The 57,671-nt window shown below is 65.1% G+C and carries 46 protein-coding genes, 2 tRNA genes and 2 pseudogenes (1 of these 50 running past the window's edge); 23 read left to right on the top strand and 27 right to left on the bottom strand.

The features are described from left to right. A protein-coding gene (locus A5766_RS25225) for a DUF4190 domain-containing protein (protein ID WP_005205878.1) crosses the window boundary here: on the top strand, positions 1–945 show its 3' portion. The gene continues 465 nt to the left of window position 1, outside the view; only the last 945 of its 1,410 coding nucleotides appear in the window; its start codon lies beyond the left edge, outside the window; it ends in the stop codon at positions 943–945. Positions 946–1,124: 179 nt separating this feature from the next. Then, on the top strand, positions 1,125–1,898 hold the full coding sequence (locus tag A5766_RS21760) for a cutinase family protein (protein ID WP_005205879.1): 774 nt from the start codon (positions 1,125–1,127) through the stop codon (positions 1,896–1,898). A gap of 15 nt (positions 1,899–1,913) precedes the next feature. On the opposite strand, the gene A5766_RS21755 is transcribed toward A5766_RS21760, so the two are convergent. The 11 genes and pseudogenes from A5766_RS21755 to dnaA all read right to left on the bottom strand — a co-directional run bounded on the left by A5766_RS21755 (position 1,914) and on the right by dnaA (position 15,801). Continuing rightward, positions 1,914–2,342 carry a DUF1622 domain-containing protein gene (locus A5766_RS21755; RefSeq protein ID WP_005205881.1) on the bottom strand — a complete coding sequence of 143 codons (429 nt, stop codon included), beginning with the start codon at positions 2,340–2,342 and terminating at the stop codon, positions 1,914–1,916. A gap of 641 nt (positions 2,343–2,983) precedes the next feature. Then, positions 2,984–3,056 (bottom strand) — tRNA-Ala (locus A5766_RS21750). 63 nt (positions 3,057–3,119) lie between these two features. Continuing rightward, positions 3,120–3,193 (bottom strand) — tRNA-Ile (locus A5766_RS21745). A 344-nt stretch (positions 3,194–3,537) separates the two neighbouring features. After that, a complete protein-coding gene (locus tag A5766_RS21740; RefSeq protein ID WP_005205883.1) occupies positions 3,538–4,539 on the bottom strand; it encodes a DUF3566 domain-containing protein in 1,002 nt (333 codons plus the stop codon). Positions 4,540–4,681: 142 nt separating this feature from the next. Then, entirely contained in the window at positions 4,682–7,171 is a 2,490-nt protein-coding gene (gene gyrA / locus A5766_RS21735) for a DNA gyrase subunit A (RefSeq protein WP_005205885.1), read from the bottom strand. A gap of 26 nt (positions 7,172–7,197) precedes the next feature. Further along, a complete protein-coding gene (gene gyrB, locus A5766_RS21730; protein ID WP_005205887.1) occupies positions 7,198–9,240 on the bottom strand; it encodes a DNA topoisomerase (ATP-hydrolyzing) subunit B in 2,043 nt (680 codons plus the stop codon). 389 nt (positions 9,241–9,629) lie between these two features. Further along, complete coding sequence (locus A5766_RS21725; RefSeq protein WP_005205889.1) at positions 9,630–10,193, bottom strand: DUF721 family protein; 564 nt, start codon at positions 10,191–10,193, stop codon at positions 9,630–9,632. Then, positions 10,190–11,386, bottom strand: coding sequence for a DNA replication/repair protein RecF (gene recF, locus A5766_RS21720; RefSeq protein WP_005205891.1), 1,197 nt, complete (start codon positions 11,384–11,386; stop codon positions 10,190–10,192). Before recF ends, A5766_RS21725 begins: the two co-directional genes overlap by 4 nt. A 12-nt stretch (positions 11,387–11,398) precedes the next feature. Next, positions 11,399–12,373: pseudogene (gnd, locus tag A5766_RS21715) on the bottom strand (phosphogluconate dehydrogenase (NAD(+)-dependent, decarboxylating)); the annotation flags it as partial. A gap of 51 nt (positions 12,374–12,424) precedes the next feature. Beyond that, complete coding sequence (gene dnaN / locus A5766_RS21710) at positions 12,425–13,591, bottom strand: DNA polymerase III subunit beta (protein ID WP_005205899.1); 1,167 nt, start codon at positions 13,589–13,591, stop codon at positions 12,425–12,427. A 569-nt stretch (positions 13,592–14,160) separates the two neighbouring features. Next, the gene (dnaA, locus tag A5766_RS21705) at positions 14,161–15,801 is read right to left on the bottom strand and encodes a chromosomal replication initiator protein DnaA (RefSeq protein WP_005205900.1); all 1,641 of its coding nucleotides are present in this window, start codon (positions 15,799–15,801) and stop codon (positions 14,161–14,163) included. A 582-nt stretch (positions 15,802–16,383) separates the two neighbouring features. On the opposite strand from dnaA, the gene rpmH reads away from it, so the two are divergent. The 9 genes from rpmH (at position 16,384) to A5766_RS21665 (ending at position 23,898) form a co-directional block, all read left to right on the top strand. After that, on the top strand, positions 16,384–16,527 hold the full coding sequence (gene rpmH / locus A5766_RS24145; protein ID WP_005205903.1) for a 50S ribosomal protein L34: 144 nt from the start codon (positions 16,384–16,386) through the stop codon (positions 16,525–16,527). A gap of 73 nt (positions 16,528–16,600) precedes the next feature. Continuing rightward, positions 16,601–17,047, top strand: coding sequence for a ribonuclease P protein component (gene rnpA, locus A5766_RS21700; RefSeq protein WP_005205905.1), 447 nt, complete (start codon positions 16,601–16,603; stop codon positions 17,045–17,047). Further along, positions 17,047–17,511, top strand: coding sequence for a membrane protein insertion efficiency factor YidD (yidD, locus tag A5766_RS21695; RefSeq protein WP_005205907.1), 465 nt, complete (start codon positions 17,047–17,049; stop codon positions 17,509–17,511). The genes rnpA and yidD overlap by 1 nt, the downstream gene beginning before the upstream one ends. Before the next feature lie 7 nt (positions 17,512–17,518). Next, complete coding sequence (gene yidC, locus A5766_RS21690; RefSeq protein WP_005205909.1) at positions 17,519–18,736, top strand: membrane protein insertase YidC; 1,218 nt, start codon at positions 17,519–17,521, stop codon at positions 18,734–18,736. Between the two features lie 151 nt (positions 18,737–18,887). Beyond that, a complete protein-coding gene (locus tag A5766_RS21685; protein ID WP_064906371.1) occupies positions 18,888–19,571 on the top strand; it encodes a Jag family protein in 684 nt (227 codons plus the stop codon). A 160-nt stretch (positions 19,572–19,731) separates the two neighbouring features. Further along, on the top strand, positions 19,732–20,460 hold the full coding sequence (gene rsmG, locus A5766_RS21680) for a 16S rRNA (guanine(527)-N(7))-methyltransferase RsmG (protein WP_387314694.1): 729 nt from the start codon (positions 19,732–19,734) through the stop codon (positions 20,458–20,460). A 172-nt stretch (positions 20,461–20,632) separates the two neighbouring features. Beyond that, on the top strand, positions 20,633–21,607 hold the full coding sequence (locus A5766_RS21675) for a ParA family protein (RefSeq protein ID WP_005205920.1): 975 nt from the start codon (positions 20,633–20,635) through the stop codon (positions 21,605–21,607). Then, a complete protein-coding gene (locus A5766_RS21670; RefSeq protein WP_064906369.1) occupies positions 21,604–22,707 on the top strand; it encodes a ParB/RepB/Spo0J family partition protein in 1,104 nt (367 codons plus the stop codon). The genes A5766_RS21675 and A5766_RS21670 overlap by 4 nt, the downstream gene beginning before the upstream one ends. Before the next feature lie 198 nt (positions 22,708–22,905). Beyond that, the gene (locus A5766_RS21665) at positions 22,906–23,898 is read left to right on the top strand and encodes a hypothetical protein (protein WP_064906367.1); all 993 of its coding nucleotides are present in this window, start codon (positions 22,906–22,908) and stop codon (positions 23,896–23,898) included. 16 nt (positions 23,899–23,914) lie between these two features. On the opposite strand, the gene A5766_RS21660 is transcribed toward A5766_RS21665, so the two are convergent. The 5 genes from A5766_RS21660 to sigM all read right to left on the bottom strand — a co-directional run bounded on the left by A5766_RS21660 (position 23,915) and on the right by sigM (position 28,408). Next, entirely contained in the window at positions 23,915–25,174 is a 1,260-nt protein-coding gene (locus tag A5766_RS21660) for an N-acetylmuramoyl-L-alanine amidase (protein WP_005205924.1), read from the bottom strand. Positions 25,175–25,459: 285 nt separating this feature from the next. Beyond that, positions 25,460–25,798 (bottom strand): thioredoxin, encoded by a 339-nt coding sequence (gene trxA, locus A5766_RS21655; RefSeq protein ID WP_005205925.1) that lies wholly within the window; start codon positions 25,796–25,798, stop codon positions 25,460–25,462. 55 nt (positions 25,799–25,853) lie between these two features. Further along, on the bottom strand, positions 25,854–26,852 hold the full coding sequence (trxB, locus tag A5766_RS21650; RefSeq protein WP_005205926.1) for a thioredoxin-disulfide reductase: 999 nt from the start codon (positions 26,850–26,852) through the stop codon (positions 25,854–25,856). 112 nt (positions 26,853–26,964) lie between these two features. Continuing rightward, a complete protein-coding gene (locus A5766_RS21645) occupies positions 26,965–27,735 on the bottom strand; it encodes an anti-sigma factor family protein (RefSeq protein WP_005205928.1) in 771 nt (256 codons plus the stop codon). Positions 27,736–27,844: 109 nt separating this feature from the next. Then, positions 27,845–28,408, bottom strand: coding sequence for an RNA polymerase sigma factor SigM (gene sigM / locus A5766_RS21640; protein WP_005205930.1), 564 nt, complete (start codon positions 28,406–28,408; stop codon positions 27,845–27,847). Positions 28,409–28,588: 180 nt separating this feature from the next. Between sigM and A5766_RS21635 the strand changes: the two genes are divergently transcribed. The 5 genes from A5766_RS21635 (at position 28,589) to A5766_RS21615 (ending at position 32,327) form a co-directional block, all read left to right on the top strand. Continuing rightward, on the top strand, positions 28,589–29,125 hold the full coding sequence (locus A5766_RS21635) for an Rv0361 family membrane protein (protein ID WP_442902985.1): 537 nt from the start codon (positions 28,589–28,591) through the stop codon (positions 29,123–29,125). Between the two features lie 31 nt (positions 29,126–29,156). Then, positions 29,157–30,116, top strand: coding sequence for a PA domain-containing protein (locus A5766_RS21630; protein ID WP_156527545.1), 960 nt, complete (start codon positions 29,157–29,159; stop codon positions 30,114–30,116). Positions 30,117–30,269: 153 nt separating this feature from the next. Continuing rightward, complete coding sequence (locus tag A5766_RS21625) at positions 30,270–31,223, top strand: SMI1/KNR4 family protein (RefSeq protein ID WP_231894771.1); 954 nt, start codon at positions 30,270–30,272, stop codon at positions 31,221–31,223. A 109-nt stretch (positions 31,224–31,332) separates the two neighbouring features. Then, positions 31,333–31,662 carry a hypothetical protein gene (locus A5766_RS21620; RefSeq protein ID WP_231894770.1) on the top strand — a complete coding sequence of 110 codons (330 nt, stop codon included), beginning with the start codon at positions 31,333–31,335 and terminating at the stop codon, positions 31,660–31,662. Between the two features lie 29 nt (positions 31,663–31,691). Continuing rightward, on the top strand, positions 31,692–32,327 hold the full coding sequence (locus A5766_RS21615; RefSeq protein WP_051993836.1) for an SMI1/KNR4 family protein: 636 nt from the start codon (positions 31,692–31,694) through the stop codon (positions 32,325–32,327). A gap of 42 nt (positions 32,328–32,369) precedes the next feature. Here the strand turns inward: A5766_RS21615 and A5766_RS21610 are convergent, their stop codons facing one another. Beyond that, complete coding sequence (locus tag A5766_RS21610; protein WP_005205939.1) at positions 32,370–32,855, bottom strand: nitroreductase family deazaflavin-dependent oxidoreductase; 486 nt, start codon at positions 32,853–32,855, stop codon at positions 32,370–32,372. Here A5766_RS21610 and A5766_RS25385 point away from each other — a divergent pair. Then, the gene (locus A5766_RS25385) at positions 32,779–33,186 is read left to right on the top strand and encodes a winged helix-turn-helix transcriptional regulator (protein WP_331710693.1); all 408 of its coding nucleotides are present in this window, start codon (positions 32,779–32,781) and stop codon (positions 33,184–33,186) included. The two genes, A5766_RS21610 and A5766_RS25385, sit on opposite strands and share 77 nt — an antisense overlap. Positions 33,187–34,008: 822 nt before the next feature. On the opposite strand, the gene A5766_RS21595 is transcribed toward A5766_RS25385, so the two are convergent. Further along, a complete protein-coding gene (locus A5766_RS21595) occupies positions 34,009–34,665 on the bottom strand; it encodes a CPBP family intramembrane glutamic endopeptidase (protein ID WP_005205941.1) in 657 nt (218 codons plus the stop codon). Positions 34,666–34,813: 148 nt separating this feature from the next. Here A5766_RS21595 and A5766_RS21590 point away from each other — a divergent pair. Continuing rightward, a pseudogene (locus A5766_RS21590) lies at positions 34,814–36,738 on the top strand (alpha/beta hydrolase). A 45-nt stretch (positions 36,739–36,783) separates the two neighbouring features. Here A5766_RS21590 and A5766_RS21585 read toward each other — a convergent pair. Both A5766_RS21585 and A5766_RS21580 read right to left on the bottom strand, forming a co-directional pair. After that, on the bottom strand, positions 36,784–37,212 hold the full coding sequence (locus A5766_RS21585) for a PPOX class F420-dependent oxidoreductase (protein ID WP_005205943.1): 429 nt from the start codon (positions 37,210–37,212) through the stop codon (positions 36,784–36,786). Positions 37,213–37,295: 83 nt separating this feature from the next. Next, positions 37,296–37,973 carry a TetR/AcrR family transcriptional regulator gene (locus A5766_RS21580; protein ID WP_005205944.1) on the bottom strand — a complete coding sequence of 226 codons (678 nt, stop codon included), beginning with the start codon at positions 37,971–37,973 and terminating at the stop codon, positions 37,296–37,298. Between the two features lie 181 nt (positions 37,974–38,154). On the opposite strand from A5766_RS21580, the gene A5766_RS21575 reads away from it, so the two are divergent. Continuing rightward, complete coding sequence (locus tag A5766_RS21575) at positions 38,155–39,096, top strand: sterol desaturase family protein (protein WP_005205945.1); 942 nt, start codon at positions 38,155–38,157, stop codon at positions 39,094–39,096. Here A5766_RS21575 and murJ read toward each other — a convergent pair. The 3 genes from murJ to A5766_RS21560 form a co-directional block, all read right to left on the bottom strand. After that, entirely contained in the window at positions 39,080–43,261 is a 4,182-nt protein-coding gene (gene murJ, locus A5766_RS21570; RefSeq protein ID WP_231894768.1) for a murein biosynthesis integral membrane protein MurJ, read from the bottom strand. The two genes, A5766_RS21575 and murJ, sit on opposite strands and share 17 nt — an antisense overlap. A gap of 284 nt (positions 43,262–43,545) precedes the next feature. Continuing rightward, the gene (locus tag A5766_RS21565; protein ID WP_064906363.1) at positions 43,546–46,491 is read right to left on the bottom strand and encodes a DUF6049 family protein; all 2,946 of its coding nucleotides are present in this window, start codon (positions 46,489–46,491) and stop codon (positions 43,546–43,548) included. Continuing rightward, entirely contained in the window at positions 46,484–47,779 is a 1,296-nt protein-coding gene (locus A5766_RS21560; protein ID WP_064906361.1) for an NUDIX hydrolase, read from the bottom strand. Before A5766_RS21560 ends, A5766_RS21565 begins: the two co-directional genes overlap by 8 nt. Positions 47,780–47,916: 137 nt before the next feature. Between A5766_RS21560 and A5766_RS21555 the strand changes: the two genes are divergently transcribed. Next, positions 47,917–49,380 (top strand): CCA tRNA nucleotidyltransferase, encoded by a 1,464-nt coding sequence (locus tag A5766_RS21555; protein WP_005205955.1) that lies wholly within the window; start codon positions 47,917–47,919, stop codon positions 49,378–49,380. A gap of 29 nt (positions 49,381–49,409) precedes the next feature. Here A5766_RS21555 and A5766_RS21550 read toward each other — a convergent pair whose 3' ends face one another. Together A5766_RS21550 and A5766_RS21545 are read right to left on the bottom strand one after the other, a co-directional pair. Continuing rightward, positions 49,410–50,342, bottom strand: a complete 933-nt coding sequence (locus tag A5766_RS21550) for a diacylglycerol/lipid kinase family protein (protein WP_064906359.1) — start codon at positions 50,340–50,342, stop codon at positions 49,410–49,412. Positions 50,343–50,487: 145 nt separating this feature from the next. Then, a complete protein-coding gene (locus tag A5766_RS21545) occupies positions 50,488–51,579 on the bottom strand; it encodes an aminotransferase class V-fold PLP-dependent enzyme (protein ID WP_064906356.1) in 1,092 nt (363 codons plus the stop codon). Positions 51,580–51,664: 85 nt separating this feature from the next. Here A5766_RS21545 and A5766_RS24140 point away from each other — a divergent pair, with 85 nt between their 5' ends. Continuing rightward, positions 51,665–52,282 carry a hypothetical protein gene (locus tag A5766_RS24140; protein WP_082965599.1) on the top strand — a complete coding sequence of 206 codons (618 nt, stop codon included), beginning with the start codon at positions 51,665–51,667 and terminating at the stop codon, positions 52,280–52,282. On the opposite strand, the gene A5766_RS21540 is transcribed toward A5766_RS24140, so the two are convergent. Continuing rightward, entirely contained in the window at positions 52,171–53,643 is a 1,473-nt protein-coding gene (locus A5766_RS21540; protein ID WP_442902984.1) for an MFS transporter, read from the bottom strand. The genes A5766_RS24140 and A5766_RS21540 overlap by 112 nt on opposite strands. A gap of 40 nt (positions 53,644–53,683) precedes the next feature. On the opposite strand from A5766_RS21540, the gene A5766_RS21535 reads away from it, so the two are divergent. Together A5766_RS21535 and A5766_RS21530 are read left to right on the top strand one after the other, a co-directional pair. Beyond that, positions 53,684–54,346: a YqgE/AlgH family protein gene (locus A5766_RS21535; RefSeq protein WP_039855623.1), complete on the top strand. Its 663-nt coding sequence runs from the start codon at positions 53,684–53,686 to the stop codon at positions 54,344–54,346. Between the two features lie 287 nt (positions 54,347–54,633). Next, positions 54,634–56,601: a CocE/NonD family hydrolase gene (locus A5766_RS21530; RefSeq protein ID WP_082933641.1), complete on the top strand. Its 1,968-nt coding sequence runs from the start codon at positions 54,634–54,636 to the stop codon at positions 56,599–56,601. Between the two features lie 194 nt (positions 56,602–56,795). Here A5766_RS21530 and A5766_RS21525 read toward each other — a convergent pair. Then, positions 56,796–57,671: HNH endonuclease signature motif containing protein (locus tag A5766_RS21525; RefSeq protein ID WP_156527544.1), on the bottom strand; the 876-nt coding region annotated here is incomplete at its 5' end.

Raw genomic sequence — 57,671 nt, 5'->3', positions numbered from 1 at the left:
GACGGTGGTCCCGCGCCCCGCGACGGTGGTCCCGCGCCCCGCGACGGTAGTCCCGCGCCCCGCGACGGTGGTCCTGTCCCGCGCAGCGCTCCCAGCGATCAACCCGGCACAGGTCCCGGCCCGCGCGTCGCCAATCCCACCTTCACCGGGAACAGGCCGCCGCCCCCACGCCCCGCAACCGGGGCCGGCCCGGCACCCTCACAGGGCGGCCGGCCGCTTCCGCCGAACACCGGTCCACGTCCGGGATGGCAGGTCGGCGCCCCGCCGCAACGCCCGCCCGCACCCGGCGCGCAGCCCGCTCCAGGAACCGGACAGACAGCGGGAAGACCGTCGGGACAGGGGTCCGCGCCACCGCAGCGGCAGGGCGCGCCCGTGCCACCGCCCCCGGGACGCAGAGCCGCGATCGGCGCGCCGGGCGGCCCTCCCCCACGCGCCGGTGATCCGAGTGGACGAGCTGGCACGACGCCGCCGCCGACCGAAAGTTCTTCCGGCACAAGCGAGTACGCACGAGCCGGAGAACGTGTGTTCGTCCCGCCTCAGCGCGACGTCCCTGCGAGCACTCCCTCGCGCGACGCTCGACCGGTCGGCCCGGACGAGGCATCAGCAACGCAGGCATACTCAGCCGTGAATGAACCGTCGAACCGCAAAGGCATCGGTTCCCGCGTCGAAGACCAGGAGGAGCCCGTGGCCCCGCCTCGGACTGCAGCACCGGCATCGTCGTCAACAAAGACGATGAACCGTACGGCGATCTGGGCATTCGTGTTGTCGCTACTGGGCATCACGTCGCCGATCGGCATCTACCTCGGCTACCGCGCGCGCGATGAGATCCGCTCGCGACGCCAGTACGGCGCGCCGTTCGCGACCGTGGCGATCCGTCTTGGCTGGACGTGGGTTGCCGTCGCCGTCGTCGCACTTCTGGTGTATCTGTTCATCTTCGTCTTCTGACGGGGTCGTCTCCTGACCGGTTGTCTTCTGGTCAGATGCTGCTATTGATTCAGCGATCGTTGAATAGGTGTGCACTCCGGCCCATCCGAGCCGCCACATTGGACGAATACCGTGAGTACTCTCGTCCACAGTCGGCTCTGATCGACGTCTGCCGGCGCACGACTCCGCAAAGGATCTCCATGCCGAAGCTCTCTTTTCCACGCTCGCGTTCCGGGCGTGACCGTCGCATCTCCCCCCTGAACAGTGCCGTACGTCGGATAGCGCTCCTGACGGGTTCGCTCGTCGTCGCTGCCGGCGGTGTTCTCGCCGCAGCGCCACATGCAGCTGCGGCGTCGTGTCCCGATGTCGAGGTTGTGTTCGCTCGCGGAACGGCTGAAACCGCGCCGCCCGTCGGGCTTACGGGATTGTCGTTTGCGCAGGCGCTGAGGTCGCAACTGCCGGGCAAGTCGGTAGCTGTCTACGGCGTCAACTACCCCGCCAGCAACAACTTCAACAACCGTGTGGCGTTTGTACGCAATGTGGTCGACGGCATCACGGATGCGCAGGATCACATCAGGGCAACTGCGGCCCGGTGCCCGAAGACAGGAATCGTCCTCGGCGGCTACTCACAGGGCGGCGCGGTCGCGGCATACGCAGCAAACAGCGGGATTGCCGTTCCCGCGCGCTACGCCGAGTACGCGTCGCAGGCTCCCAAGGCCATGCCGGCCGAGGTGGAACCGCATGTGAAGGCCGTCGTCCTGTTCGCTCCGCCGTCGGACCGGTGGATCCGCGACGTCGGTGCACCTGAGATGAACGTCGGACCGCGGTACAAGCCCAAGACCGTCACCTACTGCATCGCAGGCGACGTCGTATGCGACGGCGCTCCGGTCGGCCAGCCGAACGGGCTGCACGTGCTGTACGCCGTGAACGGCATGAACGTCCAGGCCGCGCAGTACGCGGCAGCGCGGCTGTAGTCGCTGCGGCTGTAGTCAGTCGTTGGCGGTGCGCGACGCGGCGGCCTGTGCGGCCGCGTCGCGCGCTATCTCTCTGCCGGCCACGGAAGCACCACTGGTCAGCAATGCACGCCTCCATGGAACGACGCCCTCGATCTCGATCTGAATCGACATCGACAGCACGGTCCGGATCAGAACGATGATTCCGAGGATCAACGCGTCCTCGATCGACGGCTTGGATGTGATCGTGCGGATCAGGTCTGCTGCCACGAGCACCTCGAGGCCAAGCAGGATCGCCGCGCCGAGGGTGTTGCGCAGCGTCGAATAGGCGGTTTGGCCGCCCTCACCGCGTCGGAGCGCTCGACCGGCCAGTATCAGCGACATGATGAACCCGAGGACCATCGTCAACGCACCGATCGCCTCGAACGCCACAGCGACCCCGGAGAAGACTTCCTCGATGTGCATGTGGAGAGAGTACGCAGCAGTCCGCCGTCGCGGCGGTGCAACGACACGCGTTGTGGCGGTGCAACGGCACGCGTTGTGAGATCGAGGTGTTGGTCGGCGTGTTTGGGGCCCGAGTGTGCCTGCCGCGGTTCGTTTGGGTGCGGCTGGCGGCGGGGGTTTGGGTGGTCTCTGCTCGACGCTGCCACCCGGCGGCGTACGGCCCAAGCTGGTCGTCGACGACAGTCCGCGGGAATGTACGAACGCGGAAGGTACAAAACTAGGGGAAGGTTCTCTCCGCTAGTTTCTGCGCGGCGGGCGGACTCTTCCGCGAGAAACTGCACGCCGGGTGGACTCTTCCCCGAGAAACTGCGCGGCAGGCGTACTCTTCCCTCAGTTTCTGCGCGGCTGGCGGACTTCTTCCCCCAGTTTCAGCGCCTCCGCGGGACTTTCCCCGTGTCTCGTACCCTTCCCCTAGCAACAACTCGAGGAAAGGTACAGGACCCGCGGAAAGGTTCTTTCCCCTAGTTTCTGCGCGGGAGGTGGACTCTTCCCCGAGAAACTCCGCGGGACAACGCCGGGCACCTGAAACGGCTCCGAGGGCGATACGAACTGGAATCAGACGCCGCGCGGTGCGCGTCCCAGGGCCGAGAAGTACATGCTTGTGGAGCCTAGGAGATTCGAACTCCTGACATCTGCCTTGCAAAGGCAGCGCTCTACCAACTGAGCTAAGGCCCCGTGCCGGGCGTCGAAAATACGACCGACGGGTTGCGAAACGGGCTGACGAACAACCACTCGCAGTGGGCCTAGGAGGACTTGAACCTCCGACCTCTTCGTTATCAGCGAAGCGCTCTAACCGCCTGAGCTATAGGCCCGTGAACCGAGGATTGAGGTTACCCGACGAGGTCGTCAACAACCAAAACGGCTGGTCAGGGTGGTCTCGACAAGCTCGACCAGCGGGGGTCGGCACGACCAGCGGGTGCGGCCTGCCGGAGTGGTCTCGACAAGCTCGACCAACGGGAGTCGGCACGATCAGCGGGAGTCGGCACGACCACCGAGTGCGGCCTGCCGGAGTGGTCTCGACAAGCTCGACCAACGGGGCTCAGCTCGACCAGCGGGGGGTCAGCCCGACCAGCGGGGCTCAGCCCGACCAGCGGGGCCAGCTCGACCAGCGCGAGCCAACTCCACCAGCGGCGGTCAGCCCCACCAGCGGGGTCGGCTAGTCCAGATCCCCCAGCGTTACCTCGGCGCCGCCGACGAGGTCGGCGCACAGGTTGTAGATGTACGCGCCGATGGTGGCGATGGCGGTCAGCAGGATCGCGTTGATCGCGCCGAGCAGCACGGCGTAGCCGAAGATCGTGCCTGCACCGATGACGTCGCCCTCGCTCGACGACCCGTCGGCGGTGACAAGGGTGCCGAACGAACTGTTGATCTGGTCCCAGACGCCCATGCCGTCGAGGATCAGGTACAGCACGGCCACGGCGATCATCCAGATGAAGAATCCGACGACAGCGAGCACGGCGGAGATCTTGAATGTGGCCCACGGGTCGATCCGGCGGATCTGCACGGCGGCACGCAGCGCCGTCGCATGACCGACCTGAGCCGGTGCCGGGCGCGGAGCCGCCGCAGCAGCTACCTCAGCGGGTTGGCGAACCTCTGCGGTGTGATGAATCTGGTCGAGGTCGGGCAGTTGCTCGTCCTCGGACGGGTCGCGCACGATCGTCCGCGTAGGTGACTCGACAAAGCCGGTACGTGCACCCGTGCCGCCCCCCACAGAGGTCGACGACGCAGCCGGGCGAGACGGTCCGTCCGTGCGGGCGGGATTGTCGAGCTTGGTGACCGGTGCCTGTCCCCCGGCCGGTTCGGAGGTCACCATGCCGCGCGGCGGCGGGCCGCCCTTTCCACTCGGCGGCGGGCCGCCCTTTCCGTTTGGCGGCAGGCCCCCATTTGGTGGCGGGCCGTTCTGGCCGTTGGGTGCCTGCGGCGGCACTCCACCGCGCTGCCAGGGCGGCACCAGGCCACCCTGCTTGGGAGCTCCGACCGGGCTCTGGTTCTTCGATGGCATCGAGGGATGGGTCACCGCGTCTGACCCGGAGTTCTGAGCACCCGAAGGACCCGGACCGGACGACCGAGCCGGACCCCCGGGATTACCGGAGTCGGTGGGGCCCGAAGGCCGGCCGGTCGTCGACTTCTTGTCGTCCGGGTCGTTCGGTGTGCTCACTCGTGTTCCCTCACTCCATAACGCGTGCTATCCCAGCCACAACGACGCGGGCCGGCGTTGCACACCACACTAACGGTTGAACCGCTCCCACTGGCTGAAGCGACCGCCGTGGGGTCGACACTGGCGCGCCGAACCCCCAGGGCTACTCGGCAGCAGCCTCGACGTCGGGCTCATCGGCGTTCCGTGCGATGGCGATCAGGGTTGTCCCCTCATCGAGGTTCATCAGACGGACACCCTTTGTCTGACGTCCGGCCTTGCGCACCTGCTTGGCGGCCGTGCGGATGACACCGCCGCCCGAGGTGATCGCGTAGAGCTCCGAATCGTCGTCGACGATGATCGCGCCGATCAGTACGCCGCGTCTGCGGTCGTGCTGAATGGTCAGCACTCCCTTGCCGCCGCGGCCCTGCACCGGGTAGTCGTCCATCGGAGTGCGCTTGGCGTAGCCGCCCGACGTCGCGACCAGGAGGTAGGTGCCCTCACGCACGACGTTGAGCGAGAGCAGCTCGTCGTCGCCGTTGAAGCGCATGCCCTGAACGCCGGAGGTCTGGCGTCCCATCGGTCGCAGGGTCTCGTCGTCGGCGTGGAACCGGATCGACTGGCCCTTCTGGGAGACGAGCAGCAGGTCGTCGTCGGAGCTGCAGAGCTGTGCTCCGACAAGTTCGTCCTCACCGCGGAGGTTGATGGCCGCGATACCGCCAGAGCGGTTGGAGTCGAAGTCTTCGAGCTTGGACTTCTTCACCAGACCATTGCGGGTGGCGAGCACCAGATACGGCGCATCCTGATACGTCTTGAGCTGGATGACCTGAGCGATCCGCTCCTCCGGCTGGAAGGCCAGCAGGTTGGCGACGTGCTGGCCGCGCGCGGTGCGGTTGGCCTCAGGAAGCTCGTACGCCTTGGCGCGGTAGACGCGACCCTTGGTGGTGAAGAACAGGATCCAGTCGTGGGTGGAGCTCACGAAGAAGTGCTTGACGATGTCGTCCTGCTTGAGGCCTGCACCCTGCACACCCTTGCCGCCACGTCGCTGACTGCGGTACAGGTCGGTCTTCGTGCGCTTGGCATATCCGGTCTCGGTGATGGTGACGACGACGTCTTCGCGCGCGATGAGATCCTCGTCGGTGACGTCTCCGTCTGCGGCGATGATCTTTGTTCGACGCTCATCGCCGAACTTCTCGACGACCACCTTGAGCTCGTCACGCACGATGGCGCGCTGACGCTCGGGCTTGGCGAGGATGTCCTTGAGGTCGGCGATCTCGAGTTCGATCTCGGCCAACTCATCGATGATCTTCTGGCGCTCGAGTGCGGACAGACGACGCAACTGCATCGCCAGAATGGCGTCGGCCTGGATCTCGTCGATGTCGAGGAGCCCGATGAGGCCCTGTCGCGCCGCGTCGGTGTTGGCCGACGCACGGATCAGTGCGATCACTTCGTCAAGTGCGTCAAGGGCTTTCACGAGACCGCGCAAAATGTGCGCGCGTTCTTCTGCCTTGCGCAACCTGTACCGCGTACGACGCACGATGACGTCGATCTGGTGCGCGACGTAGTAGCGGATCATCTGGTCGAGACGCAGGGTGCGCGGCACGCCGTCGACGATGGACAGCATGTTGGCGCCGAAACTGGTCTGCAACTGGCTGTGCTTGTAGAGGTTGTTCAGCACGACCTTGGCGACGGCGTCGCGACGCAGGGTGACGACGATGCGCATGCCGTCGCGATCGGAGGACTGATCCTCGATTCGACTGATGCCCTTGAGTTTTCCCTCGTTGACCTGTTCGGCGATCGACGCGATCAGGTTGTCGGGGTTGACCTGGTACGGCAGCTCGGTGACGACGAGGGTGGTGGTGCCCTTGTTCTCCTCGATGTCGACGACGCTTCGCATACGGATGCTGCCGCGGCCTGTCGTGTAGGCATCGCGGATGCCCTGGCTGCCGACAATCAGTGCGGCCGTGGGGAAGTCGGGCCCCTTGATGGCTTCCATGCACGCCGCGAGCATGGTTTCCTCGTCGGCCTCGGGATTCTCCAGAGCCCAAAAGACCGCGTCGGCAACCTCATTGAGGTTGTGCGGCGGGATGTTGGTGGCCATACCGACCGCGATACCGCCCGACCCGTTGATCAACAGGTTGGGGATACGTGCGGGCAGAACCGTCGGCTCGTTGGTCTTGCCGTCGTAGTTGGGCGTGAAATCGACTGTCTCCTCGTCGATGTCGCGCAACATCTCCATCGCGAGGGGCGTGAGGCGTGCCTCGGTGTAACGCATGGCGGCCGCGCCATCGTTGCCGCGCGAACCGAAGTTGCCCTGACCGTCGATCAGCGGGTACCGCATCGACCACGGCTGCGCGAGGCGCACCAGCGCGTCGTAGATCGCGCTGTCGCCGTGGGGATGGTAGTTACCCATCGTCTCTGCAACGGGTTTCGCGGATTTCACGTAACCGCGGTCTGGGCGGAACCCGGCGTCGTAGGACGCGTAGAGAAGTCGACGGTGCACGGGCTTCAGTCCGTCGCGCACCTCGGGTAGTGCGCGACCGACGATGACGCTCATCGCGTAGTCGATGTAGCTGTTCTGCATCTCCTGGCCGAGATCGACCGGTTCGATGCGATCGCCCGCTCCCCCGTTTGGCGGGAGTGTGGTGTCAGTCATCAGTATCCTTTTCGATTCGTGAGAGATCAGACGTCAAGGAAGCGAACGTCTTTCGCGTTGCGGGCGATGAAGCTGCGGCGCGCGGCCACATCCTCGCCCATCAACACGGAGAAGAGTTCGTCAGCCGCGGCGGCGTCGTCGAGGGTCACCTGGCGCAGCACGCGAACGGCGGGATCCATTGTGGTTTCCCAGAGTTCCTTCGCGTTCATCTCGCCGAGGCCCTTGTAGCGCTGGATGCCGTCGTCGGTGTTGATCTTCCAGCCCGCGGCCCGACCGGCCTCGAGCAGTCCGTCGCGTTCACGGTCGGAGTAAGCGAATTCGGGTTCGCGCTTCTGCCACTTGAGCTTGTAGAGCGGCGGCTGTGCCAGGTAGACGTGACCGTTCTCGATCAGCGGCTTCATGAAGCGGAACAGCAACGTCAGCAGCAGCGTCGAAATGTGCTGGCCGTCAACGTCTGCGTCGGCCATCAGCACGATCTTGTGATAGCGCAATTTGGCGAGATCGAACTCGTCGTGGATGCCGGTGCCGAACGCGGTGATGATCGACTGGACCTCGGTGTTCTTGAGGACGCGGTCGATGCGGGCCTTCTCGACGTTGATGATCTTGCCGCGGATCGGCAGGATCGCCTGGTACATCGAGTCGCGGCCGGATTTGGCCGAGCCACCGGCGGAGTCGCCCTCCACGATGTAGACCTCACACTTGGTGGGGTCGTTGCTGCGACAGTCGGCAAGCTTGCCGGGCAGGCCACCGATATCCGTTGCGGTCTTGCGGCGCACCAACTCTCGCGCCTTGCGAGCCGCGAGGCGGGCCTGCGCGGAGTCGACGGCCTTCTTGACGATGATCTTGGCTTCGGCAGGATTGGCCTCGAACCAGTGACCGAGGTGCTCGTTGCACGTCTTCTGCACAAAGCTCTTGACCTCGGTGTTGCCGAGCTTGGTCTTGGTCTGACCCTCGAACTGCGGGTCGGCGACCTTGACGGAGATGACGGCTGCCAAACCCTCGCGGATATCGTCGCCGCTGAGTTTGCCGTCCTTCTCCTTGAGGAGCTTCTTGTCGAGCGCGTACTTGTTGACCGTCGAGGTCAGAGCCGCGCGGAAGCCCTCTTCGTGGGTGCCGCCCTCGTGGGTGTTGATCGTGTTCGCGAAGGTGTGCACCGACTCGGAGTATCCCGAGTTCCACTGCATCGCGATCTCGACCTCGTGACCGGTGCCCTTGGCCGTGAAACCGATGACCGACTGGTGGATCGGCGTCTTGGTGCGGTTGAGGTGCTTGATGTAGTCGATCAGGCCATCAGGGTAGTGATACGTCCGCGTCCGCGGCTTCGTGACGGTGGGAGCCACCGCCTCTTCCTCGGCAGTCTTGGGCTTCTCAGCGGTGTCTTCATCACCTTCGACGACTGCGTCGGCCGCAGCGGTCTGCGGTCGCCGGTCGGTCAGTGTGATGGTGAGGCCCTTGTTGAGGAAGGCCATCTCCTGCAGACGACGCGCAACGGTCTCGGCGCTGTAGGTGGTGGTTTCGAAGATCTCCGGATCGGCCCAGAACCGGACAGTCGTGCCCGTCTTGCGCGTCGCCGCACCCTGGACCAGCGGTCCGGGCTTGGCGTAGTTGTACGTCTGCTCCCAGTGGTAGCCGCCGTAGTTGATCTCCAACTCGACCTTGGTCGACAGCGCATTCACCACGGAGATACCGACACCGTGCAGACCACCGGACACGGCATACGCGTCGGAGTCGAACTTGCCGCCCGCGTGCAGCTGCGTCATGACGACCTCGACGGTGGGTACGCCGGTCGCGTGCATGCTGGTCGGGATACCGCGACCGTCGTCGACAACCTCGACGCCACCGTCCTCGAGCAACGTGACGTCGACCTTGCTGGCGTAACCGGCCATGGCCTCGTCGACGGAGTTGTCGACGACCTCCCAGATCAGGTGGTGCAGGCCCCGCTCACCGGTCGAGCCGATGTACATACCTGGTCTTTTGCGGACTGCTTCGAGTCCTTCGAGGATGCTGATCGACTCGGCACCGTACTCACCTGGCTTCTTACGGCTCTTCTTGTCATTCGTGTCGGCCACGGGGTGCGTCCGCTCCTCTTCTGCTCTCGACTGCGCTGGTGTGTGTGCGCTGCCTCGTTCACGGCTGGACTCCAGTCGTGTCATGCTGGGCAGGGTGACGTGACCAGCGCCGACCACGGGCACACGACGAGGTGCCGGGCCTTCGCCCGCTCGCGTATGTGACCGCCGGTCACGGCTGCTTATCTCCCCTGCCGGGACAACTGTCTCCAGTGTACTGCCTCATTCGCTCAGGAAGCACCATCCGGGGCCGCTAACGCGCGCTCAGATCGATTTTCTGCACAAGATGCGCGATCGGCGGTGGTCTGGGGATAAAAATCGGCTCAGAGCGGCGTCGGACGAGGTTTGTCGGTGTCGGCGTGTATGTCGCGCCTCGACCGGCTTCATCTGGCTCAGCCGTAGGTGTCGCGAGGACCCCGACCGGGGACGTTGCGTTTGCCCTTTTGCCACGACGGCGCCTTGGGGCCCGTGATCCGTAACGACGTCACTATGTCGTCGCCGATGGCCGCGGCGATCTTCGCCAGGATCTGGCGCTGCACATACCGCAGCTGCGTCGCCCACGCCGTCGACTCGGCCTGTACGTGAAGTACCTTGTCCTGCAACGCTTCTGGCTTGGCATGCGCGGCGATGTCCGGTCCGACGATTTGCAGCCACTGCCCGAACAACGTGCCCTCGGCGATCTGAGGCTCCCACCCGCGGTCGCGCGCCAGGCCGCCGACGAGCCTGGAGAAGGGCTGCGGATCCCGCGAATCCGGGCCGGCGCCCGACCAGCGTCGACGACTCGACGACCCGCGCGGACGTCGAATCGGCGACGCCCGGCCATGACCCACCGACTTGCCCGCAGCACGCGCCGACGCCCGTGCCTCCTCCAAGGCGCGGCGTGCCCGCTCATACCCGCTCGACGCGTCGCCACCAGGCGACTCGGTGCCTGGCTGCTCTTCGGGGGTGTCGCTCATGAGTCCATGCTCTCAGTTGCCTCGGACATCAGTTCGGAATGCCGCGTGCCGTCGGCCTCGTCGACAACGTTGACTCCGATACGTCTGCCGCCGACACCTTCGGGGATGTCCTCGGCGACAGCAGCGGTGATCAGCAGCTGTTCGGCACCGGCGGTGAACTCCACCAGTTTGCGACGTCGCGCGGCGTCGAGTTCAGCGAAGACGTCGTCGAGCATGATGACCGGTTCGATCCCCTCGCTGCGCACGAGCTCGACCGACCCGAGTCGCAACGCCAACGCGAGCGACCACGATTCTCCGTGCGAGGCGAAACCCTTGGCCACCTCGGACCCGAGAACAATGTCGATGTCGTCGCGGTGCGGACCGACAAGACTGACGCCGCGCTCGATCTCCTTGGTGCGCGTCTGCCCAAGGCGCTCGAGTAGTTGTGTCGCGATGGTTTCCGAATCTGGTTCGACGTCGCGCGGTGGCACCAGCTCCGGCCCCGCCGACGCGCGATAGCTCAACGCGGCAGGACGCGAATGCGGAGCGATCGACGAGTACGACGCGACGAAGTGCGGCTCGAGATCACGCAGTACCTCGATTCGCGCAGCCGTCACCTGGCCACCGAGATCGGCGAGCTGAGCGTCCCACACGTCGAGGGTGCTGATCACCGAATCGGCGTCGGATCCTCCTCGACGCAGCGCCGCGCCCGCGGTCTTGAGCAGCGCGGAACGCTGCCGCAACACCCTGTCGTAGTCGGAACGTGCTGCGGCCCAACGGGGTCCGCGCTGGGCGACGAGCTCGTCGATGAAACGTCGACGATCGCTCGGATCGCCGCGGATGAGGAGTAAGTCTTCCGGGGCGAACAGCACTGCGCGCAGCACACCGAGGATCTCGCGCGGGCGTCGACATGGAGATCCGTTGAGCCAGGCCTTGTTTGACCCTTCGGCAGCAATCTGCAGGCTGACCGCGAGCTCACGACCCGCGTTCTCGACGGTCGCTCCGACTGACGCCGACGTCGCCCCTGACCGGACGAGCGGCGCGTCGGAGCTCACCCGGTGCGAACGAAGTGTCGCGATGTAGAAGAGCGCTTCGAGCAGGTTGGTTTTGCCAAAACCGTTGCGGCCGGTGAAGATCGTCGGTTCGGGGCGAAGGGTGAGGTCGGCCGAAGGCCACGATCGGTAGTCGCGCAGGTGTAGTTCACGAACAAACACGGGACGTCGAAATCAGTTGGGCGGAGCGGTATTCGACGGATTCTGAACCGGCGTTCCCGTCTCGCCGACGTTCTTGCCCGCGGTGTTCTGCATGGAGTGTCCGCCGAACTGGTTACGCAGCGCCGACACTGCCTTGAGCGCGGGCGAACCGCCCTTCTCCCGCGACGCGAAGCGTGCGAACAACGCCGCAGAGATGACGTTGGCGGGCACGGCGTGGCGAATCGCTTCCTCGACGGTCCATCGACCTTCACCGGAATCCTGTGTGTAGTCGGAGATTTCGGTGAGGCCAGGATCTTCCTGCAGGGCTCGGACCAACAGGTCGAGGAGCCACGACCGGATCACCGTGCCCTGTGTCCAGGCCTGCATCGTGCCCTCGACATCGACGATGAGCGGCTCGGCGTTGAGCAGTGCGTAACCCTCGCCGTAGGCATGCATCAGGCCGTACTCGATGCCGTTGTGCACCATCTTGGCGTAGTGGCCGGCGCCGACGGGTCCGGCGTGAACGAATCCGTCGGCTCGCTCACCGGGCGGCCGCAGTGCGTCGAAGATCGGCATAAGCCGCTCGACGTCGGCGTCGGATCCACCGACCATCAGGCCGTATCCGTTCTCCAAGCCCCACACGCCGCCGGAGACTCCGCAGTCCAGGTAACCGATTCCCTTGTCGCCCAGGGTTTTTGCGTGGGGCTCATCGTCGGTGTACCGCGAGTTACCACCATCGACGACGACGTCGCCCGGCTCCAGCAGGCCTGCGAGTTCTGCGACGCACTGCTGAGTGGGTTCGCCGGAAGGCACCATGATCCACACCGCGCGAGGTGCGTCGAGCGCTGCCACCATATCGGCCATCGACGCGACGTCGGAGACCTCCGGGCGCGGGTCGTACCCAACGACCTTGTGGCCGCCGCGCTCGATACGGGTGCGCATGTTGGCACCCATCTTGCCGAGGCCGATCAGTCCGAGCTGCATGGCTTCCCCTTCGCGTGTGCGTGAAAGATCAGTGCTGCCTTGATGTTTCGTTACTCGGACTCGGCGCCTGAGCCGCTATCCGGGCAGGCGAACCGGCATCAGCAGGTAGGTGAAAACGCTGTCGGGTGCGACGAACGCTCCGGATTCGTCGGCGATGGGTTCGTCGCCGGTCGACGGGCGCAGCACCGCGGGACGGCTCGGCGTCGTGAATCCGAAGTCGACGGTTGCGACGCCGATCGCCGAGAGTCCGTCCTGCAGGTAGGTCGGATTGAAGGCGATGGTCAGCGGCTCGCCGTAGAACTGCACGGGCAGCTCTTCTTCGGCGCGGCCTGCTTCGTCGCCGCCTGCCGTGAGCAGAACGGATCCGTCGCGGAATTCCATGCGCACCTGCGCGCCGCGCTCGGCGACGAGCGCTACACGCTTGATGGCCTCGATCAGAGGTGCACTCTCAATGGTGGCGATGGCGGTGTGGCTCGCGGGCAACAGCTGGCGGAACTTCGGGAACTCGGCGTCGAGGAGACGGGTCGTCGTCTGCTTGGTCTCGCCGACGATGCCCAGGATCCCCTCGCCACCGAGTGCTGAACCGCTGCCGAATGCCAGCTTCACGTCGCCGGAGTCGGAGCTCGCGGTCCGCGCGCTCTCGGACAACGTCTTCGCCGGCACGAGAACGGCACCCGAAGCGCCGGAATCGGCTGGCTCCCACTCCAATTCGCGTACCGCGAGGCGGAAGCGATCGGTGGCCGCCAGGACGACGGTCTTGCCGTCGATCTCGACGCGCACGCCGGTGAGCATCGGGAGTGTGTCATCACGGCCGGCGGCGACGGCGACCTGGGAGATGGCCTCGGCGAACACCTGCGCCGGGATCAGTCCGGTCACGGCCGGGACGTCGGGAAGCTGTGGGTAGTCCTCGACGGGCATGGTCGGCAGCGAGAACTTCGCGCTGCCGCAGGTGATGGCGACGCGGGATCCGTCGAGCGAGACGTCGACCGGCTTGTTCGGAAGAGCTTTGGTGATGTCGGCCAGCAGACGGCCGGACACCAGCACCTGCCCGGGTTCTGCGACTTCGGCGCCGATCTTCTGCTGTGCCGAGACCTCGTAGTCGAAGCCGGAGACGGTCAGCCCGGCGTCGTCGGCCAGGAGGACCACACAACCGAGCACGGGAACGGGCGGGCGAGACGGCAAACTGCGCGCTACCCAGGCGACGGCATCGGCGAACTCGTCACGCGCGACACGGAACTTCATGCTCGGTGGTTGCCCTTCTCTCGGTATTCGCCAGGAGTTCCCACTCTAGAGCGCGATCGCGTGACGGGGAGTCGTTGGGGTCAAGTCGCCACGCCGCGCCGGGCGTTTGTGCGAGTCAGATCCAGATGACTCGACGACGCCGCTCGAGCAAGGTGTGCACAACGGCTTCTTAAAAGAAGTTCTTTTAAGAGAGGGATCCATAACAGTCATAGGCGCTGTGCAAACTGTGGACAACACGACGGATCCCATGTCAGAGCACCGACAGGGTTGTGGATCGAACGTGTACGGATCCTGGGTGGGTTGGTCGAGTTGTGCACATGACGAATTCTGTTCGAGCATCGTCCACGTTCTGTACACATCAACACCTCCCTTACTCACAGTCGATCCACAGCCTCTTTGAGACACTGGAACGGTCGACGGCGACGTCGAGATGACATGAAAATCCACTCGATCTGATCGTCGGAGACCCTTGGGTTGGGGTTGAGACTTGTCGTTTCGGCCCCGGAAATGACAACTCCCTCCGCAACCGTGTTGGAGCGGAGGGACTCGAGGAGTTCAGAAGGATCCGGTCAGCCGACAGCGCGCTGTTTGATGCGCGCGGTGAGCTCCTGGACGTGGTCGTAGACCTTGCGACGCTCGGCCATCTCCTTGCGGATCTTGCGTTCGGCGTACATGACCGTGGTGTGGTCACGGTCGAAGGTTTCGCCGATCTTCGGCAGTGAGAGGTCGGTGAGCTCTCGGCACAGGTACATGGAGATCTGACGCGCCTGCGCGATGGCCCTGGTCTTGCCGGGCCCCCGCAGTTCGTCGACCGAGATGTCGAAGTACTCCGCGGTGATCGCGAGGATCGACGCCGCGCTGACCTCCAGCGTGCCCGAATTCGGTAGCAGCGCTTGAAGAACCACCTCGGCGAGCGACTTGTCGAGGTCGGTGTTGTTCAGGGAGGCGAACGCGGTGACGCGGATCAGCGCACCCTCCAGCTCGCGGATGTTGCGCTCGATCTTCGACGCGATCAGTTCGAGGACGTCGTCGGGAACAGCGATGCTGTCCATCTGCGCCTTCTTGCGCAGAATGGCGATGCGGGTCTCGAGGTCGGGTGGCTGAACGTCGGTGATCAGGCCCCACTCGAATCGTGTGCGGAGCCGATCTTCAAGTGTCGCAAGCTGTTTCGGCGGTCGGTCGGAGGAAATGACGATCTGCTTGCTCGAATTGTGCAGCGTGTTGAAGGTGTGGAAGAACTCTTCCTGGATACCTTCTTTGCCGATGAGGAACTGGATGTCGTCGACGAGCAGCACGTCGACGTCGCGGTAGCGGCGCTTGAACGCGACTCGACGGTCATCACGCAGCGAGTTGATGAAGTCGTTGGTGAATTCCTCGGTGGAGACGTACTTGACGCGCATTCCCGGGAAGAGCCGTTGGGCATAGTGGCCGGCGGCGTGGAGCAGGTGCGTCTTGCCGAGCCCCGACTCGCCCCAGATGAACAGCGGGTTGTACGCGCGCGCCGGGGCTTCGGCGACGGCGACGGCCGACGCGTGCGCGAAGCGATTCGACGCTCCGATCACGAAGGTGTCGAAGGTGTACTTGGGGTTGAGGTTGGCGCCAGAGGGTGTGGGTGCCGCGGTCGGCCGTTCTGCGAAGTACGACGGCCAGTTGGTCGGAGCACCTCGTGAATCCGACGCTGCTCCGTTGGTAGCGGGCGTCGACAGTTGAGGGGACTGCTGTGCGCCGAATGAGTCGGTGCCCAGTGAGTCGGGGGCTGCGTGGTCTGTCGGGGCAGGCTGGCCGAGTGGGAATTGGCCGTTGCCGAGGTCACTTACGTTGACGCCCGATGTGGAGATAGGTGCTTGGCCGATTCCCCCGGCAGGTGCCGACGAGCGGGGAGCCCCGACCTGGGATGGCTGCTCGGCGGGGGTGTCTGTGCTCGGCGGGGGCGTCGCGATCCGCACACCGAGGTCGACGGGTTGCCCGAGGTGACGTGAGAGCGCGCTGCGGATGGTGTCGCGAAGCGTGCGCTCGATCTGTTCCTGGACCAGCGGCGTCGGAACGGTGAGCAGCGCGAATCCCTCGGCGAGGGTGAGTGGCTGCACCAGCGAGAGCCAGGCTTTTTGCTGCCGGGTGAGAGGTTCGTGGTCTCCGCCGGCGGAATCGTCGTTGAGCTCTGCGACGACCTGTTGCCAGACCTCGCCGAACGAGTCGCGATCAGAAGTCACGGTCAGGCCTTCCCACCCCGAGAAAATTACCAGCATCAGTCATCGGGGACCCACGATGCCGGTTCGGGAGCCGACTTGTCCACACACTTATCCACAGCTGTGTACAACCAAGTCGGGATGGGTCCGACGCCGCGATCGCGTCGTGGAGATGTGAGTGGCGTTTCGGTCGCCGTCACTGGGGAACGACGCTAACAGAACCACCGCGAAGCCGACAACGTAAGGCTTGAATTCACGCGGGCAGATCACAAATAGTGCGTCCCGGACGGCGTCGAGGGTGGCGCATACGCAGGCCGTGGGCACGGTATGGCACTCGTCACCGCTGGTCACGACGTTGGTGAGGATCCGCTCGTTTGATTTGAGTACACCGGGTCCAGTAGTCTCGACTGGTCATCCAGGTATGCGGATTTGCGTGGTGGCGTTTCTGTTTTTCGAAGGCTCGACCGCATGCGGTTCGTTCGGCGGAAACGGGGTCACCCAACCGGCACGAGTCCGGCACCGCCGCCTGGATAAGCAGACCACTCAGGAGATCGTGGGTGCGCGTGTAATCGGCGTGCTCACGTACGAACACAAGGAGTACCAGCCGTGGCCAAGGGCAAGCGGACTTTCCAGCCGAACAACCGTCGTCGTGCACGCGTGCATGGTTTCCGGTTGCGTATGCGTACCCGCGCGGGTCGTTCGATCGTCAACACCCGTCGCAGCAAGGGCCGCGCAAAGCTCTCGGCCTGATCTGCACAACACCGCGAGTCCCGGCGGCGGTATCGCCCGTCGTCGGAACACTCCGGTGGCGATTGGGTCGGTGATGGCGTCAATCCATCGGATCTCCACACGATCCGACTTCTCCCGCACGCTCAAGAAGGGCGTGCGGGTATCGTCGCGTGATCTGCTGCTGACGGTATCTATCGTGCCGACGCGCTGGCCCGACGAGACGGGTCGTCGAATCGACGTCGCGACGTCGGGCGGACCCTGGCTCGGGTTGATCGTCAGTAAGTCGGTCGGCAATGCCGTGACCCGCCATCTCGTGGCGCGCCGAATCAGGGCAGCGTTCGCGGAAGTCATGGACGAGTGTCCGACCACCGACACCTCTGTCGTCGTGCGCGCTCTTCCCAGTGCTGCGGAGGTGTCGAGCGTCGAGTTGGCCGCCCAACTTCGCAAGGCATTGCGTCACGCCAAAGTTCGACGACTCGCAGCCGAGCTGCTCGACGCTCCGCGCTCGTTCTCGACCAAATCTGCTGACGGGGCGTTGTGATGTCAGCGTCGTCGACCCAGGCATTCATCCGGTTCTGCCATCTGCTGCCACGTCGAGTGGTGATCTTCTTGATCGAGTTGTACCGCACCTGGGTGTCGCCGCTGCGTTTGCCGACCTGTCGTTTCGAACCGACCTGCTCGGGCTACGCGGTTGAGGCGCTGACACGCCACGGCTTCTTCTACGGCGGTGCACAGTCGGTGATCCGACTGCTCAAATGCGGTCCGTGGCACAAGCCCGGCTACGACCCCGTTCCCGAGGAATCGTTCCGTTGGCCGTGGATGTCGCGACCGGATCAGGGTTCCGACGATCAGGGTCTCGAAGATCAGGGTTCCGAGGACCAGCAAGACCAAGAGTTTCCATCGACGCACGACGGCTCCGCTGATGGCGGGCCGGCGGTGCGCGGACGTGTAATCACGGAGGACACCACGATCAGCGTGGGTGTCTCCGCGAAGAGTGAGGGGTAACTGTCCCGTGCTGAACTTCATCTATTGGCCGGTCTCCTGGATCATGTGGGTCTGGCACTGGGTGTTCGACCACATCACACCGAACACCCCGGGCGGCAACGGCATCGCCTGGGCACTCTCGGTGATCTTCCTCGTCTTCACCCTGCGCGCGATCCTCTACAAGCCCTTCGTGAAGCAGATCCGCACGACGAAGAAGATGCAGGAGATCAACCCGCAGCTTCAGGCGATCCGTAAGAAGTACGCCAAGGATCGGGTCAAGATGACCGAGGAGATGCAGAAGCTGCAGAAGGAGCACGGGTTCAATCCCCTGCTCGGCTGCCTGCCCATGTTGCTGCAGATCCCCGTGTTCATCGGTCTGTTCCACGTGCTGCGTTCGTTCAACCGCATGGCGACCGGCATGGGTCAGTTGCACATGACCGCAGAGCAGACGCGTAACACCGGGAACTACGCTTTCAACCCCGAACAGGTCCAGAACTTTCTCGACGCCCGCCTCTTCGGTGTGCCGCTGTCGTCGTACATCACGGAGCCAGTCTCCGAGTTCCAGGCCTTTGTGCAGCCGGGTCAGCCGATCGACTTCACGCGTCTGAACATCGCCATCGTGGTCATCCCGATGATGATCATCGCGTCGATCGCCACGCACATGAACTCGCGCGCATCGGTCGCGCGTCAGCCCGAGGCCGCACTCGAGAACCCGCAGACCCGCATGATGAACATGCTGGCGCTGTACGTCTTCCCGCTCGGCATCCTCGTCACCGGTCCGTTCTTCCCCGTCGCGATCCTCCTGTACTGGATGAGTAACAACATCTGGACGTACGGGCAGCAGCACATCGTGTTCGGTCGTATCGAGAAGGAAGAAGAGGCGGCGCGCCAAGCGAAGCAGGAAAAGCTCAAGGCGAATGCCCCCAAGCCGGGTGCGCGGCCGGACCGGCCGAAGAAGGGTAAGAACTCGGGGTCCCCTTCCCCGTCGCTCACTAAGTCGGACGCCGATGGCGCTGATTCGTCGGCTGAGTCGGCCGAGGATCTAGACGTCGACGCCACAGCCGACAGCGGATCCGACGACGGCTCGTCGTCGACGCAGCACGTCGTCGGAAGCAAACCGAAGCCCGGTGCCAAACCCGCGGGAGCGTCGTCGTCGAAGAGTTCTGGCAACTCGGGGTCGGGTCCGAAGAAGCAGGGATCATCCAACCAGCGCAACAAGAGGGGTGGGAAGAAGGGTCGACGATGATCGGCCGCCGATCCGGATAGCGGTGTTGCGAGGCGTACATGACGCCCGCGCAGAAACACAGCCCGGAGCCGCTGCGGCACGACTCTTCGAAAGACTCTCCCCTCCCCCAACACAGACATCACCGATGAACACACAGCGAGGTGCAACTGATATGACAGCCGAGACTGCAACACACGCAGACGCCGAGTCGACCGAACACGACGAGACTCTCGAGGCCGGCTCGGGCCAGGATGCCGTCGACACGGCAACCGTCGAGTCGACGTCTGACGTCAACGACGACGAGGCCACCGATGCGGCCCGCGACGATGCGGCCGCTGACGCGGACGACGTTGACAGCGAAGACGCGGATGACGACGCTGACGAGGAAGACGAAGAGGAGCGTCTCGTCGAAGAAGGCGAGATCGCTGGCGACTACCTCGAGCAGCTGCTGGACGTGCTGGACTTTGATGGCGATATCGATCTGGATGTCGACGGTGACCGCGCGATTGTCAGCATCGACGGAGGCGACGACCTGACGAAGCTCGTCGGCCGTAAGGGCGAGGTTCTGGATGCGCTTCAGGAACTGACCCGGCTTGCCGTGCAGCAGGCGACGGGCGATCGCAGCCGGCTGATGCTCGACATCGCACGGTGGCGTGCGGATCGCCGCGAACGGCTCGCACGACTCGGCCGCGAGGTCGCCGAGCGTGTGCTGGAGTCGGGAGAGCGGGAACAGCTCGATCCGATGACTCCGTTCGAGCGGAAGATCGTGCACGACGCTGTCGCTGCTGTCGACGGAGTGATGAGCGAGAGTGAGGGCGCGGAGCCGAAGCGCCGCGTGGTTGTCATCAAGAACTGAACAGGTCTCCGCGTCGATGCGCCTGGAGATCACAAGCAACGAAGTCCCGGTTACGGCCGGGACTTTGTTGCTTCACCGGTAGGAATCACATGCGTGTAGTTCGGGTGTTTCACGTGAAACATGACGCCGACGGCGCGCTGAGGGAAAGGCACTGTTTCACGTGAAACACGATGAGTCCGATGGCGAGCATGGTGATGGATCCGCTGTCGACGACGCCGCGGAACGCGCCGCTGTGGCGGACTCCCCTCCCCCGGCAGCGGCATCGATCTTCGGCGATCGTCTCCCGCTAGCTCAGGAGTACTGCAGAATCCTGGCCACCGACGGAATCGACCACGGGCTCATGGGACCGAGGGAAGTCCCCAGACTCTGGGACCGCCACATACTGAACTGCGCGGTGATCCAAGAAGTCATCGACAACGGGCAGACGATCATCGATATCGGTAGTGGCGCCGGGCTGCCCGGGATCCCGCTCGCGATCGCGCGGCCCGACCTCACGATCACGCTGATCGAGCCGTTGCTGCGTCGAAGTGATTTCCTCGTGCGGACGGTCGACGCCCTTGGTCTCCCCGTACGTGTTGTCCGCGGGCGCGCAGAGGAGAAGTCGGTCCTCGCCGAGATCGAGCCGGCGGACGTCGTGACCTCCCGGGCGCTGGCTCCCCTAGATCGACTCAGCCGATGGTCCGCTCCCCTGATTCGCGATGGAGGTCGACTCGTTGCGCTCAAGGGATCGTCGGCGCCAGAGGAGATCGAACGGGATCGAAAGGCCGCGGAACGGAACGGAATCGCCGGGCTCCGCGTCGAATTTGTCGGGGAGTCTGTTGTCGACCAGCCGACGACCTTGGTGATCGGAGACAGGCGCGGTGTGCCGAAACGTCGTCGAACGAGGTGAGGATGCGCCGGTCTGACGTGCTGACGTCTGCAGTTGGTTTGCGACGGCTCGAGGGAGCAAAATGGACAGGACATCGGAGTGTGGGCGAGGGATCGTGCGTGCTGCACGATAGAGGGGCGGAACAATCTTGGACGCCGACGATGCTTACGAAATATCGCAGAGGAGCCACAGCGTGACCGACCAACAGCCGGATGTTTCACGTGAAACGATTCCGCCGGCCACGTCGACGCCCGAGCAGTTCGACGACACTCCCATCGCCGCCGCCGCAGCCCGAGCCAGTCAAGTCCTGACCCCTGGCGGTGCTGGCCAGTTACCCCGCCCCCCGCACACGCGCGTGATGACGGTGGCGAACCAGAAAGGCGGCGTCGGGAAGACGACCACGGCCGTGAACCTCGCTTCGGGGCTCGCGCTGCACGGGCTGCGCGTCCTGGTCGTCGACCTCGACCCGCAGGGCAACGCGAGCACAGCTCTGGGCATCGACCATCGCGCACCCGACATCGCGTCGGTCTACGAGCTGCTCCTCGGCGAGGTCACGCTCAAAGAGGCGGTCAAGCAGAGTCCGAGCCACGAGAACCTCTACTGCGTACCCGCGACCCTCGACCTGGCCGGCGCCGAGATTGAACTGGTCTCGCTGGTTGCCCGAGAGAACCGACTCCGGAATGCGCTCAATGATGCGTCGGTCGCGGAGTTCGGCTTCGACTACATCTTCATCGACTGCCCACCGTCACTGGGTCTCCTGACCGTCAACGCGATGGTCGCCGCTCGAGAGGTGCTCATCCCCATCCAGTGCGAGTACTACGCACTCGAGGGCGTCGGTCAGCTCCTCCGCAACATCGAGCTGGTCCAAGCGCACCTCAACCCGAATCTCCACGTCTCGACGATCCTGCTGACGATGTACGACGGCCGCACCAAGCTCGCCGACCAGGTCGCCGACGAAGTACGACGCCACTTCAGCGATAAGGTCCTCGGCACCGTGATCCCCCGCAGCGTGAAGGTGTCCGAGGCGCCCGGCTACGGCATGACGATCATCGAGTACGACCCGGGTTCACGTGGAGCAATGAGCTACCTCGATGCCGCGCGCGAACTCGCCATGCGTGCGAAAGACGAATTCTCCTCCACCACGGACCTCTCGAGAGGACAGCAGTGAGTCAACGAGACGCCCAACGACGCGGAGGACTCGGCCGCGGTCTGGCAGCCCTCATCCCGACCGGACCATCCGAGAACGAGTCGAGCGCTCCCCGACTCGGCGCTGCTGCCGCCGATGTGGTGATCGGCAAGGGCAACTCCGGTGGTAGTTCGGGCGGGAACGGCGCCCCCTCCTCCCCCACGAACGGAAGTCCGCAGGGCTCCACGACGACGCCGACCGATGCGACACAGTCGAGCACTGACGGAAACGCGTCTGCCGTCGGCACCGTCGACGAAGTCGGGGCCGTCTATCGCGCGCTGACCCCCACACTCATCCAGCCGAACCCGCACCAGCCACGCAGCGTCTTCGACGAAGAGGCGATGGCCGAACTCGTGCACTCGATCAAAGAGTTCGGGCTCATGCAGCCGATCGTCGTGCGTAAGCTCTCCACCCCGACACCCGACGGCGTGCTCTACCAGATCGTCATGGGCGAGCGGCGCTGGCGAGCGAGTCAGGAAGCCGGACTCGAGGCGATCCCATCGATCGTTCGCGAGACGCCCGACGGCGACATGCTGCGCGACGCTCTCCTCGAAAACATCCATCGCGCACAGCTCAACCCTCTGGAAGAAGCGGCCGCGTATCAGCAGCTTCTTGAGGAGTTCGACGTCACCCACGAGGAACTGGCCACCCGTCTCGGACGCTCGCGGCCGGTGATCACCAATATGATCCGCCTGCTGAAGCTCCCGATTCCCGTGCAACGTCGCGTCGCTGCTGGCGTCCTCTCGGCCGGCCACGCTCGCGCGCTGTTGTCACTGGAGACCGGAAGCGATCAGCAGGAAGCGCTCGCCGCGCGGATCGTCGCCGAAGGACTGTCGGTCCGAGCCACCGAAGAAGCGGTGACTCTCGCCAACCGTGGCGACGGACCGTCGACCCCCACCCCATCGCCGAAGCGTCGACAGATGCAGATGCCGGGTCTCCAAGATCTCGCCGAGCGGCTCTCCGACGGCCTCGACACCCGCGTGACCGTCAGCCTCGGCAAGCGCAAGGGCAAGATCGTCGTCGAGTTCGGCTCGGTCGACGACCTCGAACGTATTGTGGGGTTGATCCAACCGAAGACGTAGCAACGATCGACGACTCGGTGAGATAACAACGATCCGAGGCGCCGATACCCGCGAAAATTCGTGACCCACCGCATCCGAAAGTTTCGTCACAGTGACAGTCGAGCAGCACACCGAGCACATGAACAGTGAAACACCCTGCAGGACATCAGATTTCACGTTCGTGGGCGCTCGACCGATGCGTCGAGGCGAGGATTCACAATGAACTTCACGATTTCCAGTCTCGATCTCGAAGCATTCGAGTCATTGCCCCCGCACACCCGTCGTTGCGTGTTCTGGGAAGTCGATCCGTCGTTCACCAACGCGGCGTCCACCGCTTCCGATGACGATCCCTCTCCCCTGCGCGGCTCCGCGTCGTCCTCCGAGACACCGGCGGGACCGGCGAGTCTCTCGAACTTCGAGAGCGAGTTCGACAAGGAGGCGTGGATCTCGTCGGTCCTCCTCGAATGGGGAACCTGCGGCCAGATCGCGATCGATTCGTCGACCGGCGTTGTCGTTGGCGCGGCGCTCTACGCTCCGCCCGGACGCGTCCCCCGCTCACGTAGCTTTCCGACGTCGCCGGTGAGCGCCGACGCGGTGCTACTCACTTCTGTGCGCACCGAGCCGGGTTTCGAGGAAGCGGGCGACCTCCTTATCGATGCCGTGGTCACCGATCTGATTCGACGAGGCGTCCGTGCCGTCGAAGCGTTCGGTTTCGTCCGACACGGTGGATCCCGCTACGGCAGTTCTCGTCACGGATCATCGCGCGACGCACTCGAGCGCGAGTATGACTCTCCCGCAGCGTATCTCGGTGACGAAGAATCATCAGATGACAGAAAGAGCTCTGACACAACGGATTTCGGCGACCTGAGTACGTGGTCGGAGGAGGCCGTCGTCGAGATCGCGCGCGAGATCCTCGACGGCCCGGGTCAGGATCTGTGTGGGCAATGCATGATCGACGCCGGACTCCTGAAGGATTCAGCCTTCGACGTGGTTGCGTCGCATGTGAGGTTCCCCCGCTTTCGCCTGGAGCTCGACGAAGGACTCGGCTGGAAGGTCGGAGTCGAGAGCGCCTTGGAGAAGCTCGTCGTGATGGCCGCGATCGATCTGGTCGGCAGAGAGCGGCTCACTGTTCCGGCCGGTAGTCGTAGTGGCGCGCGAACAACCCCACGCGGACACGCAGAAACCAGCCGCGACAGAGATCGCGAGAAGTAACTGGATCCGCTACCGGTCAGAAACCGGAAATACGTTCGGCCGCAAGGAGATCTGCGAACGTGTAGGTCCCTGTCGGGCGGTCGTTCTCGCCTAGCAGGTACAGGCGCTTGACCGCGACGAGGATGGCCTCGGTGATCACGTTGCGATAGTGCGGGTCGTCGAGCACCTTGGCGTCGTCGGGGTTGGTGATGTAACCGACGTCGATGAGGACAACTGGCATCCTGGTGAGCCGAAGGATGTCCCAGGTGCGTTCGTGGACGCGGCAATCGGTCAGCGGTGTGCGAGCGGCGATCTCACGTTGGATGAAGTCTGCGAGGTTGCGCCCGATGGTCGAATACGACCCGCGGTTGTTACCGAAGTAGAACGACGCGACGCCGTTCGCAGCGGGTGTCTCGTGGTGTCCGCATCGTAGCGAGATCATCATGTCGGCATCGACGAGATTGGCCACCCGAGCACGCTCGTCGTCGGATGCGTGGCCGCGACCGTCGTGCGACAGGAAGGTTTCCATTCCTGCAGCGGCCATCCTGCCCTCGAGGCGAGCGGCGAGATCCCACAGCACGCGGGATTCCAACTCGGCGACCGCTCCGGTCGAAAGTGCGTGCATCCCAGCAGTTCCCGGATCGATGACGATCCGCTTGCCGGACAGTTGGGGGCCGGAGCGTCGAACATGCTCTTCTTGGCGGATCGCGTAGGGCGACCCACCGGTCACACGGGTACCGAGCCGGTCGAGTGCGCGCAGCGTCGCCGGACCGCAGATGCCGTCGGCGGAGAGTCCGTACTCGCTCTGGTAGAGGCATACCGCGTTGTGGGTGCTCTCGCCGAAGACGCCGTCGACGAGTCCGGTGTAGTAGCCGAGGTTCTGCAGTCGGCTCTGGAGTGTGGCGACGTCGTCTCCGACCATGGGAGCCGACAGTCGGTACAGGAGTACTCGCGCGCCGAGTTGATACGACGCCTCGCGCAGCGATCGATACGTCGCCTGGCCGACGATGCCGTCGACGATCAGTCCGCGTTGCTGCTGGAACGCGCGCACTGCGTGGTCGACGTCGATGTCGAAGAGGGCGTCCTCGGTGCTGTGGATAACCGCACCGGTCTGCGGCGCTTCCGCGTCGTGCGTGTCGCTGGGTGCGATGTCGCCAGGTGTTGCGGCGCTAGGTGTTTTGCCGCTCTCGGGTGCCGCGTGACGGCCCGGAGTGGAGCTGAGCAGTCCCTGTCCGGAGAGGATCGATCGAATCTCGGCTACGGCCGACCCACGATCTCCCAGTCGGAACGTTGGCATCTCATCTCCTCAATTGGACATGTCGCCGTGAGGGGACACGGACGACATTGAACCAAAGTGAATTGTCTCAGGTCGTGGCATATGAGCAAAACTCATGCACACAGTTGAACCGATCCACGCTGTGCCGCGTCCCCGAGGCTACCGGTTGCCGCAGACGACACGTGGCAGATAGTTCGTGATGCCAAACTAGCAGTACAGGCCACCGTCGAATGCCAGGTGAGCTGTTCGACGGTGGCCTGGTCGGCTCACGTAGAGACGTGAGCGACGTCACTGCTGAGGTGTCGGTCAGGCGTTGGACCCGACGACGGAGTCGAGGTCGCGCAGGAGCGCGGCCTTGCCCTTGACGCCGACTATGGTCTTGGTCGGCTTGCCGTCCTGGAACAGGATCATGGTCGGGATCGACATGATCTTGTAGTCACGAGCGACTCCGGGATTCTCATCGACGTCGACCTTGGCGACGGTCAGCTTGTCGCCGTAGTCGCGTGCGATCTCCTCGAGGACCGGTGCGATCATGCGGCACGGGCCGCACCAGGTCGCCCAGAAGTCGACGAGCACCGGTCCGCTGGACTCGAGTACCTGATCTTTGAAAGTGGCGTCAGTGACGGCCACGGTGTTTGCTCCCATGATGTGTCCTCCTCTGGACGTGGTGCAGGGTGGTGAATAGAGGTGAATCCGCAGGTCAGACGGTGGGTGCGACCGTTGCGACCACATCGCCTTCGATCGGCATCGGCTCGATGTCGCCTTGATCGGCGAGCCACCGCTCGGCGTCGATCGCTGCCGAACAGCCGCTGCCTGCGGCGGTGATGGCCTGTCGGTAGGTGTGGTCGACGAGGTCGCCTGCGGCGAACACGCCGGGAACCGACGTGTAGGTGGTGCGGCCGGAGACCTTCACGTAGCCCTTGTCGTCGAGGTCGATCTGACCGCGGACGAGTTGACTGCGCGGGTCGTGCCCGATGGCGACGAACATGCCTGTGACGTCGATGTTCTTCTTGTCGCCGTTCCGCGTGTCGGTCAGTTCGAGGCCCGTCACCGAGTTGCTGCCCAGCACACCTGTGACGGCGGAATTCGTCACGAATTCGATCTTGTCGTTGGCGCGAGCGCGCTCGAGCATGATCTTCGACGCCCGGAACTCGTCGCGGCGGTGGATCAGCTTCACGCTGCGGGCGAACTTGGTGAGGAAGGTGGCCTCCTCCATCGCCGAATCGCCGCCACCGATGACCGCGATGTCTTGGTCCTTGAAGAAGAAGCCGTCGCACGTGGCACACGCCGAGACTCCCCTGCCCAGCAGTTCCTGCTCACCGGTGATCTCGAGGTAGCGGGCAGCGGCACCCATCGCGAGGATGACCGCATAGGCGCGATGCGTCTCGCCGCCGGCGTCGACCTCTTTGATCGTGCCGGTCAGGCGGACTGCCTCGACGTCTTCCATGCGGAGATCGGCCCCGAACCGGATGGCCTGCTCGCGCATCTCGTCCATGAGCGCGGGGCCCTGGATGCCGTTCTGGAAGCCGGGGTAGTTCTCGACCTCGGTGGTGGTCATGAGCGCACCACCGAACTGCGTTCCCTCGAAGACGACCGGTGCCAATTCGGCGCGGGCTGCGTATACGGCAGCGGTGTATCCGGCCGGTCCGGACCCGATGATGATCAGGTCGTGGATCTGCTGGTTGTCTGTCTGGCTCATCCGTCCTCCGTGCTTGTGGCGACGCGCGGTACCGCTGATTCTCCGGTGCGCGTTGTCGGCTCGTTCAACACAAGCCTAAGGGCAGATGTTCCCGCTGCTGATCCCGTGGCGCTCACCCACCCAGTCTGGTGCGCGACACCGTCGCCGGGTTGTCGGTATCGCAGCCCTGCTCGACGACGAGTGCGTCGAACCGACCGGCCATCCCCGTCCCGAGCAGAATTGCCACCCGCTCCGACCCTCCCACCGTGATCTCGCCGGAACCGAGGACCGGAGTCGACGCCGGTACGCCGTTGGCCGCGGTGCACCGACGTAGCGCTGCCTCGGATTCGAACGGCGCGTGGCCGGTCTTTCCGAGCACGGACAACGCCGAGGCCTTCTCGACGCCGTCGAGCTGCGGTGCGTCGAGTTGTGTCGTGTTCGCCGAGGTCGACGGCTGCGCCTGCACACCGGCGCCCGGTTCGTCCGTGGTCCTGGTGGCGACGACTGTCACGACTCCCACAAGCACCGCGATCGCAGCCGCGGCACCGACGAGGAGAGCTGCAACTCGTGGTGCGCGGGTCGACGAACGTCGTCGACGTTCGGAGAGGTCTACAGGGGCCACTGAAGACTGCTGCGCAGCGTCGCGGGCCAGTGAGTCGTTGTGAATGGCGGACAGTGTGGCGGCGATCCGCGAGTCGACCTCTGGCGGAACGGGTTTCGGCTCCTCCGAGAGAGAACGTAGCGACTCGCTGGTGCGGTCGAGTGCGGCCAACACACTCTGGGCTGCGGGGTCGTTGACGATCCGCTCGCGCATGTATGCGGCGGTGTCGTCGGGTAGCGCGCCGGCGTGGAGGTCGGCGAGCAGATCCTCCGAATAGGGCGGTTCGGGATACGGCGTGTTCATCGTTGCGCTGTCCTGCTCCCCCGACTGTTGTGGCCATCATGGCGGCCTGGCTCGTCCACTGCCACATACGACGTTGACCGGAGCCGATCGGTTCCCTCGAATCTCGTGTTCATGAGTCTTCCTTGAGGTGACCGAGCAGCTTTGCCAAGCGGAGACGCGCTCGCGACGAACGACTCTTCACCGTTCCCTCAGCGACACCCAACCGCTGCGCCGTTTCGGCGATGCTGAGACCTTCGACGTCGAGCGCGACGACGACGGCCCTCTGCTCCTCCGGGAGCTGCGCCAGAGCGTCGCCGATGCTCATCGACAGATCGACCGCCGCGTACCGATCTTCACGCGCCGCCAGTGCTGGAATCTCGAAGTCAGGAAGAGAAACTGTGGGGCGCAACTTATCTCGTCGTATCCGATCGAGACATGCATTGACGACGATGCGATGCAGCCAGGTGGAAACTCGCGCGTCAGCCCGGTACGAGTGTGCCATTCTGTGTGCGTTGAAGAGTGCGTCTTGGAGTGCGTCGGCGGCATCGTCGGGGTTGTTGAGGGTGCGGTAGGCGACGGCCCAGAGGCGTTCTTGGTGGCGTCGGATGAGGGTGGAGAAGGCGTGGAGGTCGCCGTTGATGTGGGCGCTGAGCAGGTGCTCGTCGCTGCGTGTGTCGCTGGTTCCCCCTGGCATGGGTTGAGATTAGTGCAGCGCGGTGTCGCGTATGTCGGGTTGGCGTGTTGGTTGTGGAGGGAGGTCGGGCTGGGGATGGGTAGCGTCGCGCGCACTATCGCGCTGCCAAGAGCGCTGAGCATCCCACGTACTATCGCGCCACTGGGTCCAATTGCCACAGCGCGAGGAAAGCACTGAACGATGCACATTCGATGTCAGCCGAGTTCTCTGAGGAGGGCGCGGACTGTCGTTGTCGTCACCACAATGACTCTGCTTCTTCTGATTGCAGCGTGCGGCACACATGAGGAGACTTCGATGCCTACGTCCACGTCCGCGGAAGAGTCACACGTAAACGCGGCGGTAGATCGCTACGAGCACGCTAACTCGCATGGCTCGCGGCGCGATATCTTGGCCACGCTCACCGCGGACTCTCCCGAGCGTGAACTCCTTAGAGGATCGGACGAGGCGTTCGCCGAACGGCGGAAGCAACTCGACGCGGCACAGTACAGCGAGAAGTACACCAACAGAAGGGATCTCACGATCACTGGCGATACCGCCACGCTGACCACGGATTACGTCGAAACACGTAGTGACGGGTCGCCGACGGGCACGCCGAGGACACTTACAGGTCAAGATATCGAGTTCACGCTGAAAAGAGTCGATGGCGAATGGCTGATCTACGAGACCACCACGCCGGCATTGCGCAATGACCGCATCCTGCAGCAGGGTCCGCCGTGATCAAGCTGACGGCCGAGCTAGGTGCGGAAGGGTGAAACAGAAGGATGCCACGATGACAGTCGAACCCCGTGCGTTGGCAGAACATGTGACGCGTATGGCGTCCGACAAAGGGTCCAAATTCTTCGACGACATCTCGTTGCTGGCTTGCTGGGTTGAGCAAGGGCTTATCCTAATTGTCTTCCGATCGAATCTAATGCGGGATGCACGCCGAGCCTTAGGTATTGTTTACGATCCGGCCGATCCGGCGAAACGCATCGACGTCGAAGAACTAGCTTTTGAAATATACGAATACGAGATGGTGGAACCTCACCTCTATACAAACACGTGCTCAAGCCAGCACGACGCGATCCATTGGCGCGTCGTCGGATCTTCTGAAGTGCCAGCCCGCTTTGAGAAACTGTTGATTAAGGCGGCAACTGAGGAATCTACGGAAAAGTTCTTGAGACGATTAGTCCCAGCCAGGATCGCCGGTACCGCCGTTCTCAGTGGACCTTCCTTCGCTAGACGTGGTGCTCAATTCAGCCGGGAGTCGACCGAACACGGCTCATTTTCTCCACTGCCAGGAGCGGGGCAGAAGACGAAGTTTTCGTACATATCATCCGCGGTCGATGCGTCCGTTGACGGTACGCCGGTAATTCTGAGGCCGTTTCCGTTCTCGGCCGGAACCGATAGCGTTTCAGTGCCGCTGATAGCGTCAGGTGACGGGTGTCAGCTAGGCCGCGCAAATACTTTCGCCAAGTTCGTCGTGGGTCACCGCGGTGGCTGTAGCTTTGAGCAGAAGTACGACGTTGCTCGACGAGAAGGGGCAGCGGGGCTGGTCATCACATCCGACGAGCGTCTGCCGGACGCGCGTTGGCAGAGTCCACGGATCAATTTGACGGAGATCCCGATACTTGTCTGCGACGAACCGGAATCCATTCGGCTGCTTGTTGATGGCCGTGCGCTTAGTGTTTCCTTTCACGGGCAGGTGATCTCATCGCCATCTGATTAGCTGCGATTTGTCATGGTAAGCGTGCCAAGGCATTTCGAGTGGCACAGTGGTTACACGGTAGACCGGTATCCGTACCCAACCCATGGGAGGACGATGATGAGCGACGCGGCGGATTCAGATAGCTGGGACACCTTGGTAAGTCGGTGTGCCGAGGTGTCTCATCAACTCGTCGAGCAGGGTCTTGTGGTCCCGTTGCCGGGCGCTGAGCCGTCCGGGCCACGACCGCCGGCAACGCCCGCGCAAATCGCTGCTGCCGAAGCTCGGATTGGGGCACGTCTGGACCCCGACGCTCGTGCACTGCTCAGCAGGGCCAACGGTTGGGTCGGGCTCACCGGACGTTTCACGCTGTTGTCCTGTGAAGACATCGGTGGTCCCGACTGGGCTGACCTCATCGAATTGCGTGACATCTTCTTTGAATCGTGCCCGCCAGACTCGTGGCCTGACAGCGTCGTGGATCCCCAGGTCCTCATCCCGATCGTTGTCGTGCCGTACTCGCCGGAGACCATCTACGTCTTTCCCAGTGAGGCAGCCGACGGCCCGCGACCCGCACTGAACACGGGTCTGGATCCGATCCCGGAAATCACCTTGAAGCAGGCTATCGAGGTGTCTCTCGCCCAGGCTGTCGCAGATTTGAACGCGATCACCAAGGGCGCTCGGGACGACGACGAAGGCTTCCCGTGCCCCTCACCTGACGAACTACGCAACATCGTGGGCGCCCAGTCGCGACCCCTCGTCACACGTCAACAAGGGGCCACACAGGTTTCGTGCCTGGTTCAGTTTCCCCATAGCGACGCATTCTCGCTTTTGTCGTTCAAGAACAAGGGTCAATTGAGTGACAGTGTCCTCCCGGTGCTCGAGGAGCAGGCACAGAAGCCTAGCGATCGGACCGACGGCAGGACGACGTCGTCGACGGTTCGGCCGCTCGACAATCTCGGCGATGAAGGCTACGAATTGATCACCCGATTCGACGACACCAACGAGATCCACGAAATCGTTGTCTGGAGTCGCACCGGGCTGTACCGAGTGCGAGTCTCAGGTCGATTTCCCGACCAGGGTGTCGCACGGTCTGTCGCGCGACTGTGGGTGAAAACCCAACCGGCCCAATGAATCACAGAGAGAGGGTTCTTGAAACTCGATGTCATCGCAAGAGTCACAGATATACGCGGCGGTGGATCGCTACGAACACGCGAGATCGCACGGTTCGCGCCGTGACATCTTGGCGACGCTTACTCTGGACGCCCCCGAGCGCTTTTACTACGGCGGATCGGACGATGCGTTCGCCGAACGACGCAAGCAACTCGACGCAGTGCACTTCAATGCGCAGTACACCAACAGAAGGGACCTCACGATCACCGGTGATACTGCCACGCTGACCACTGACTACGCCGAAACGCGCACCGACGGGACATCGACTGGCACGCCCTCGCAGAGCTACGGGAAAGACATCGAGTTCACTCTGAAAAAGGCCGACGGTGAATGGCTGATTTACGAGATCACCACGCCAGCAATGCGCGAGAACCGCATCCTGCAGCAGGGTCCGCCGTGATCTGGCTAGCGGCGCTACGACCGGCGGACATGCCCGAGCGCGGAACGCTGGCAGAGGCGGTGGCGCACGCGACGTCGATGGTCAGCGGGGATGATTTCACCGACGTCGTCACACGAGGACGGGCAGGCGTCGAGCCGGGAATCTGTTGCGACATCTACCATCTACCGCCGAACGAGCTCGCCGCGCCAGACGCACTCGGCGATACAGGCGTGGGTGCGGCATCGGTGTACGCGGTTCGCCGGTTCACCTACCGCCCGGGCAGTTCGCTTGACGAGGTGCGCTCAGCCGAGGAAGCGCTTGATGTTCAGCTTCCGCAGCGTTGGGTCGAATATCTCACCGGCCCGAGTGTCCTCGATAAGGCCGAGGGCCCAGAATATTTCGACCTCTTCACTCCAGCCGATATTGCCGACGTGACGAACGCGTTCTATGAGTGGTCACCGCGCATCGGCGCTGCGATGATCGGCAGCGACGGTGGCTCGAGCCGACTGCAGTTGGACACTCGCGTCGGCGACGCAAGCCCTGTCGTCATGATGTTCCCGGGCGATCGTGATTGGGAGGACACCACCGTTCAGGCCGACAGCATCGACGACTTCATCGAGTCCGCGGAGGCGGGGACCTTCGAAGTGATCTTCGACGACACGCGCAAATATCGTCCGCGCAGGTGACGATCATTGCTTGGCCTCCGACATCGATGATCGGTCGGCGGGTCACGTCGGCTCGAGCCGGTAGAAGTGGATCGTGCGCTCGTCCGCCCACTGTTCGTAATCGCGGTAGGCGGGCCACACCGCAATTGCCCTGGGCCAGAGAGCGGTTCGCTCCGACTCGGACAGGCGCTGGGCGTGTACCGACTGTGTTTGGCTACCAATGGTGATGGTCGCGCTTGGTGTTGCTTCGAGGTTGTATGACCATGCGGGCCGGCGGTTTTGGCCGAAGTTCGATGCGACGACGATGTAGTCGTTGCCGTCCTCGATGTAGATGAGAGGCGTCGTTCGTGGCTGGCGGCTTCGACGTCCCGTCGTGGTGAGGATCAGCTGGGGCAGAAGTGCGCGGGGTACGAGGTGTAGCCGCCCGCCGGTCAGTCGGGCGATCGAACGATCAAGCGGCACTGAGCGCCGCATGACCTGGGACACAGTCTTATTGGTGCCCATCCGCTGGAGCAGGCTCGTAGCCGTCAGTGTTCCCCTCGGTGTCATCGCCGCGCTCCTGCCCGTCGGTCCGAGTATTCGACGTATGCCTGTCCCGAACGCGTGCGTCCTTCGATCTCGCCATGCCAGTGGTATCCGGCGATGTAGCCCATGCCCGCTTACAGCCAATGAGTCGGTGCGATTGTCCGACCTTCGTCGCCGAATTCCCGAGGCGTCTCCGACGACGATGTCTCAGCGGCTCGACGAGCTAGTTGACGCGAGGATCGTCACCAAAGGACGCTCGGGCTACCGGTTGACGACGCACGGCGCAGCGCTTCTGGTCAGCCTGGGGCCACTCGAGTTATGGGCGAAGTCGTGGAAATTGGCGCACCGTGATTGACTGCGGGCGAGCCCGTCGCCAAGCCAGTATCGACGTGAAGCGGGAATGTGCCCGCGCGTCTCTGAGCGCATCAAGCTAGGCGTCGCCCGGGTTGTTCTTTGGATCAGCTACGCTCGTGCTCATGGTGGCTGGCTGTGACGCGTCAGACTCGAATCACGTTTGCCCCGGCCAACTTCCAGCTTCAAGCGGGCAACCAAGTCGATTCTTGTACTCACAAGTCGACCCGCCACCGAAAGCGGCTCCGCGGGTGTGGATTTCGGGGAAACCTAGCTACAGGGTGCCGCCGGTTGTAGAGGTCTGGCCCGGCCCAGAGAATCGGGCCATCGAGTCGCCGCGCGATCCGAGTTGCATCAAATGGACTTGCTCGCCCAAGGACTGGGATGGGCAGCTTGCAATTGATACAGATCGCGCCCCATTCGAAGTCGTCGTTACCCGATATCAAAGCGTAGGCGACGATGGTTTGCCTCGAGAATTGATGCAGCGGTGTCAGTACGGTCGAGGTTGCGAGCCGTGCTCGATTTACGAGGATGCTGATGACCGCGGGCTCGTAGTCGATCTGAGGGAATCAATCAATACAGATTACCCTTACATGCTGATCCAGCTCACATGGACGAATCAGTCGTCTAACGCCGGCTACGCTCGCGACAGTTTTGTCGTCCTGGCGGTCGAGGCTTTGTGATGCCAACCAGGTTGATCGAGTTTCGGCACTGAATATCGCTGTTTCATCAAGGCCCCACGATGTGTGTCTGCCACCGCCGCGACGGCCCGAGGGCATCGCGATCTTGCCGTCCAACCGCGATCACGCGAGTGACCTCCGCATGCCTATCCCCCGAACCGCCAGGCCAGCGCGGCGCCGACGGCACCGATGCCATTGGCGGCCCAGTGCAAGGCGATGGGAGCGAGCAGACTGTCGCTGCGCACGCGGAGCCATCCGAGAAGCACGCCCGCTGCTGCCGTGACGGCGACAGCCACCACGACACCGATGACCTGTGAGAACACGGTCTGTCCGAAGAGGTCTGACAGGCCCGCGTTGCCCGCGGTGAGCCCGAGCGACGTGACCACATGCCAACAGCCGAAGAGCACGGCTTGGATCAGCAGGGCGCGGGTGGGCGTCGTGAGTCGACGCAGCGAGCCGAACAGCACACCCCGGAAGAACAACTCCTCGGGCAGCACCGTCTGGAACGGAATCACGACGAACGCAGCCAGGAGCGCGTGTCCGAGGTCGCGATAGGCGTCGTTCTGAAACAGCTCGCGTGTCGGCGGAATGGCGACGCCGACAACGACCACAACAACGACCGCAAGGACGATGACCAACGCGTATCGTCCGCCGCTGCGCAGGCCCGCACGGCCGAGGCCCAGGTCCTCGTGAGTGAGCCCCGCGGCGAGCGCGATGGACACTGCAACCACCGCGGCGACCGTCACCAACCATTCGACGCCCGGAAAGTGCAGAAAATGAGCGCACATCTGCGCGGTCAGCATTAACGCGGCACCAACAATTGGCACCAACCACAGTCGACGACGCTTTCGAGAATCGGGCAAGCGTGAGCTCGCGGATGAGACATTGTCGTTGCGGCTCACCACGGTAGCGTCGCACAGGTTTAGGATTCACGAGTCACATCGATGTCCGATGACCACGAAGGGTGCCCAGGTGCCAGACAAGCCAGCGACCGGCTCCGAGCACGACGCGTCGTCGAAGACCAGTACCTCGGGTCCTACACCCGACGGTGACGGCCAACTCGCCGAGCCCAGCACTGTCGACAGCAAAGCGGCAGCCGACGCCAAGCCCGCCGTCGAGAACAAGGCGGACCAAGACAGCAAGCCCGCCGTCGAGACCAAGGCGAGCTCCCATAGCAAGCCCGACGCCGAAGACGAGCACGGCAAGTCGTCGCACGGCTGGTCGTCGAAGCTACGACACGCGGCGCTGGCCTATGCGCATCGGATCAGTTTCGCCGGGCTCATGTTCGCGACGGTCTTCCTCTGGTTGTCGACGACGCCGTCGTTGCTGCCGCGCGGTCCGTTGTTTCAGGGTGTCGTGTCGGGTGGCGCTGCGGCAGTTGGCTATTGCGTCGGGGTGTTCATCGCCTGGCTGGTGCGGTACATGCTGTCTCGCTCGCAGCGGTGGCCGTCGCTGAAGCGAAACTATTGGATAGCGCTGGGTGTGATCGCGCTCATCGGCACGGTCGTGATGCTGTATTGGTATTCGCGGTGGCAGACCGAGATTCGCAATCTGATGGGTGTCGAAAACCTCACCTGGACGGCGTATCCGATCATCGCGGTGTTCGCTGTGCTCGTCTTCGTGCTGCTGATGGTGATCGGGCAAGCATGGGCGAGTCTCGTGACATGGCTTGTGCGACAGCTCAGAAAGATCGCTCCGCCGCGCGTTGCCGCTGTCGCGGGCCTGCTCGTGGTCGCGCTGCTGACGGTGTTCATCCTCAACGGTGTTGTCGCGAAGTATTCGATGAAGGCGCTCAACAGCACCTTCGCGTCCGCCAACGATGAGGTGCGGCCCAACACCGCTCCCCCGACGTCCGGGTTGCGATCGGGTGGCCCCGGGTCGCTGGTGACGTGGGAGTCGCTTGGGCGTGAGGGTCGCGTAATCGTCTCCAACGGACCGGATGTCGCGAAGCTGTCGGAGTTCAACAAGCAACCGGCCATGGAGCCGATCCGAGCGTTCGTCGGACTGGGTTCCGGCGACAATCTGCGCGCCAACGCGCAGTTGGCTGCCGACGAACTCGTGCGCGCAGGTGGCTTGAAGCGCAAGGTGATCGCGATCGGCTCGACGACCGGATCGGTTGGCTCAACAAGGCGACCATCGACTCGCTCGAGTACATGTACAACGGCGACGTCGCGACGGTGGCGATGCAGTATTCGTATCTGCCGAGCTGGATCTCGTTCATCGTCGACAAGGAACGTGCCCGCCAGGCGGGTGCGTCACTGTTCGAAGCTGTCGACGCCAAGGTGCGCGAGCTTCCCGAAGCGGAGCGTCCCAAGCTCGTCGTCTTCGGCGAAAGTCTCGGATCCTTCGGCGCCGAAGCGGCTTTCGGTACGGTCCCGACCGTCACCGCGCGTACCGACGGCGCGCTGCTCTCCGGTCCGACGTTCAGCAACACGCTCTGGAACGATGCAACCGCGGGCCGCGACAAGGGATCACCGCAGTGGCTGCCGATCTACAACAACGGCAGGCAGGTGCGCTTCATCGCCGACGAGAAGGATCTCGATCGGCCCGACGCACCGTGGGACTACTCGCGCATGGTCTATCTGCAGCACGCATCCGACCCCATCGCCTGGTGGTCGCCGCAACTCATTCTGCGCGAACCGGATTGGCTCAAGGAACAGCGCGGCAGGGACGTCATCAGCGCGACCCACTGGATTCCGTTCGTCACCTTCCTCCAGGTGTCGGCCGACATGGCGGTGTCGGTCAACGTCCCCGACGGCCACGGCCACAACTATCAGTCGGCCATCCCCTACGCCTGGGCACGCATCCTGCAGCCGCCCGGCTGGACGGACGAGAAGACGCAGCAACTCGAGCCGCGACTGCACCGCGACGGGTAGTACGTGGGTGCCCGGGTCAGGCGCCGGGGTACTCGGTCAGGCAGCTTAGTCGGCGATGTCGAAGGCGGCGATGACCTTCGTCGGCGTCAGCCGCACGAGCGCCTCGCCGGGCACGGCATTGCGCTTGCCGAACTGCTCGGCAAGGTCGGGACCCATGTACCGCTCGGCGATTGCCGTGGCTGTGCGCAGGAGGTCGTCCGGGTCGTCGTCGAAGCTGACGGTGCCCTGGACCTGCACGAACGAGAAGGGCGGCTTCTCGTCGTCGACGACGATTGTCGCTCGCGAATCACGTTGCAGCGCTCGACCTTTCGATGTGTCCACGCCGGTGTTGAACACCAGCGCGCCGTCTTCGACGATGAACCAGATCGGTGTGACCAGCGCTCGACCGTCCTTCGACACCCAGGCGATCTTGCCGGTTCGTGTTCCGGTGGTGAGGAATTCGACGACCTGGTCGGTCAGCTCGGCTGTGGACATGGCTCAGGTACCTTTCGTCCGGTGATGTCGGTTGTGCGGCGGTAGAGCGCAGCGGTAGATCCACCACCAGGGTAGGTCGTGTGTCAGGCCAGGCGCTGATACGTCGCGATGAACATGTCGACACAGACGTCCCGGATGTCGGAGACGTCTGCGGCCGGTGCCCCGGCGTCGGTTGCGATGTACCAGTCGACGAGGAGCTGCGTGAGAGCACCGATCAATCCGACAGCGGCGAGCCGGAACCGCGCGGGTGGCTGCTCGTCGTCGAATGCGATGTCCATGGCCAGCTGGGCCCACGCATGGATGGCGTCCATCCGCAGTCGCTCGAGCGAGGCGTCGACTCCGACCACCTCCACGAGGATCACCCGCGCCATTCGACGGTCGCCGGTGAGGCATTCGAGCAGGGCGTCGAGTGCCACGCGGGTGAGTTCTGCGAGGCGCTGCTCGTTCGGTACATCGTTGGTGGTGGTGTCGGGGACCTGCAGGAGGCTCTCCCCCACGGCCGCGCGGCAGATGTCGACGCAGTGTTCGTACACGGCTGCCAGCAGCGCGCTTCTGTCGGCGAAGGATTCGTAGAAATAGCGCTGGGTGAGGCCGGCCTCGTCGCAGAGCCGCTTGACCGACACGTGACGAAAGCCCTCGCGGCCGAACAGGTCCAGTCCGGCGTCGACAAATGCTGCTCGACGCCGCGCCTGCCGCTGCTCAGGCCCGGTCCCGGCGTACAGCCGCCCCGGAGGTCCGGGCTGGGAGGTCTCGAGTGTCACGGATTCCTCTCTTGTCTCGTCGGTCTTGCTGGCCCTGTGTCCTGCTGGCCCTGTTCGTCTTGCTGGTGCTGTTTGTCTTGCCGACCGGCCGGCATGGACACGCCTCATCTGAGACGATACTGTGTCAACATGAATCTGACACACTGCCGTGTCAGATAGCGGACCGGAGGTGACGCCCACGATGCTCGACCTACTCCCCGACCCCATGAGGGAGCCGACGGTCCTCGCGATCCCGTTCTTCGTGACGATGCTGGCCATCGAGTGGTTCGCGGCCTACAAGCTCGAAGAATCCGACGACGACGGTCGGGCGCCGAAGGGTGCCTACGAGAAGCGCGATGCTCGCGCGAGTCTGTCGATGGGCGTCGTGTCGATCGCGACGAGCGCGGCGTGGAAACTGCTCGGGTTGCTCGTGTACACCGCCATCTTCGCCTACCTCGCGCCGTGGCACCTTCCGGTCACCGCCTGGTACACGTGGGTGATCGCGTTCCTCGGCGTCGACTTCTTGTTCTACTGGTCGCATCGGGTGTCGCATCGGGTGCGGCTGGTGTGGGCGACTCACCAAGCGCATCATTCGAGCGAGTACTTCAACTTCGCGACGGCGCTGCGGCAGAAGTGGAATATCAGTGCAGCCCTTGTGATGTGGCTGCCACTCCCCCTCCTTGGTGTGCCGCCCGCGCTGGTGTTCGCTGCGTATTCGCTGAATCTGGTGTACCAGTTCTGGATTCACACCGAGCGCATCGACAAGATGTGGCGCCCTTTCGAATTCGTCTTCAACACGCCGTCGCATCACAGGGTGCATCACGGGAGTGATCCGGAGTATCTCGACCGCAACTACGCAGGCACGCTGATCATCTGGGACAGGCTGTTTGGTTCGTTCGCGCCTGAAACGCACCGTCCCACATACGGACTCACCAAGCCGGTCGGCACGTACAACATCGTGAAGCTTCAAACACACGAGTACGCGAGCATCGCGCGCGACGTCCGTGCAGCGGCAAGCTGGCGTGCCCGCCTGGGTTACGTGTTCGGTCCTCCCGGGTGGGCGCCCTCAAGCGTCGCCGGAGCCGGCGCCACGGGAGCCGGAACAGTCGAAAGCGGTGACGGGCGCGTCAGCGCGCCATCGTGACCTGGCCGATCTGTACCTGGTAGCTGCCGTTTCCTGTGCTCGGCAGCGAGGTGAGCCAGACCATCACGTAGCGGCTGCCCTGCGGATTCTCGACCGTCAGCGTCGTGCTCGGCTGGTCGACCGTGCCGGTTGCCACCGTCGAGGTCTGCGCGGCGGTCGGTGTTGCCGACGGTGCGGTGCGGATCTCGACGTTGAAGCCGGGCGTCGGCGTCTTGATGGTCACGGCCTTGACGCTCTGCTCACTGCCGAGGTCGAACATGAGGCCCATGCCGTTCTTGAGTCCACCGAAAGCCGCTGAGCCACGGTAACTGTCGCTGCGCCACGGCGGAGCGGCCCCACTGATCACGTTCTGCAGATTGACGGAATTGTCCGGCGGCTGAGCGGAGAAGTCGACGATCGAGACCGCGTTGAGCGGGATCGCTGTGCCTGCGGCCGCCTGCGGTGGTGCGGAATTGCCCGGCGCGGCAGGCGCGGAGGTCGTCGGGAGGATCGAGTTGATGTTGGTGTTGCCCTCGTCGCCACCGAAAATGCCTGTGGCCCAGACGATCAGCGCGATGACAACGAACAACGCGAGCAGCGCTGCGCCCGCGAGCAACCCGACGTTGCGTTTGCGAGCCGCAGCAGCCGGCGACGGTTCGTGAGCACCGATCCGCACCGGTGGCTCGTCGTCGTTGATGGCGGGCAGCATGTCGGTCGGGAGGTCGAGGACGGTTGCCTGGTCGAGGACGTGCTGGACGGTGCCTGCAGTGCGGATACCGCGTGCGCCGTCGAGTGCGCGCGATGCCACCGCCGAGATCTCGAAAGGTATGTCGGACTTGACCTCTCGCGGATCGATCGGCTCTCCGTCTGGGCCGGGGGAGGCGATGGGGAGTCCGCCGACGGGCGTCGTCGTGTCGGCGGTGGTGACGAGGTGGTGTCCGGTCTCGCCGTCGAGTGGCCAGCGCGCGAGCAGTAGCGCGTACAGCACGGCGCCGAGTCCACGGACATCCGACGACTTGTCATCGCCCGCAAGGGTTCCCGGGAAGGCGAGTACGGCGTTGCCGTCGGTGCTGATCCGAATCCGGTCGGGATGATCGATGGAGAGCGCTCCGCCGGAACGGTGTGCGGCTTCGGCGGCGGCCGCAAGTGCACGGACGGCACGGGCGGCGCCGATGGGGGAGGGACCAGAGCGTGCGACGTCGGCCAACGAAGAACCGGGCACCCATTCGGTGACGACGATGCCACCCGACGATCCACGCACGACGTCGAGAACACGCGCGACGCCAGCGGAGCTGATCTGGCCCAGTCGCAGAGTGCGGGTGAGAACGCCCTGGGGGCCGGAATCGCTTGCGCTCGGCTGATCTCCGCGCTCGGGCGGCGGTGCGAGCTGCTCGGCGTCGACGAAGGTCAGGCCGACCTCGCGGTCGAGGTTGATGTCCTGTGCGCGCCAGAACTGGAGGCCACGGGTGCCGCCGTGGGTGTCGAGGAGGCGGTAACGACCGCCGGCGACAGCCGCGCCGGGGATGAGACGCGGTCCGCGGCGCACGGGCGTGCCGAGTTCCTCGGGACGGTCGGGATCGGGGGTTGGTCCGCCGGTCTGTGAGGATGAGCGCGGCTCATTTGTCTTGGCCTGCTCACTCGTCGTGTCGGAGGACGTCTCGGACTGGGGGGTGGTCTTGACCTCGCTGCCACTCAAGCCGCTATCAGTCAAGCCGCTGTCAGTCACGCGTCGGACTCCTTTCCTGCGATACCGAATGTCTCGTGGTTCACGCGTTGGTGAGCCGACCTCGAGACCCCGACCACCGGCTGCACCACCGCTGAGCACCGCATACGACTGCCAGGTCGCGGTACCGCGGTCGAATCGCCGGACCACTTGTACCTGACCAGAGTACGGGAGCGATTCATCGGCAGTGACCCGCGGAAACTGAACCGTGATGGTCGGCGACGATTCCGTGACCTGACCGGCAGGCGGTGCCAGAGCCGGGATGAACCGGCCGAGCAAGCGGCGCACCGAATTGCCGATCGCCACAACGTCGGGCAGGCCTGCCGCCGACAGCCCCGCGTAGGTCACACCGAGCACCACGACCGCAGTGGTCAGCAGATACGCCAGCGAACCGAGCTTGCCCTCTGCCGTGCCCAGATAGTGCAGACCCGACAACTCGGCGACGACCCACACGATCGCAGCGACGCCGACCGAGACGATCAGCGTCACGATCGTCGTGCGCGCAACACCTTCGAGGCGTCGGTAGGCGAGGCGCTTACGAAGGAGGAAGTGTCCGACGATCGCGCCCGCGAGGTAGCCGAGACCGTTCGACAGCGACAGCCAACGGATCACCATGTGCGGATCGGAGAAGAGCACCGGACCCAGATACGACGACGCGATCTTGACGACGGTGATGCCGAGCGCGATCCACGTCGGAGTCCACGCGTCCTGCGCGGCGTAGAACACGCGGAGCTGGACGAGCGTGATGGCGTAGGGGATGAGCGTGAATGCGCCCCAGGCGAGGACCGAGCCGAGCTGCGAGGAGATCGAGGCGTCGAACTTGCCGAAGTTGAAGATCGCAATACCGATCGCCGGCCCGAAGAAGGTCATGAACGCGACCGTCGGGACCAGAGCGACCATTGTCAGGCGTGAGGCGAGGGAGAGATCGTCGACGACGGCGTCGCGGTTGTCGGCGGCGGCGTTACGGGACAGCCGCGGCATGATCGCGGTCAGGATGGTTACGCCGAGCACGCCGTAGGGGAGCTGGAGAAGCTGCCAGTGCGTCGCGTACACCGAGATGCCCGACGAGTCGGCGTGCGAGGCGATCCGATAGGTGATGACGAGTCCGACCTGCAGGATCGCGACGTAGCCGACGATCGCGACCGCCTGGCGCCCGAAGGCACGCAACCGCGCGTCGATGCCCCACTGGAGCTTCAGCCGCACCCCGGCACGACGAAGCCACGGGATCAGAATGCACGCCTGCAGAACGACGCCGAGCGTGGTGCCGACGCCGAGGACCAGCAGCTTGGGCTCGGACATCTTGACCGGGTTGAGCGTGATCTCGCCGGGCATCAACGCGTACAGGACGAGCGTCGCGATCTGGACGACGTTGTTCAGCACCGGAGCCCACGCACCCGGTTTGAACAGGCCCTTCATGTTCAGGATGGCGATGAACAGCGCCGACAGCCCGTAGAACAGGATCTCCGGCAGCAGCAGGTAGGCGAGCGCCGTGGTCAGCGGTCTGTTGACGTCGCCGTCGCCGACGTTGAGATAGGTGAGCAGGGGAGCTGCGACGAGGGCGATGACCGTCGCGCCACCCAGCATGCACAGCGCCAAAGTGAAGATGCGATTGATGAAGCCGCGGCCGCCGTCGGGATCCTCGGCTTCTGCGCGGACGAGCGTCGGGATCACGATCGCGGTCAGCACGGCGCCGAGCACAACCTCGGCGATCATGTTCGGCAGCACGTACGCCGCCTGGAACGCCGACGCGATCGCGGGACCGAGCATCGCGAGCACCAGCACCGTTCGGATGAACCCGGTGATGCGGCTGGTCAGCGTGGCGAGCGCGATCGACCCGGACGTCTTGACGATGCTCGCATCGGAGTCACGCGCGAGACCGGTCGACGACGAGGTGTCGGTGTCTGGGGTGTCCGGGCCATTGGTGTCCGGGGCAGTGCTGTCTGGCTCGCGCGACTGCGTCGCGGTGGACGCTGAGGCAGCGGTCCGCGCTGTGGGAGTCGGCGCGGGGCGAGCCTGGGGATTCGACGCTGGGGGCCGGCGCGTGCCCGTCGTCGGGCGGGCCTCCCGCAGCGGACGTCCGGCGCGGGGAGGCTGGGCGGCACGTGAAGGGGCTGTACGTCGACGTTGGGCGGCGCTCGGGGGCTGGGCGTTGGGCGGCTGGGCGTTGGGCGGTTGGGCGCTGCTGGGGGCCTGGCCGCCGCGTCGAGGTTGGGTGCCGCGCGGGGGTTGGGAGCCCGGCGGTTGGGCATTCGGGTGCTGCTGGGTGCGGTCGTCGCCGGGTCGCTCGTGCCGGTCGTCGCGATGCTGGGGCAGATCGCGGGACGGGCGCGGGTCACGAGTCGTCGAACGCGGGGCGTCCGGGCGTCCGGGCGGGATCACGCGAGGAGCTGCGCGCCCCGACAACGGCGGGCGAGCACCGACCGGCCCGTTCAGCGGCGCGGGCCCGACACCGGGGTCGTGCATGCCGGGGTCGCGAGGACCCGAGGACCTGGCACCTGAGGGGCGCTGCGTCGAATCGTTAGGCGGGACGCGACGCGGCTCGGCACGCCGCTGTGATTCTGAGGCGGCACGCCGCTGGGAATCTGAGGCGGCACGCCGCTGGGCGTCTGGCCCGGGCTGCCGCTGCGAATCTGACGAGGGCTGCCGCTGCGAGTCTGGCGCGGGCGGCCGCTGCGAGTCTGGCGCGGGCGGCTTCTGGGATTCCGGCGCGGATCGTCGTGGCGGATCGCCGCGTTGTCCTCGATCGCTCATGCGCCCGTCCTGTCCGTGCCGCTGTCCTTTGCTGTGCCGCTGTCTACCGCTGTGCCGCTGTCTATCGTCGTGCTGCCGTCCATCGCTGCGCCGTTGTCCCTCGTCGTCGGGGGCGCAGAGTCGTCCCGTGCAATCGCGCCGAACTGTTCAGTCTGGGCGAGTGCCTCCTCCTGTTGGAGGGTACGGCGCCGCTGCTGGTACGTGCTCGCCGCGAGCATCCGTTCCAGCTCGTCGGGCTCTGGGCGGTCCTCGTCGGCGGGGTCGGGCCTGCCGCGGAATCGGCGCCAGAGGCGGCGTGCGGTGAGCAGGATCAGCGCGACCGCTGCGCAGATCGTGACGATGAACAGCGGTTTTCCGTATGCGTTGGAATACACCGACAGTTTGATCGGGGTGCCGAGTGTGACTCCGGTTACCGTCGACATCCCGATCGTCACCGTCATCGCCTCAGAGGACCGCGCGTGTGTCGGCAACTGGATCTGGCGGGTGCCGCGAGCCGGGATCTCGACGACCCCGACGTCGCCGATCTCGAGGTCCTTCGGCGCGGTCGTGGTGATGCGAACCCTGATCGGGAGCGCGAGGTCGTTGCGCACGACAAGCAGCAGCGGACTTCGCTCCGACGCGAGGGTATATCGGCCACCGGGGTCGAGGATGGTGACCGACCCGTGCATCCGGTTGAGCGTCGAGTGCACCGCATCGATACGTTGCTGACGTTCTCGCGCAAGTCGGGTCCGTGTTGCGGTGTTGTTCTCGTCGGGCGAGCGGATCGAGCGGAGCAGATCCTCACGCAGCTGAGAGACGTAGCGCTCGGGGCTGGCGTCGACGTCGGCCGAATCGACCAGCGCTCCCTGCAGGCGCCACGACTCGTCGGCTGCCGACCGGATCGAGTCGACGGTCCGGTTGGTGAGCGCCGGTCCGATCTGTGAGATCGGGCCGACTCCCGGTGGGTCGACGAGTCGAGCGGGTGCCGTCGCACCGCCGATCCGGTTGACCAGGTCGTCGAGCGGGGCAGGGGTTGCTGCGCGTGAGCCGAAGAGAACCGTGGCCGTGGAGAACAGTGCGTTCGCGTCGTCGGACGTGGCCGACCAGTACGTCGGGGGCATCACGACCTCCGCGCGGCCTGCGGTATTCGTGACGGCGTTACTCGTCACGGCAGTGCCCGTGCTGGTGGAGGTTCCGGACTCCCCGCTCGATCCCGGAGTCGCGATCGAGCGAAATGCCAGCGCAGCCACCGCGGCTTGGCGTCGGCTGACCGGCGATTCAACGGCGAGGTCGGTCTGCTGGCTCGGCGGAGTGAGCGCGGTGACCAGGGGAGCAGTGCCCACGGCACCCATCGCCGCGCTGACCGACGAGTCGTAGGTCTGGGTGAGCAGGCCGCCCACGTTGTAGAGGCCCGCGGCGTTCGGGTTGCCTGTCGGATCGACAGACGACGCCGAGGCGAGAGCCTTGGGGTGCCCCGCGTCGCGCAGGAGTTCACTGCCCGCCTGATCGACGGCTCCGAGCGCGGGAATCGTCAGCCCCCGCACGCTGCGCACTCCGAGAATCGCGTCGACGACGTCTGCGGGGGCGTCGAGCGTGGCGGTTGTCAGCCCGGAGCGGTCGATGCGCGCCAACGAGGGCAGGTCCGCCTGGCTGAACGGCAGCGCGACAACACACGTCCGTGCCGCGACACCACGAAGGTCGGACAGCCACTGGGTTGCGGCGTCGCTACCGGTGCCGGGCGTGGTGCGCGACGTCGGGTCGGCGGGATTGCTGGACACCACGTAGCCCAACGACATGGCGCGAACGGTCACCAGTAGGTCGGGGTCGACGGCAAGACACATGCTGCGTTGCAGGTCGGAGGCGTTCGGCGCGGCGGGGGACGTCGACGTTCCCGATGCGCCGGGAGTCGGCGTTCCAGAGTCCGACGACGTCGCGGATCCGGATGTTCCCGAACCCGAACCGCTCGACGGCGGGTTGGCGGAACTGCCGCTGTCGTCCGTGCTGCCCGACCCTGCGGCCGAATCGCCTGCCGCGGTCCCGATCACGTTGCGCGCGGACTCCAGGAGTTCGTGCAGTCGACCGCCGTCGCGCAGTGAGCGGGCCATGTCGTCGCTGATCAGGCGGACGGGTTGGGTTCCGCCACCGAGCCCGCCCGGTGCAAGTTGAGGGGGTGCCGCGAGGGGCCAGAGCATCGTGATGCGCGCAGGGTCGGAGGTGTCGGCCGAGACCGCGCCGTCGGCGCCGAGGCCACCGTTCCCACTGGCCGTCGCACTGCCCGCGCCGCTTGTCGTCGAATCCAGCCCCGTCGAATCAAGTCCGGTCGAATCCAGTTCCGACGAGTCGAACTGTGCGGCCCGATTCTTGTCCGGCGGCAGCGAGAGCACGGGGAGCAGAGTCCGGGAGCCTGCGACCTGGGCCATCGAGCCGTAGTCGGGGACGCCGTTGACGTTGACCTGCAGCGGATACACGCCGGTCCGCGAGATCTGCATGCCTGATTGACCCGAGAGTGACATGTTGATCCGGAACGAGACCTCGGCTCCCGGGGCCAGCTCGTCGGTGAGGTTGCGGAACGCTCCGGAGACGGCGATCGGGGGATGCCCGACGGCGAGACTGCTGCGCAGGCCCGCGGCGTCGCGGACGGCGTCGCCACGTTCGAGGCGGATGCTCAGGTCTTTGATCGTGCGCGAGCTGGTGTTGCGTACGTGTCCTTCGACGGTGAGGTCGGGTCCCGACGTCGTCGTGACCATCGACGGCGTGAGCGTGTCGATGACCACGGAGGCAAACCGCTGGTCGTCGGACGACGTCGAGCCGTCCGACGCGCCGCTGGTCGGCACCGCTGCGGCCGGGGCAGCGCACAGCGCCGCGACGATCACCACGCCGAGAACAGCGAGAAGAACGCGCGCACGCGTGACGAAAGAGGCGCTCAGGCGCCGAGAACTACCGATGCGCAGGACGTCACGCATCCCCGGACGCAGGTCGCCGAGTACGCCTGCGCCGTCGCCGCGGCCGCGCCTGAGGCTGACTGTCCGCGCGACGCTTGACCTCCGAGCGATGCCCGACGTCGTTGCGTCGCTGATTACGTGCGGCTGCGGCTTTCTCATATGCGTTCGGTTCGGTGCGGCTGCTCTCGGCCTCGGATTGGGCCAACCGTGCGGGGTCGGCGGCCAGATCGGCGATCACGCCGCGCGCCATCCGGGCCAATCGCCGCTCGTCAGAGTACGTGAGCTTGCGCGGCAACTCGTGCAACGGCACCCATGCGACCTCGCTGACCTCGTAATCGGCGTCGGAAAGCTCTCCGCCGACGCTGCGCAGCAGATAATGATGCACCGTCTTGTGGATGCGTTTGCCCTCGCTCACAAACCAGTAGTCGATCTTGCCGAGGGGTGCGACAACGGTTCCCTGGATGCCCGTTTCCTCGGCGACCTCCCGGATCGCGGTCTGCTCCGCGGTCTCGCCGGTCTCGATATGTCCCTTCGGAAGCGACCACATCAGCCTGCCGCGCCTGTCGACGCGACCGATCAGTGCCGCCGACAGTTCGTCGACGGGAAGGTCGAGGTCGGAGATCACGAGCCCACCCGCAGAGGTCTCGCGCACGGTCTGCAGGCGGTCGGGGGTGTTGGCCGTCCGGTCTGCCGTGCGGGTGGCGCGGCGTCGGTTGCGGTTTTGTCCGGGCTTGGGGCCGTTCGACGCGTGCGTCAGGCCGGTTTTGGTGATCTTTGCGCTGACGACAGCGATGTCGGAAGGCTTGGGCGGCGTCACCTTGGCGTGTGCGCCCTCGATCGACGTCTCCGCGTCGCAGTCGGCGGGCTCGGCGTCGGCCATGCCTGCTTCGACGCGGTTCGAGCGCGCGGTGGCACGCGCGACGTCTGCCGGAGACGGCGCACGTTTGCGCTGCCTGTCTCGCTGCTTGTCGTTGTTCTTGCTGTTCGGGTTGTTCTTGCCGTTTGGGGCGTTCTTGCTGTTGAGGGCAGGGTCGGCACCGCCGCGGTGATCAGTTCCCGCGGGCTCGGCGCGTCGGTTGTCCTGGGCGCGTCGTCGACGACGTCCACGGCGCGAACGGCGTGACGGACCCGGCTTGCCTGCGTTGGCGACGCCGGGGTTGCCCACCGACTTTGCGCCGGAACCGGCAGGCGCGCCCGTGGGGTTAGCACCCGAATTGCCACCGGATTTACCACCCGAAATACCGCCGTGACCAGCCGACGAGACGTCGCCTGAGACGTCTGCACGGTTGGTCGGGGACTCGGTTGACACAGACTCGATGCTAGCCGCTGGTCACCTGCCGTTTGCCCAGTGCCGTCAGGTGCGGCGGGAACCGGACCGGTCAGGAGCCGGTTCGACGCGGGTGCCGGGATGTTTCCGCAGCGCCCACGCCGGTAGGCTGGCGTGCCGTGACCGACTCGACCGCATCGAACGCACGCATCGAGCGCCGCACCAGGCTTCTCGCCGCTGCAGCGGTCACCCTGCAGGGGCTTTCCGACGTTCTGGCGCCCCTCGGCGAGCGGTTCGCGACAGCCGACCACGAGTTGTACCTGGTAGGAGGGTCGGTTCGCGACGCGGTGCTCGGGCGCCTCGGCAACGACCTGGACTTCACCACCGACGCCCGTCCCGCCGAGATCACCCGCCTGCTGACCGGCTGGGTCGACGCGATCTGGGACACCGGCATCGAATTCGGGACCATCTCGGCACGCAAGGGCGACGTGATGATCGAGATCACGACGTTCCGCGCCGACCAGTACGACCGCGTCGGTCGAAATCCCGAGGTCACCTTCGGCGATTCGCTCGAAGCCGACCTCGTGCGCCGCGATTTCACGATGAACGCCATGGCCGTCGCGATAGGCCCGAACGGACCCGCGGAGTTCCACGACCCGCTCGACGGAATGACAGCACTCCTCGCCGGAATCATCGACACACCTGCGACGCCGCAGGAATCGTTCAACGACGATCCGCTGCGGATGCTCCGCGCGGTGCGGTTCGTCTCGCAGCTCGGATTCCGGCTCGCGCCGCGGGTTTTCGACGCGATCACCGAGATGGCCGACGAGATCAACCGCATCACCGCTGAGCGGGTCCACGCCGAACTCGACAAACTCATCCTGGGCGAGCATCCGATCGAGGCGATCGACGTCATGGTCGAGACCGGACTCGCCGACCGCGTACTCCCTGAAGTGCCGGGCATGCGACTCACCATCGACGAACACCATCAACACAAGGACGTCTATCAGCACTCGTTGACCGTGCTGCAGCAGGCGATCGACCTCGAGCAGGGCGACCCCGACCTCATCCTGCGCTGGGCCGCGCTGCTGCACGACATCGGCAAACCCGCGACCCGACGCCACGAGCCCGACGGTGGCGTCAGCTTCCACCACCACGAGGTCGTCGGCGCGAAGATGGTGCGAAAGCGTATGCGCGCCTTGAAGTATCCGAAGGCCGTCGTCGAAGATGTGGCAACCCTTGTGTTCCTGCATCTGCGTTTTCACGGCTATGGCGAAGGGCGGTGGACCGATTCGGCTGTCCGACGCTACGTCACCGATGCCGGTCCGCTGCTCGACCGGCTCAACAAGTTGGTGCGCGCCGACTGCACCACCCGCAACAAGCGGCGGGCGCGTCGGCTGCAGGAGAACTACGACAGTCTCGAAGAGCGCATCACCGCTCTGGCCGCCGCGGAGGACCTCGAACGGGTACGCCCCGACCTCGACGGCAACGCGATCATGGAGATCCTCCAGATTCCTGCCGGGCCGGTCGTCGGACAAGCGTGGCGGTACCTCAAGGAGTTGCGCCTCGACCGCGGCCCGCTGTCGCACGAGGAGGCCGTCGCGGCGCTGCGCGAGTGGTGGGCCGAACGCGGCGAGGGGTAGCGACCCTGCCGTTGAGCTCTCGGGGCCACTCAGTGCGGCACGTAGACCTCGATGGCGCTCGGGAGGATGTCGAAGACGGTCGGTAGCGAGCCGACGATGTCGCCGTCGAGTGACACATCGGCGGGCGGATCGCAGTACAGCTCCACTTCGCGCCCCTGCATGTCTTTGAACAGCGGGTTGTTCTCGACGCGACCGTAGAGCACCTGGGCGAGACCGCGCAGAAGTGACAGCCGCGGAAGGTGTCGGGGGTGGGAGCCCATCACGATGTCGAAGAGGCCGTCGTCGGCGCTGGCGTGGGGTGCGATCCGCATTCCGGCGCCGTACGTCGGACCGTTGGCGATGGCGGTGAACGCGGCGTCGGTCTCGACCTCGACGTCGTCGACGCGCACTTGATAGTGGTGCCGGTTGAGCTTGGGGAGTTGTCGTAGCGCGGCCAGGGCGAAGAGCGCGCGCCCGCTCGGCCAGGAGAGATCCTGGGCGCGTTCGGCGACGGCAGCGTCGAATCCCGTTGCGGCGATGGTGCAGAACAGGTCGACGACGCCGTCGGAGAAGGAGGCGCGGCCGAGGTCGATGCGTCGGGTCTTGCCGTTGAGAATGATCGCGATCGCGCGTGCGACGTCGTCGAGGGGGATGTCGAGCATGCGTGCCGCGTCGTTTCCGGTTCCCGCGGGGAGGATGCCGAGCGGCAGCTGATGACTGTGAACGGTACGGAGCACGGTCTGAACGGTGCCGTCACCGCCGACGACGAGGAGGGCGTCGGCTCCGCGTGCGGCTGCTTCTTCGGCGAGCCGTGCGCTCTCCTCGCGGGTGTCGGCGGTCAGAACCTCGTGACTGACGCCGCGGCCGCGCAGAATCGCGGTCGCTGCTCCGAGGACGCGTTGCCCGGCGCCATGACCCGCCGTCGGGTTGGCGACGATCGCGAGGTGACCGACGGTGTTCGTGCTCTCTGGGCTCGCAGACATCGAGGATCAGTCTGTCACATCGGCTCGCGGTAAAGGGGCAGGTCACACCGGTGGGTCGGCAGACCAAGTTTCATGTTTTCTGCAAGTGCTTGCCGACGTGAGCGCGCCCGTGCGAAGCGCGCTAATACCCCCCGCGCGGAGCGCGCTAGTAACCCATCGTGCGGAGGGCGTCGGCGAGGCGGTCGAGCTGTTCGCGTGTGACGTCGAGGTGCGGGCTGATCCGCAGGACCGACGTGTCGCCGGCGAGGGGAGCGCGCCACGAGTCGGCAGCGGTCACCAGCAGGCCGAGTTCGAAGAGTTTGTCGCGCGCCTGGTGGACGTCGGCGCTCTGGAAGCCGGGTGGTGGGTCGAGGGTGACGATGGCCGACGGTTCGTCGATGGGTTCCAGAACCTGCCAACTGCCGATCCCGTCGAGCCGCTCGCGGGTGGCGCGTCCGATCGCCGCGAGTTCGCGGAAGACCCGCTGCTGACCGGTCTGGAGTACCTCCGACACCGCGACCCCTAGGCCGAGCATGCCTGCGATGAACGATTGCGACGGGTCGACCTCGACGGGCCGCAGCGAATCACGGCGCACAGCAAGGAATCCGACGCCGCGCGGGCCGGTCAGCCACTTGCGGCTGGTGCCGTAGACGACGTCGGCGCCAGTGACCGTCGGTACGTGTCCGACGGCCTGCGCCATGTCGGCGACGACGGGCACGCCAACCTGGTGTGCGACCTCGACGATCCGCGCCACAGGCTGCACGGCACCCGACATCGAGCCGACATGGCAGATGTGGATGAAATCGGGCTGCTCGAACTGCAGCATGTTCTCCAGCGCGTCGGTGTCGACGTGACCGTAGACGTCGCCGTCGGGCAGCGGCCGCACGGCGTAACCCCGGCGCTCGAACTCCACGAGGTTGGGTCCGAACTCGTTCTTGCCGACCCAGACCGTCGACGCCATGGGCAGACTCCACGAGGTCAGCAGCGTGCGCAGTGCGGCTCGCGCGCTCTCGCGGTAGGTGAGTTCGTCGGGGGTGTGGCCGAGGAGTTGGGCGATGTCGCGCTTGTCCCTGGCAATCTCGTCCGCTCGGTCGTCTGCTGCGACGTACGACCCACGTTCGGCTTCACGCCACAGGTGCGCCGACACCGTCCCGATCACGGCGTTCGACGAACGTCCCGCCGACGCGGCGTCGAGATGTGTGATCGCCGGTTCGAGACGAGCGCGGTGGAACTGCTCTCCCAGCTCGCTCACATACATGCACAAAACGTACCGTGCTGCGTACTGGGGAATCTTGGGGAGTCCGTAACGGAACCAACCAGCACCGGTGAACGTCTGAAGACGCGTGGATCCCCTGATCGATTACGTGTTCGGCCCCGGCGACGGCACGCTGAGCCGCTGGTCGAGTGCTGCCGACCTCGACCTCGACGCCGACGGCACCCTCGACGCCGTCAGCATCGACTTCGACGGTGACGGACGTGCCGACGACGCCATGTGGGATGTCGACGGCGATGGCCACGCCGACGTCGCAGCACTTGACATCGACGACGACGGCCGACCCGAACGCCAGTACCGCGATTCGGGTCGCGGCCTGTGGGATGTCGCGGTTGGTCAGGGCGTCACCGCAGGTCAGGGCGACGCAGGAGCGCCGGGCGAGGTGCCGCAGGGAGGGGCAGATGACACAACCAGCGACGACGGCCCGAAGCGAGTACCCGAGCCGACGCCGCGCGCCGGGCGGCAACCCTCGACGCAGCGGCTCGACCTCGACGGCGACGGACGGGTCGACGCCGAGGTTGTCGACACAGGGGTTGGTGACCCCGGCGCGGCGGGGTCGGGAGCCGAGCGTCGGCTCTATGTGGACTCCGACGGCGACGGCAACTTCGACACCGTGCTCGTCGACTCCGACGGCGACGGGGTCGCAGACGCGGCCTTTGGCGCAGACGCGCCGGAGTTCGGGAGATGAGAGTCCGAGTGCTGCTCCTGCTCACGCTCGTGGCGGGCGTGCTCGGCTGCGTGCTGGCTCGCGCCGACCAGTTCATCGCGGCCCGGGTGGACGAATCGCACGACGGCGATCCCGACAAGGTAGATCACCACGGCAATCACGACGAGCAGCGGCGTCCGGCCGTCCGGCGCAATCGTGGTGGCGGCGATCGCGATCGCGGCGACGTAGGCGATGTTGAACACCGCGTCCTGGACCGAGAACACCTGGCCGCGCACGGCGTCGTCGATGTCGACCTGCATCGACACGTCGCCACACAGCTTCGCGACCTGCCCGATGAGTCCCAACACCACCGCGGAGATGCAGAAGACGACGAACGAGAACGAGAGCAGCGACAGCTCCGCGACGACCCCGACCGACAGCGCGGTGATCAGCGTCGCCTTGCGGCCGAATCGATCGACAGCGACCGGCGTGATGAATGCCGCGGCCAATGCGCCGGCAGCGGTACAACCGACGACGGCGCCGACACGGTCGAGCCCATCACCCGACCCCGAATGCCGTGCGAGCACCAGCAGCATCAGTGTGTTGATGCCGAACACCACGCGATGCGCGCCGATCGCCGACAACGCAGCAGCCACCGGACGGGACCGCGCGACGGCGATCGCGCCGTGCTGCAGGCCGACGGCCACGGCGTGCACGGCCGAGCGCCCGGGATCGTCGGGATGATCGGGACCGAGCTGCAATCTGGGAAAGCCACGGGCGAGGAACGCCGCGACGACGGCGATCACCACCGCAACAACCATCGTGATCGCGCTGCCCGTGTTGTCCGATCCGGCGAGCAGTCGCACTCCCATCGCAAGGACGGCACCCACCGACAGCATGAAGCCGCCCAGCGTCGTGAACAGGGCATTGGTCGCGACGATGACATCTTGCGACGCGACGTGGGGGAGCCCGGCAGACAGCCCGGATGCCACGAAGCGGCTGGCGCCGGTCACCGCGAGCGCACCGACCAGAACGACGGTGTCGGGACTTCCCGTCGCGATGGCGATTGCGACGACCGCGATCATCAGACCGCGAATCAGGTTGGCGTACAACAAGACAGCTCGACGATCCCAGTGGTCGAGGAGTGCTCCGGCGAAGGGTCCGATGACCGAGTACGGGAGCAGCAACACGGCCATGCCACCGGCGACGGCGAGCGGGTCGGCGTGGCGTTCGGGATTGAACAACACGCCGCCAACCAGGGCGGCCTGGAATACGCCATCGGTCAGCTGGCTGGCGAGGCGCACAGAGAGGAGGCGCCCGAGCCCAGGAGAACTGCGTAACGAGTCAAGAAAATCGCGCCACGCAGCACGCACAGATCGGCCGTCGCGTGCAGTAGAGCTCACCCATCAAGACTACCGACCAGCTCGCATAAGACATGCGATGATGGTCACTGTGGGTGGTGACAGCGCGGACGATTTCTCACCCGAGAACTCCGACGGAGCCGAGGGTGGCGGTATGCCTGGTGCCCGCGACATGGAGTCGGCCAACAGCGTGCGGGCGGGTACGTTGCTCCTCGCGTCGACCGACCTGACCGAGCCCACATTTGCGCGCTCGGTCATCTACATCATCGAACACAACGACGGCGGCAGCCTCGGGGTGATCCTCAACCGGATGAGCCAGACCGCCGTCCACAACATCCTTCCACAGTGGACCGATCTCGCGGCGTCGCCTCAGGCGCTGTTCATCGGAGGGCCTGTGAAGCAAGACGCCGCGTTGTGTCTTGGAGTCGCGAAGCACGGTGTCGACATCGAAGCGTTCGAAGGGCTTCGCCCGGTCGACGGTCGGGTTGTCCTCGTCGACCTCGACGCCGATCACGAACTCCTCGCCAACGTCCTCGAGGGCGTCCGAATCTTCGCCGGCTACGCGGGTTGGGGGATAGGCCAACTCGACGCCGAGCTCGCCCAGGACAGCTGGCTGCTCGCCTCGGCGCTTCCTCGCGATCTGCTCGCACCGCCGACCGTCGACGTCTGGGCAGATGTCTTTCGGCGCCAGCCCTGGCCGATGCCGCTGCTCGCGACCCATCCGATCGACGTCGACCAGAACTGACGCTCCGCCGGTCATCTCGCCGCAGAGATCGCGGCCCGGATCCCATCAGTAGGCCTTGGTGAGCTGCGCCACATCGAACTGATACTCTTCGACGCGTTCGTCTCACGCCGTCATTATTCGGCGCGGGAGTCTCACGGTGTTCCAACGTTCGGTGTTTCAGCATTCAGGGTTTCAACGCTCAGGCGTATCAACGGTCAGGGGTCCCGGTGGTCACTAAGCTACGACGTGTTTCGAGTTCGACGACGTGGGGCGCGGTGGTCGCGGTCCTCTCCGTCGCCATTCTTTTGATGACCGGTCCGGGAATCGCCGACGCTGCGACTCCCGACGGCGGTCAGCAGGGCGCAGGTTGGCGTGCGGCACACGACGGTGCGCACCCCTATGCGGGTGTCGCGACCCAATGGGACGTCCCGATCCGAATGAGTGACGGAACAGTGTTGCGCGCCAACGTGTATCGCCCTGCCGACGCGCGAGGCCGTCCAGCCGCGGATCGCACACCCGTCGTGCTCAACATGACCCCGTACACCAAGCTGATCACGGCGGTCGCGTCGTCGGCGTTGCAGAATCCGGTCTTGGCGCCGTATGCGATGCAGCTGGCAGACGCGATCAACCTGCACGGAACCGCGATCGACGGAATCAACGCACTCGCCAAGACAGTGCGCGATGGAGGAACCCGAAACTTCTCAGCGGACTTCGATCTCGTGCGCAGCGGCTACACGATGGTGGTTGTCGACGTCCGAGGCACCGGATTCTCGCAGGGGACCTGGGACGTGTTCCAGAGCCGCGAGCAGCAGGACTCGACCGAGGTGATCGACTGGGCCGCCAAGCAGCGATGGTCGAACGGCAGGATCGGGATGGCCGGTGTGTCGTATTCGGCGATCAACCAGATCCAAGCGGCCAACAAGCATCCCGACGCGCTGAAGGCCATCTTCCCCGTCGAGCCCGGAGGCGACCTCATCCGCGACATCGTCGCTCCGGGTGGTGCCCTCGGCGCGGGGTTCCTGCCGCTGTGGTTGACGTTGGTCAACAGCACGAAGATGATCCCGAACGTCGCGTCGATGCTGAACGGCACCTTCGACTGGAAGTGGCTCGCCGACAGGGTGAAGGACCCGTTGACGTTCTACCCGCAGTTGCTGGCGGGGCTGACAACGCCCGACATCCCTTCTGTCCCTGGCTATTTGAAGGACCTGCTGAAGACAGATTCGGAGCCGCGACAGTCCTGGCAGGATCACGCCGACGAGGTCACCACACCCACCTTCATCTACGGCGGATGGTTCGATCTGTTCACCAACAGCGAGGTGCGGATGTACAACAAGATCCCGCTGGCCCCCGGCCGTAAGCAGCTCATGATGGGCGACGGCTACCACGCGACGATCGGCGGGGGACAGGGTAGGCCGGGTACCCCACCGCGGCTCGACGTCTTGCAGAAAGCATGGTTCGACAAGTGGCTCAAGGGAATTGACAACGGAATCGACTCGTACGGGCCGGTGAATCTGAAGCAGGTCGGCGACAGTTGGATCTCCGCGGCGCAGTTCCCGCGCGCAGGCATGACCCGACAGCGGCTGTATCTGTCGAACCGTCGCAGCGGCACCGCGCCGCATGCTCAGGGCGACGGCAGCCTGACGACTGGCGCGAACGCGGCACGCGGAACCATGACCGTGTCACCGACATTGTGGACACTCTGTTCGCGCGACTCCGCCCAGCAGATGGCGGGTCTGACCGCGGTGTTCCAAGGATGCTCCGACGACGCGCGGATCTCGGAACGGGGCGCACTGTCGTTCACGACGCCACCGCTCGACAGCAGTCGACGCGTGTCCGGCTACAGCAGTCTGCACCTCAACACGGTCATGGACGCGACAGACGGCTACTGGACAGCAACGTTGAACGACGTTGCGCCGGACGGGACATCGAAGGTGATCAGCTCGGGGCAGGTCATGGCTTCGTTGCGTGGCTATGACCGAGCGGAGTCGCAGTTCGCGCCCAACGGCGATGTCATCGACCCCTTCTACACAATGACTCTTGCTGCGCGCCAACGAATCACACCGGGAAAGCCGGTCACTCTCGACGTCGGTCTGCTCCCCACAGAAGCGCGTATCCCGGCAGGACATCGACTGCGGATCGACGTGTTCGCGATGAACGCCCCTCGTGGTGTCCCGTTGCGTCCACTGCTCAACGAGTCGGGCCTCAAGCCACAGCACATCGTCCTCGACCCGGCACAGCCGAGCTTCGTGAACCTTCCGCTGTCCGCTGGAATCTGAGGCCAGTCCGTCTGTCGCGCACGAGTATGCGTGCCGGACTACAGTTCCCAACCACGTCTGCCCCGCCACCTGGGTGTGGTGGCGGGGTGTGGACGGGTTGCGGCACAACCTGATTCGACGGCTCGCCCGGTTCGTTGGGCTAGCGTGTCGGCCGGGTTGGCCGGGTTGGCACACCGGTCAGTTGACGCGGTGGGTCAGGCTGCGTCGGACAAGGGTGGGTCGACGCCTCCTGGTGGGTCGACGTCGCCGAGCCACCAGGGGCTGGCTGGTGGGGCTGGACCTGTTGGTGCGTCCGGGTCTGTGGGCGGGTCGGGGTCGGGTGGATCAGCGAGGTTCCATTGGATGTCGACCCGCGAGCTGAGGCGCACGGTGTCACTCAAGGGGATTGCGCCCACCAGCGCGAGCTCGACGCCGGTCAACGCCTGGCCTGCCGCCTGCCCGCTGGGCGGGTCCGGCACTGAGGGCGGCGACATCATCCAGGCACCCACTGTGTCCGCGACGATCTCGGCGTCGGCTGTACCCGAGGCTCGCGCGCCGATCTCGGTAACCGTCGCGCCTGTCCCGGCCGCGCGTGCAGCCGCTGCAGCCTCGTTGCTCGTGTGTTCGGCGGTGAGGTAGTCGTGGAAGTCGGCTTTGACGTCGGCGATGCGGTTGATGCGTTCGGGATTCTCGGGCATGCCCGGTTTGGCGTTGAGTCGCCACGCAACACGGCCCGTATCGGGTCCGTCGGTGATCATGCGGGTGGTGAACTGCCCAGGCTTTTTGCCGACCCGCCGATTGTGCACATCACACGCCGGCACCAACTGGTCGATGTCGGTCAGGCCGCCGTCGGCCCAGTCTTTCGCGGCGTGATGCATCTGCACCCGTGAGGCGGGTTGGTTACAGCCCGGTGCGGAACACATTTTGCCGCCGGGTGAGGCGAACGAGGCCAACCGTTGCCCCAGCGTGGCGATCCGCTTCGACCGACCAAGGTAGAGCGGCACACTGGTGTGCTCACCGAACACCGCCAAATACTGACTCGCACCGGCGGAGGCGGCCATCTCGATCACGTCGCCGATCGGCAGGAGTGT

It is taken from the genome of Gordonia sp. 852002-51296_SCH5728562-b (assembly GCF_001665475.1).
GTDB classification, from domain to species: Bacteria; Actinomycetota; Actinomycetes; order Mycobacteriales; family Mycobacteriaceae; genus Gordonia; species Gordonia sputi.
This window is presented reverse-complemented; position numbering and strand designations above follow the sequence as displayed.

Excerpts from the sequence above, each read along its gene's own strand:
- yidD (WP_005205907.1), top strand. The coding sequence starts at position 17,047 with ATGTCAGCGTCGTCGACCCAGGCATTCATCCGGTTCTGCCATCTGCTG.
- murJ (WP_231894768.1), bottom strand. The coding sequence starts at position 43,261 with ATGCACGACCCCGGTGTCGGGCCCGCGCCGCTGAACGGGCCGGTCGGT.
- A5766_RS21660 (WP_005205924.1), bottom strand. The coding sequence starts at position 25,174 with ATGCCAACGTTCCGACTGGGAGATCGTGGGTCGGCCGTAGCCGAGATT.
- A5766_RS21585 (WP_005205943.1), bottom strand. The coding sequence starts at position 37,212 with ATGTCCACAGCCGAGCTGACCGACCAGGTCGTCGAATTCCTCACCACC.
- A5766_RS21575 (WP_005205945.1), top strand. The coding sequence starts at position 38,155 with ATGCTCGACCTACTCCCCGACCCCATGAGGGAGCCGACGGTCCTCGCG.
- trxA (WP_005205925.1), bottom strand. The coding sequence starts at position 25,798 with ATGGGAGCAAACACCGTGGCCGTCACTGACGCCACTTTCAAAGATCAG.
- trxB (WP_005205926.1), bottom strand. The coding sequence starts at position 26,852 with ATGAGCCAGACAGACAACCAGCAGATCCACGACCTGATCATCATCGGG.
- A5766_RS21615 (WP_051993836.1), top strand. The coding sequence starts at position 31,692 with ATGCCCGAGCGCGGAACGCTGGCAGAGGCGGTGGCGCACGCGACGTCG.
- A5766_RS21545 (WP_064906356.1), bottom strand. The coding sequence starts at position 51,579 with ATGTATGTGAGCGAGCTGGGAGAGCAGTTCCACCGCGCTCGTCTCGAA.
- rnpA (WP_005205905.1), top strand. The coding sequence starts at position 16,601 with ATGGCGTCAATCCATCGGATCTCCACACGATCCGACTTCTCCCGCACG.
- gyrA (WP_005205885.1), bottom strand. The coding sequence starts at position 7,171 with ATGACTGACACCACACTCCCGCCAAACGGGGGAGCGGGCGATCGCATC.
- A5766_RS21725 (WP_005205889.1), bottom strand. The coding sequence starts at position 10,193 with ATGAGCGACACCCCCGAAGAGCAGCCAGGCACCGAGTCGCCTGGTGGC.
- A5766_RS21595 (WP_005205941.1), bottom strand. The coding sequence starts at position 34,665 with ATGCTGACCGCGCAGATGTGCGCTCATTTTCTGCACTTTCCGGGCGTC.
- A5766_RS21755 (WP_005205881.1), bottom strand. The coding sequence starts at position 2,342 with ATGCACATCGAGGAAGTCTTCTCCGGGGTCGCTGTGGCGTTCGAGGCG.
- A5766_RS21645 (WP_005205928.1), bottom strand. The coding sequence starts at position 27,735 with ATGAACACGCCGTATCCCGAACCGCCCTATTCGGAGGATCTGCTCGCC.
- A5766_RS21530 (WP_082933641.1), top strand. The coding sequence starts at position 54,634 with ATGACCGGTCCGGGAATCGCCGACGCTGCGACTCCCGACGGCGGTCAG.
- A5766_RS21565 (WP_064906363.1), bottom strand. The coding sequence starts at position 46,491 with ATGCGTGACGTCCTGCGCATCGGTAGTTCTCGGCGCCTGAGCGCCTCT.
- sigM (WP_005205930.1), bottom strand. The coding sequence starts at position 28,408 with ATGCCAGGGGGAACCAGCGACACACGCAGCGACGAGCACCTGCTCAGC.
- A5766_RS21610 (WP_005205939.1), bottom strand. The coding sequence starts at position 32,855 with ATGACACCGAGGGGAACACTGACGGCTACGAGCCTGCTCCAGCGGATG.
- A5766_RS21665 (WP_064906367.1), top strand. The coding sequence starts at position 22,906 with ATGAACTTCACGATTTCCAGTCTCGATCTCGAAGCATTCGAGTCATTG.
- A5766_RS21535 (WP_039855623.1), top strand. The coding sequence starts at position 53,684 with ATGGTCACTGTGGGTGGTGACAGCGCGGACGATTTCTCACCCGAGAAC.
- A5766_RS21685 (WP_064906371.1), top strand. The coding sequence starts at position 18,888 with ATGACAGCCGAGACTGCAACACACGCAGACGCCGAGTCGACCGAACAC.
- dnaN (WP_005205899.1), bottom strand. The coding sequence starts at position 13,591 with ATGAAGTTCCGTGTCGCGCGTGACGAGTTCGCCGATGCCGTCGCCTGG.
- A5766_RS25385 (WP_331710693.1), top strand. The coding sequence starts at position 32,779 with ATGACCTGGGACACAGTCTTATTGGTGCCCATCCGCTGGAGCAGGCTC.
- A5766_RS21760 (WP_005205879.1), top strand. The coding sequence starts at position 1,125 with ATGCCGAAGCTCTCTTTTCCACGCTCGCGTTCCGGGCGTGACCGTCGC.
- A5766_RS21550 (WP_064906359.1), bottom strand. The coding sequence starts at position 50,342 with ATGTCTGCGAGCCCAGAGAGCACGAACACCGTCGGTCACCTCGCGATC.
- A5766_RS21635 (WP_442902985.1), top strand. The coding sequence starts at position 28,589 with ATGCACATTCGATGTCAGCCGAGTTCTCTGAGGAGGGCGCGGACTGTC.